Origin of the sequence: Arthrobacter mangrovi (assembly GCF_026011795.1) — a bacterium.
GTDB lineage: Bacteria > Actinomycetota > Actinomycetes > Actinomycetales > Micrococcaceae > Crystallibacter > Crystallibacter mangrovi.
In genome coordinates, this window is the sequence record NZ_BRVS01000002.1 from 114,571 (window position 1) to 168,778 (window position 54,208).

General features: G+C 69.2%; 57 protein-coding genes, 8 tRNA genes and 1 riboswitch (1 of these 66 cut by a window edge). Of the genes, 31 read left to right on the forward strand and 34 right to left on the reverse strand.

Annotation, left to right across the window (positions count from 1 at the left end):
* The 14 genes from hisG to AHIS1636_RS02740 all read right to left on the reverse strand — a co-directional run.
* Positions 1-156, reverse strand: the beginning of a protein-coding gene (hisG, locus tag AHIS1636_RS02675; RefSeq protein ID WP_264794275.1) for an ATP phosphoribosyltransferase. The gene continues 690 nt to the left of window position 1, outside the view; 156 of the gene's 846 nt are visible here — the first part of the coding sequence; its start codon is at positions 154-156; its stop codon lies off the left edge, out of view.
* 100 nt (positions 157-256) lie between these two features.
* A complete protein-coding gene (locus AHIS1636_RS02680; RefSeq protein WP_264794276.1) occupies positions 257-520 on the reverse strand; it encodes a phosphoribosyl-ATP diphosphatase in 264 nt (87 codons plus the stop codon).
* Positions 521-618: 98 nt separating this feature from the next.
* The gene (gene ribH, locus AHIS1636_RS02685) at positions 619-1,104 is read right to left on the reverse strand and encodes a 6,7-dimethyl-8-ribityllumazine synthase (RefSeq protein WP_264794277.1); all 486 of its coding nucleotides are present in this window, start codon (positions 1,102-1,104) and stop codon (positions 619-621) included.
* Between the two features lie 75 nt (positions 1,105-1,179).
* Positions 1,180-1,845 carry a GTP cyclohydrolase II gene (gene ribA / locus AHIS1636_RS02690; RefSeq protein WP_264794278.1) on the reverse strand — a complete coding sequence of 222 codons (666 nt, stop codon included), beginning with the start codon at positions 1,843-1,845 and terminating at the stop codon, positions 1,180-1,182.
* Positions 1,842-2,498 carry a 3,4-dihydroxy-2-butanone-4-phosphate synthase gene (gene ribB / locus AHIS1636_RS02695; RefSeq protein ID WP_264794279.1) on the reverse strand — a complete coding sequence of 219 codons (657 nt, stop codon included), beginning with the start codon at positions 2,496-2,498 and terminating at the stop codon, positions 1,842-1,844. Before ribB ends, ribA begins: the two co-directional genes overlap by 4 nt.
* Entirely contained in the window at positions 2,495-3,151 is a 657-nt protein-coding gene (locus AHIS1636_RS02700; protein ID WP_264794280.1) for a riboflavin synthase, read from the reverse strand. Before AHIS1636_RS02700 ends, ribB begins: the two co-directional genes overlap by 4 nt.
* A complete protein-coding gene (ribD, locus tag AHIS1636_RS02705; RefSeq protein WP_264794281.1) occupies positions 3,151-4,233 on the reverse strand; it encodes a bifunctional diaminohydroxyphosphoribosylaminopyrimidine deaminase/5-amino-6-(5-phosphoribosylamino)uracil reductase RibD in 1,083 nt (360 codons plus the stop codon). Before ribD ends, AHIS1636_RS02700 begins: the two co-directional genes overlap by 1 nt.
* A complete protein-coding gene (gene pnuC / locus AHIS1636_RS02710; RefSeq protein WP_264794282.1) occupies positions 4,233-4,940 on the reverse strand; it encodes a nicotinamide riboside transporter PnuC in 708 nt (235 codons plus the stop codon). Before pnuC ends, ribD begins: the two co-directional genes overlap by 1 nt.
* Positions 4,941-5,054: 114 nt before the next feature.
* Positions 5,055-5,199, reverse strand: a riboswitch (FMN riboswitch).
* 85 nt (positions 5,200-5,284) lie between these two features.
* Complete coding sequence (gene rpe / locus AHIS1636_RS02715) at positions 5,285-5,956, reverse strand: ribulose-phosphate 3-epimerase (protein ID WP_264794283.1); 672 nt, start codon at positions 5,954-5,956, stop codon at positions 5,285-5,287.
* A 9-nt stretch (positions 5,957-5,965) separates the two neighbouring features.
* Positions 5,966-7,510, reverse strand: a complete 1,545-nt coding sequence (locus AHIS1636_RS02720) for an RsmB/NOP family class I SAM-dependent RNA methyltransferase (protein ID WP_264794284.1) — start codon at positions 7,508-7,510, stop codon at positions 5,966-5,968.
* Positions 7,507-8,457, reverse strand: a complete 951-nt coding sequence (gene fmt, locus AHIS1636_RS02725; RefSeq protein ID WP_264794285.1) for a methionyl-tRNA formyltransferase — start codon at positions 8,455-8,457, stop codon at positions 7,507-7,509. Before fmt ends, AHIS1636_RS02720 begins: the two co-directional genes overlap by 4 nt.
* Positions 8,454-9,029, reverse strand: a complete 576-nt coding sequence (def, locus tag AHIS1636_RS02730; RefSeq protein WP_264794286.1) for a peptide deformylase — start codon at positions 9,027-9,029, stop codon at positions 8,454-8,456. Before def ends, fmt begins: the two co-directional genes overlap by 4 nt.
* A 55-nt stretch (positions 9,030-9,084) precedes the next feature.
* Positions 9,085-9,957, reverse strand: coding sequence for a cytochrome (locus tag AHIS1636_RS02735; RefSeq protein WP_264794287.1), 873 nt, complete (start codon positions 9,955-9,957; stop codon positions 9,085-9,087).
* 123 nt (positions 9,958-10,080) lie between these two features.
* Positions 10,081-10,155: transfer RNA gene (locus tag AHIS1636_RS02740), tRNA-Val, on the reverse strand.
* Between the two features lie 228 nt (positions 10,156-10,383).
* On the opposite strand from AHIS1636_RS02740, the gene AHIS1636_RS02745 reads away from it, so the two are divergent.
* From AHIS1636_RS02745 to AHIS1636_RS02785, 9 genes are all read left to right on the forward strand, one after another.
* A tRNA-Gly gene (locus AHIS1636_RS02745) sits at positions 10,384-10,457 on the forward strand.
* 54 nt (positions 10,458-10,511) lie between these two features.
* Positions 10,512-10,582: transfer RNA gene (locus AHIS1636_RS02750), tRNA-Cys, on the forward strand.
* A gap of 33 nt (positions 10,583-10,615) precedes the next feature.
* A tRNA-Val gene (locus AHIS1636_RS02755) sits at positions 10,616-10,687 on the forward strand.
* 32 nt (positions 10,688-10,719) lie between these two features.
* A tRNA-Gly gene (locus AHIS1636_RS02760) sits at positions 10,720-10,796 on the forward strand.
* A 48-nt stretch (positions 10,797-10,844) separates the two neighbouring features.
* Positions 10,845-10,916 (forward strand) — tRNA-Val (locus AHIS1636_RS02765).
* Positions 10,917-10,948: 32 nt separating this feature from the next.
* Positions 10,949-11,025, forward strand: a tRNA-Gly gene (locus AHIS1636_RS02770).
* 47 nt (positions 11,026-11,072) lie between these two features.
* A tRNA-Val gene (locus tag AHIS1636_RS02775) sits at positions 11,073-11,144 on the forward strand.
* A 186-nt stretch (positions 11,145-11,330) separates the two neighbouring features.
* Positions 11,331-11,876: a DinB family protein gene (locus AHIS1636_RS02780; protein ID WP_264794288.1), complete on the forward strand. Its 546-nt coding sequence runs from the start codon at positions 11,331-11,333 to the stop codon at positions 11,874-11,876.
* A 71-nt stretch (positions 11,877-11,947) separates the two neighbouring features.
* Positions 11,948-12,199: an antitoxin gene (locus AHIS1636_RS02785; RefSeq protein ID WP_264794289.1), complete on the forward strand. Its 252-nt coding sequence runs from the start codon at positions 11,948-11,950 to the stop codon at positions 12,197-12,199.
* A 65-nt stretch (positions 12,200-12,264) separates the two neighbouring features.
* Here AHIS1636_RS02785 and zapE read toward each other — a convergent pair whose 3' ends face one another.
* The gene (gene zapE / locus AHIS1636_RS02790; RefSeq protein WP_264794290.1) at positions 12,265-13,302 is read right to left on the reverse strand and encodes a cell division protein ZapE; all 1,038 of its coding nucleotides are present in this window, start codon (positions 13,300-13,302) and stop codon (positions 12,265-12,267) included.
* Positions 13,303-13,496: 194 nt separating this feature from the next.
* Between zapE and AHIS1636_RS02795 the strand changes: the two genes are divergently transcribed.
* The 3 genes from AHIS1636_RS02795 to ybaK are packed head-to-tail and all read left to right on the forward strand — an operon-like array spanning position 13,497 to position 15,378.
* Positions 13,497-14,402, forward strand: coding sequence for a sulfurtransferase (locus AHIS1636_RS02795; RefSeq protein WP_264794291.1), 906 nt, complete (start codon positions 13,497-13,499; stop codon positions 14,400-14,402).
* 14 nt (positions 14,403-14,416) lie between these two features.
* The gene (locus tag AHIS1636_RS02800) at positions 14,417-14,872 is read left to right on the forward strand and encodes a SufE family protein (RefSeq protein ID WP_264794292.1); all 456 of its coding nucleotides are present in this window, start codon (positions 14,417-14,419) and stop codon (positions 14,870-14,872) included.
* 14 nt (positions 14,873-14,886) lie between these two features.
* On the forward strand, positions 14,887-15,378 hold the full coding sequence (gene ybaK, locus AHIS1636_RS02805; RefSeq protein WP_264794293.1) for a Cys-tRNA(Pro) deacylase: 492 nt from the start codon (positions 14,887-14,889) through the stop codon (positions 15,376-15,378).
* On the opposite strand, the gene AHIS1636_RS02810 is transcribed toward ybaK, so the two are convergent.
* Entirely contained in the window at positions 15,375-16,691 is a 1,317-nt protein-coding gene (locus tag AHIS1636_RS02810; RefSeq protein ID WP_264794294.1) for an alpha/beta hydrolase family protein, read from the reverse strand. The two genes, ybaK and AHIS1636_RS02810, sit on opposite strands and share 4 nt — an antisense overlap.
* Before the next feature lie 126 nt (positions 16,692-16,817).
* Between AHIS1636_RS02810 and AHIS1636_RS02815 the strand changes: the two genes are divergently transcribed.
* The 12 genes from AHIS1636_RS02815 (at position 16,818) to AHIS1636_RS02870 (ending at position 28,248) form a co-directional block, all read left to right on the forward strand.
* Complete coding sequence (locus AHIS1636_RS02815) at positions 16,818-17,306, forward strand: hypothetical protein (protein WP_264794295.1); 489 nt, start codon at positions 16,818-16,820, stop codon at positions 17,304-17,306.
* A 13-nt stretch (positions 17,307-17,319) separates the two neighbouring features.
* Positions 17,320-17,757: a peptide-methionine (R)-S-oxide reductase MsrB gene (gene msrB / locus AHIS1636_RS02820; RefSeq protein WP_264794296.1), complete on the forward strand. Its 438-nt coding sequence runs from the start codon at positions 17,320-17,322 to the stop codon at positions 17,755-17,757.
* 196 nt (positions 17,758-17,953) lie between these two features.
* Positions 17,954-19,333: a DUF6421 family protein gene (locus AHIS1636_RS02825; RefSeq protein ID WP_264794297.1), complete on the forward strand. Its 1,380-nt coding sequence runs from the start codon at positions 17,954-17,956 to the stop codon at positions 19,331-19,333.
* On the forward strand, positions 19,330-20,103 hold the full coding sequence (locus AHIS1636_RS02830; RefSeq protein ID WP_264794298.1) for an SDR family NAD(P)-dependent oxidoreductase: 774 nt from the start codon (positions 19,330-19,332) through the stop codon (positions 20,101-20,103). Before AHIS1636_RS02825 ends, AHIS1636_RS02830 begins: the two co-directional genes overlap by 4 nt.
* A gap of 35 nt (positions 20,104-20,138) precedes the next feature.
* Entirely contained in the window at positions 20,139-21,230 is a 1,092-nt protein-coding gene (locus AHIS1636_RS02835) for a threonine aldolase family protein (RefSeq protein ID WP_373875773.1), read from the forward strand.
* A 79-nt stretch (positions 21,231-21,309) separates the two neighbouring features.
* On the forward strand, positions 21,310-21,930 hold the full coding sequence (locus AHIS1636_RS02840; RefSeq protein ID WP_264794386.1) for a DUF3000 domain-containing protein: 621 nt from the start codon (positions 21,310-21,312) through the stop codon (positions 21,928-21,930).
* 23 nt (positions 21,931-21,953) lie between these two features.
* The gene (locus tag AHIS1636_RS02845; RefSeq protein WP_264794299.1) at positions 21,954-23,282 is read left to right on the forward strand and encodes an HRDC domain-containing protein; all 1,329 of its coding nucleotides are present in this window, start codon (positions 21,954-21,956) and stop codon (positions 23,280-23,282) included.
* 62 nt (positions 23,283-23,344) lie between these two features.
* Positions 23,345-24,634, forward strand: a complete 1,290-nt coding sequence (locus AHIS1636_RS02850) for a thiolase family protein (protein WP_373875774.1) — start codon at positions 23,345-23,347, stop codon at positions 24,632-24,634.
* Positions 24,631-26,757: a 3-hydroxyacyl-CoA dehydrogenase NAD-binding domain-containing protein gene (locus AHIS1636_RS02855; RefSeq protein ID WP_264794301.1), complete on the forward strand. Its 2,127-nt coding sequence runs from the start codon at positions 24,631-24,633 to the stop codon at positions 26,755-26,757. The genes AHIS1636_RS02850 and AHIS1636_RS02855 overlap by 4 nt, the downstream gene beginning before the upstream one ends.
* Positions 26,758-26,812: 55 nt before the next feature.
* Entirely contained in the window at positions 26,813-27,244 is a 432-nt protein-coding gene (locus AHIS1636_RS02860) for a QcrA and Rieske domain-containing protein (protein ID WP_264794302.1), read from the forward strand.
* 213 nt (positions 27,245-27,457) lie between these two features.
* The gene (locus tag AHIS1636_RS02865) at positions 27,458-27,925 is read left to right on the forward strand and encodes an SRPBCC family protein (RefSeq protein ID WP_264794303.1); all 468 of its coding nucleotides are present in this window, start codon (positions 27,458-27,460) and stop codon (positions 27,923-27,925) included.
* A 2-nt stretch (positions 27,926-27,927) separates the two neighbouring features.
* Positions 27,928-28,248, forward strand: a complete 321-nt coding sequence (locus tag AHIS1636_RS02870; RefSeq protein WP_264794304.1) for an ArsR/SmtB family transcription factor — start codon at positions 27,928-27,930, stop codon at positions 28,246-28,248.
* Between the two features lie 94 nt (positions 28,249-28,342).
* Here AHIS1636_RS02870 and AHIS1636_RS02875 read toward each other — a convergent pair whose 3' ends face one another.
* The 5 genes from AHIS1636_RS02875 to AHIS1636_RS02895 all read right to left on the reverse strand — a co-directional run bounded on the left by AHIS1636_RS02875 (position 28,343) and on the right by AHIS1636_RS02895 (position 33,575).
* Positions 28,343-29,953, reverse strand: coding sequence for an ABC transporter ATP-binding protein (locus tag AHIS1636_RS02875; protein ID WP_264794305.1), 1,611 nt, complete (start codon positions 29,951-29,953; stop codon positions 28,343-28,345).
* Positions 29,953-30,687 (reverse strand): energy-coupling factor transporter transmembrane component T family protein, encoded by a 735-nt coding sequence (locus tag AHIS1636_RS02880; RefSeq protein ID WP_264794306.1) that lies wholly within the window; start codon positions 30,685-30,687, stop codon positions 29,953-29,955. Before AHIS1636_RS02880 ends, AHIS1636_RS02875 begins: the two co-directional genes overlap by 1 nt.
* Positions 30,688-30,698: 11 nt before the next feature.
* Positions 30,699-31,487 (reverse strand): ECF transporter S component, encoded by a 789-nt coding sequence (locus AHIS1636_RS02885; protein ID WP_264794307.1) that lies wholly within the window; start codon positions 31,485-31,487, stop codon positions 30,699-30,701.
* Between the two features lie 61 nt (positions 31,488-31,548).
* The gene (locus AHIS1636_RS02890; RefSeq protein WP_264794308.1) at positions 31,549-32,592 is read right to left on the reverse strand and encodes a nucleoside hydrolase; all 1,044 of its coding nucleotides are present in this window, start codon (positions 32,590-32,592) and stop codon (positions 31,549-31,551) included.
* Positions 32,593-32,600: 8 nt separating this feature from the next.
* Complete coding sequence (locus AHIS1636_RS02895; protein ID WP_264794309.1) at positions 32,601-33,575, reverse strand: aldo/keto reductase; 975 nt, start codon at positions 33,573-33,575, stop codon at positions 32,601-32,603.
* 157 nt (positions 33,576-33,732) lie between these two features.
* On the opposite strand from AHIS1636_RS02895, the gene argG reads away from it, so the two are divergent.
* Positions 33,733-35,160 carry an argininosuccinate synthase gene (gene argG / locus AHIS1636_RS02900; protein WP_264794310.1) on the forward strand — a complete coding sequence of 476 codons (1,428 nt, stop codon included), beginning with the start codon at positions 33,733-33,735 and terminating at the stop codon, positions 35,158-35,160.
* Positions 35,161-35,297: 137 nt separating this feature from the next.
* Entirely contained in the window at positions 35,298-35,888 is a 591-nt protein-coding gene (locus tag AHIS1636_RS02905) for a mismatch-specific DNA-glycosylase (RefSeq protein ID WP_264794311.1), read from the forward strand.
* 18 nt (positions 35,889-35,906) lie between these two features.
* Here AHIS1636_RS02905 and AHIS1636_RS02910 read toward each other — a convergent pair whose 3' ends face one another.
* The 4 genes from AHIS1636_RS02910 to acnA all read right to left on the reverse strand — a co-directional run bounded on the left by AHIS1636_RS02910 (position 35,907) and on the right by acnA (position 41,917).
* A complete protein-coding gene (locus AHIS1636_RS02910) occupies positions 35,907-36,467 on the reverse strand; it encodes a hypothetical protein (RefSeq protein ID WP_264794312.1) in 561 nt (186 codons plus the stop codon).
* Positions 36,464-37,015: a ribonuclease FAU-1 family protein gene (locus AHIS1636_RS02915; protein ID WP_264794313.1), complete on the reverse strand. Its 552-nt coding sequence runs from the start codon at positions 37,013-37,015 to the stop codon at positions 36,464-36,466. Before AHIS1636_RS02915 ends, AHIS1636_RS02910 begins: the two co-directional genes overlap by 4 nt.
* Complete coding sequence (dxs, locus tag AHIS1636_RS02920) at positions 37,012-38,985, reverse strand: 1-deoxy-D-xylulose-5-phosphate synthase (protein ID WP_264794314.1); 1,974 nt, start codon at positions 38,983-38,985, stop codon at positions 37,012-37,014. Before dxs ends, AHIS1636_RS02915 begins: the two co-directional genes overlap by 4 nt.
* A gap of 142 nt (positions 38,986-39,127) precedes the next feature.
* Positions 39,128-41,917, reverse strand: coding sequence for an aconitate hydratase AcnA (gene acnA / locus AHIS1636_RS02925; protein ID WP_264794315.1), 2,790 nt, complete (start codon positions 41,915-41,917; stop codon positions 39,128-39,130).
* Between the two features lie 214 nt (positions 41,918-42,131).
* Between acnA and AHIS1636_RS02930 the strand changes: the two genes are divergently transcribed.
* Positions 42,132-42,659 carry a MarR family winged helix-turn-helix transcriptional regulator gene (locus AHIS1636_RS02930; RefSeq protein WP_264794316.1) on the forward strand — a complete coding sequence of 176 codons (528 nt, stop codon included), beginning with the start codon at positions 42,132-42,134 and terminating at the stop codon, positions 42,657-42,659.
* Between the two features lie 25 nt (positions 42,660-42,684).
* Here the strand turns inward: AHIS1636_RS02930 and AHIS1636_RS02935 are convergent, their stop codons facing one another.
* Both AHIS1636_RS02935 and AHIS1636_RS02940 read right to left on the reverse strand, forming a co-directional pair.
* The gene (locus AHIS1636_RS02935; RefSeq protein WP_264794317.1) at positions 42,685-44,007 is read right to left on the reverse strand and encodes a class I SAM-dependent RNA methyltransferase; all 1,323 of its coding nucleotides are present in this window, start codon (positions 44,005-44,007) and stop codon (positions 42,685-42,687) included.
* Positions 44,008-45,981, reverse strand: a complete 1,974-nt coding sequence (locus AHIS1636_RS02940) for an APC family permease (protein ID WP_264794318.1) — start codon at positions 45,979-45,981, stop codon at positions 44,008-44,010.
* Between the two features lie 121 nt (positions 45,982-46,102).
* Between AHIS1636_RS02940 and AHIS1636_RS02945 the strand changes: the two genes are divergently transcribed.
* Both AHIS1636_RS02945 and AHIS1636_RS02950 read left to right on the forward strand, forming a co-directional pair.
* The gene (locus AHIS1636_RS02945) at positions 46,103-46,777 is read left to right on the forward strand and encodes a potassium channel family protein (RefSeq protein WP_264794319.1); all 675 of its coding nucleotides are present in this window, start codon (positions 46,103-46,105) and stop codon (positions 46,775-46,777) included.
* Complete coding sequence (locus AHIS1636_RS02950; RefSeq protein WP_264794320.1) at positions 46,774-47,475, forward strand: potassium channel family protein; 702 nt, start codon at positions 46,774-46,776, stop codon at positions 47,473-47,475. The genes AHIS1636_RS02945 and AHIS1636_RS02950 overlap by 4 nt, the downstream gene beginning before the upstream one ends.
* Here the strand turns inward: AHIS1636_RS02950 and AHIS1636_RS02955 are convergent.
* The 4 genes from AHIS1636_RS02955 to dut form a co-directional block, all read right to left on the reverse strand.
* Positions 47,413-48,144 carry a DUF3159 domain-containing protein gene (locus AHIS1636_RS02955; RefSeq protein ID WP_264794321.1) on the reverse strand — a complete coding sequence of 244 codons (732 nt, stop codon included), beginning with the start codon at positions 48,142-48,144 and terminating at the stop codon, positions 47,413-47,415. The genes AHIS1636_RS02950 and AHIS1636_RS02955 overlap by 63 nt on opposite strands.
* The gene (locus AHIS1636_RS02960) at positions 48,141-48,500 is read right to left on the reverse strand and encodes a hypothetical protein (protein WP_264794322.1); all 360 of its coding nucleotides are present in this window, start codon (positions 48,498-48,500) and stop codon (positions 48,141-48,143) included. The genes AHIS1636_RS02955 and AHIS1636_RS02960 overlap by 4 nt, the downstream gene beginning before the upstream one ends.
* On the reverse strand, positions 48,493-49,248 hold the full coding sequence (locus tag AHIS1636_RS02965; RefSeq protein WP_264794323.1) for a DUF3710 domain-containing protein: 756 nt from the start codon (positions 49,246-49,248) through the stop codon (positions 48,493-48,495). The genes AHIS1636_RS02960 and AHIS1636_RS02965 overlap by 8 nt, the downstream gene beginning before the upstream one ends.
* Positions 49,249-49,312: 64 nt before the next feature.
* Positions 49,313-49,834, reverse strand: a complete 522-nt coding sequence (dut, locus tag AHIS1636_RS02970) for a dUTP diphosphatase (protein WP_264794324.1) — start codon at positions 49,832-49,834, stop codon at positions 49,313-49,315.
* A 100-nt stretch (positions 49,835-49,934) separates the two neighbouring features.
* Here dut and AHIS1636_RS02975 point away from each other — a divergent pair, with 100 nt between their 5' ends.
* Positions 49,935-50,435, forward strand: coding sequence for a DUF3093 domain-containing protein (locus tag AHIS1636_RS02975; protein WP_264794325.1), 501 nt, complete (start codon positions 49,935-49,937; stop codon positions 50,433-50,435).
* Here the strand turns inward: AHIS1636_RS02975 and AHIS1636_RS02980 are convergent.
* Complete coding sequence (locus AHIS1636_RS02980) at positions 50,411-50,710, reverse strand: DUF4193 domain-containing protein (RefSeq protein WP_264794387.1); 300 nt, start codon at positions 50,708-50,710, stop codon at positions 50,411-50,413. The genes AHIS1636_RS02975 and AHIS1636_RS02980 overlap by 25 nt on opposite strands.
* A 347-nt stretch (positions 50,711-51,057) precedes the next feature.
* On the opposite strand from AHIS1636_RS02980, the gene sepH reads away from it, so the two are divergent.
* The gene (sepH, locus tag AHIS1636_RS02985; RefSeq protein WP_264794326.1) at positions 51,058-52,305 is read left to right on the forward strand and encodes a septation protein SepH; all 1,248 of its coding nucleotides are present in this window, start codon (positions 51,058-51,060) and stop codon (positions 52,303-52,305) included.
* A 10-nt stretch (positions 52,306-52,315) separates the two neighbouring features.
* Here sepH and AHIS1636_RS02990 read toward each other — a convergent pair whose 3' ends face one another.
* The gene (locus tag AHIS1636_RS02990; protein WP_264794327.1) at positions 52,316-53,521 is read right to left on the reverse strand and encodes an alkaline phosphatase family protein; all 1,206 of its coding nucleotides are present in this window, start codon (positions 53,519-53,521) and stop codon (positions 52,316-52,318) included.
* A gap of 2 nt (positions 53,522-53,523) precedes the next feature.
* Positions 53,524-54,195 (reverse strand): DUF5998 family protein, encoded by a 672-nt coding sequence (locus tag AHIS1636_RS02995; RefSeq protein WP_264794328.1) that lies wholly within the window; start codon positions 54,193-54,195, stop codon positions 53,524-53,526.
* Positions 54,196-54,208 lie beyond the last annotated feature (13 nt).

The following is a 54,208-nucleotide window of genomic DNA, read 5'->3' on the forward strand; positions in this document are numbered from 1 at the left end:
GTCCCGGGGACGGAGGAAGAAGAATTCGATGTCGTTGTCCGGATCGACCATGACGAGTTCGCGGTTGTCACGGCGCTGCCGGTAGCCGGCCTCCGTGAGCATGCCGGAAGCGGCCTCGGACAAGGAACCTTTATTGGGAACAGCTACGCGCAGCATGGACTGACTTTCTCCAGGGATGTGGCCGGCTCCAGGGCCGGCGGGGTCGGAAGAACGATGCCGGTGGTCTTAGCGGAACACCTCCTGAGGCGGTGTCCCGCTACAGATGCTTGTAGACGTCCTCCAGCGACAGGCCCTTGGCGAGCATCAGCACCTGCAGGTGGTAGAGCAGCTGGGAAATTTCCTCGGCGGCTGCCTCGTCCGACTCGTACTCCGCGGCCATCCAGACTTCCGCGGCTTCCTCGACGACCTTCTTGCCGATGCCATGGACGCCGGAGTCCAGTTCGGCGACGGTGCCGGAGCCCTCCGGGCGGTTCAGGGCTTTCTCGCTGAGCTCGGCGAAGAGGGATTCGAAGGATTTCACGCTCTTTAGAGTACGTCAGGGTTCCGCCTGCGCCGCAAAAGGCCCCGGCCTATGTGACAAAGGCCACCGGCCCGGCGACGCACCGGGCCGGCGGCGCGTCACACTCCCAGCTTGCGCAGCGTCGCCGCGGTGGCCAGCGCGGCGGTGACAGCCTCGTGCCCCTTGTCCTCGTTGGAGCCCTCCAGCCCGGCCCGGTCCAGCCCCTGCTCCTCCGTGTCGCAGGTCAGCACGCCGAAGCCGACCGGCGTGCCCGTGCTGACGCTGACATTCGTCAGGCCTTCGGTGGCAGCCTGGCAGACGTACTCGAAGTGCGGCGTCCCGCCGCGGATTACGACGCCGAGGGCCACGACCGCGTCGTAGTGCGGTGCCAGCCGGGCGGCGGCTACCGGCAGCTCGAAGGCCCCCGGGACCCGGATGAGTTCCGGCTCGGCGATGCCGGCTTCGGCGGCGGCGCGTCGTGCCCCGTCAACCAGGCCGTCCATGATCTTCGTGTGCCAGCTGGCCGCCACGATGGCCAGCTTGAAGCCGTTGCCGTCCGTGTTGAGGCCGCCGAGGTCGATGACGGGTGCTCCGTGTCCGCTCATGTGTGGTTCTTCCTTCCGGTGCCGCTGGTGCCGCGGCACGTGGTCCGAGTGGGTGTTTGGCAGCTGCGCGGTGCGTCAGCTCTGGTGGATCGGCTGCTCTTCCAGCAGGGCCAGGCGGTGGTCCATGCGGTCCCGCTTGGTCTGCAGGTAGCGGCGGTTCTGCTCGCGCGAGGGCACTTCCGAGGAGACCATCTCCTCGACGGTGATTCCGAAGGCAGCGAGCTTCGAACCTTTGATCGGGTTGTTGCTCAGCAGCCGGATGCGGTCCAGCCCCATCGTGTGCAGGATCGCGGCGGCGGCCGAGTAGTCCCTGCCGTCGACCGGCAGGCCGAGCTGCTCGTTGGCTTCCACGGTGTCCGCGCCGCCTTCCTGCAGGGCATAGGCGCGGATCTTGTTGGCCAGGCCGATGCCTCGTCCCTCCTGGCCCCGGAGGTAGAGCACCGTACCGCCGTGCTCGGCGATCAGGGTCAGCGCCTGCTCCAGCTGCTCCCCGCAGTCGCAGCGGTAGGAGGCGAAGACGTCGCCCGTGAGGCACTCCGAATGCAGCCGGACGAGCGGTGCGGATTCCGGGCGGACCGGAGACGTGACGCTCAGGTGCTCCACCCCGGTGCCGTCATCGGTCCACGCACGCGCCGTGAAAAAGCCGAAGGCCGTCGGCAGCTGGACGGAGGGGCCACCGGTAACGTTGGCCGGCAGCGCCGGCGCGGTTCCCGGCGCCGCAGTCTCGCCGACGCCGTTCATCGCCCGGCCTCCCCCGCCGGCCGTGCCGCGGACAGGTGGGCCACCAGGTCCTCGATGGAGACCAGCGGGCAGCCGTGTTCGTTGGCGAATTCGCGGAGCGCGGGCAGCCGCATCATTTCGCCGTCGTCGTGCACCAGTTCGGCGATGACCCCGACCGGTTCCCGGCCGCCCAGCCGGCACAGGTCCACCGCCGCTTCGGTGTGGCCCCGGCGGACCAGGACACCGCCGTCGACCGCCCGCAGCGGGAAGATGTGGCCTGGCCGGCTCAGCTGGGCAGCGGTGCTCTGCGGCGACGCCAGGACCAGCGCGGTACGCGCTCGGTCCGAGGAACTGATGCCGGTCGAAACGCCCGACGCGGCATCGCACGAGACGGTGTACGCGGTGCCCTTGGCGTCCTGGTTGTCCTCCACCATCGGCGGAAGGTCCAGGTGGTCCGCCCGCGCGCCGGTCAGGGGCACGCAGATGACGCCGGAGCTATGCCGGACGGTCCAACCCATCAGGGCGGGGGTGGAGGCGTCAGCGGCAAAGATGATGTCGCCTTCGTTCTCGCGGTCTTCGTCATCGACGACGACGACCGGCCGGCCGGCGGCAATGGCGTCGATCGCCAGTTCGATCGCGTCCAGCCGGATCGGTGATTCAACTGCCGCGCTCATGCCGTCCCTCCTGCCGCGTGGCGGGCGGGCTGGCTGCCGGCGGCGGTGTAGGCCAGCAGCCGCTCCGCGTACTTGGCCAGTACGTCCACCTCGAGGTTGACCTTGTCTCCGATGGCCTTGGCGCCCAGCGAGGTCTCTGCCAGCGTCGTGGGAATCAGTCCTACCTCGAACCACGGCTCCTCGGCGCCGGGTTCGCTCACCGCCGTCACGGTGAGGGATACGCCGTCGACCGCGATGGAGCCCTTCTCCGCGATGTACCGGGCCTGCCGGGCCGGAACGGAGAAGCGCAGCCGGTCCCAGTCGCCTGCATTCTCCCGTTCCAACAGGGCGCCCACGGCATCGACGTGGCCCTGGACCACGTGGCCGTCCAGCCGCCCGCCGGCCGGAACGCAACGTTCCAGGTTGACGCTCATGCCGTCTTTCAGCTCACCCGTGGTGGTCCGGCGCAGGGTCTCCCCCATGACGTCGACGGCGACGCGGCCGTCCGCAATGCTCACGGCCGTCAGGCAGACGCCGTTGACCGCGATGGACCCGCCCAGTCCGAGATCCTCGGCGGCCGCACCGGCGGAGAAGGTCAGCACGGCGCTGTCCGTTTCGGGGTGGAGGACCAGCGACTCAACGCCGCCTCGCTCCGTGACAATTCCGGTAAACATCAGAGTCCTTTCCGTACCGCAGGCGTGCTGCCTGCCGGTGCTGGTTCAAGATGCAGGCGCAGGTCAGCGCCGAGATTGGTGGTGTGGCCGCCGCCGGAGCTGTCCCAGCGCCAGTGCGCGGCGTCGGCCAGGGTGCCGATACCGAGCGGCGCCGTCGAACGCGTGCCGGCGCCGAGCAGCAAGGGCGCAAGGTAGAGGACCAGCTCGTCCACCAGGTCCACCTTCAGGAAGGCGGCCGCCACCGTGGCGCCGCCTTCGATCATGGCGTGGGCTACGCCGCGGCCGGCCAGCAAGTCCAGCACCTCGGCGGGATCGTGGGTGTGCAGCTGGAGGAACTTCCCGTCGCTGCCGCGCACCGCGGCGTCGGCGGGAACATCGCGGGTGCCCATGACCACGCGCAGCGGCTGGCTGGCAGCCGGTTCCCCGTTCCCGGTCCTGGCGGTTAGCCGGGGGTTGTCGGCTAAGACAGTCCCGGTACCGGCGATGATGGCGTCCACCCTCGCCCGGATGCCGTGGCTGTCCTGCCGGGCCGCCTCGGAGGTGATCCACTGGCTGCTGCCGTCGGCGGCCGCGATTAGGCCGTCGAGGGTTTGTGCGATGTGCATGGTGGTGAACGGCCGCCGGGCCGACTTGGCTTTGAACCACCGCTGGTTCAAATCCAGCGCCGCGTCGCGGCAGAGGCCGGAACGCACATCCACCCCGCGGCTGCGCAGGTAGTCGGCTCCCCCCGCGGCCGAAGTCTGGTCGTCGGACGCATGGACCAGGCGGCCGATCCCGGCCTCGGCCACGGCGACCGCGCAGGGACCGGTCCGGCCCTGATGATTGCAGGGCTCCAGCGTCACCACCATGGTGCAGTCGGCCAGGGTGGTCCGGTCGAGCCCCTCCGGCAGGTTGGCCAGGGCCTCGATTTCTGCATGCGGGAAGCCGGCCCCGCGGTGGTAGCCGCTCGCCAGGACCGCTCCGTCGGCGTCGAGGACTGCCGCACCGACCAGCGGGTTGGCCCCGCGCATCCCCCGCCGTGCCTCGCCGAGGGCCAGCTGCATCGCACGTTCCTCGGCCGCCGTGAACTCTTGAGTCGCCATCAGCGGGCCGCCCCTTCCAGTGCCGGCTCCGCGACGGCCGCCCCGGCCTCGGCCTTGGTGCGGGTATGCGCCCGCCACCAGACGAAGAAGCCGGCCAGGGTGAATGCGCCGTAAAACAGGTACATGACGGCCGACGCGTAGTAGCCGGCGCTGAAAAGCAGCGGGACGCCCACGATGTCCACGGCAACCCAGACCAGCCAGAACTCGACCCAGCCGCGGGCCATCCCGTAGGTTGCCAGCAGGGACCCGACGAAGGTCCAGGCATCCGCCCACACAGGTTCGTAGGAGCCCAGCGCGGTGAACAGCGGCGTCAGGGCCACGGTGCCCAGCACCATGCCGGCCGCAAGGCCGATCCGTTCGCGGCCGGAGGCGAATCGCGGGACCAGCGCATGTCCGGCTCCGTCGGCCCCGTCACGGCGGCTTTGGCTCCAGCGGCGCCACCCGTAGACGGCTACGGCGATGAACATGATCTGGCGGCCGGCCTGTCCGAGCAGCGTGGCGGTACTGGCGGCGCCGAACAGGGAACCGAGGAAGACGGTCAGGAGCAGGATGTTGCCGGCGATGCCGACCGGCCAGGCCCAGACTTTCCGCTGCATGCCTCCGAGGGCGCTCAGCAAGCCGAAGATATTGCCCAGCACCTCGCGCAGCAGCAGCGCGCTGCCGGCGACGGGTATCTGGGCTTCAAAGAGCCACCGCAGGAGATCCATGCCGTTCCTTTCCGAAAGCCGCGGCGGCTCCGGGGTAACGACAGTGCGGTAGCTGCAGGCAACGGGCGGCCGGATCCATGCGGACCGTGCGCACCGTCGGCTGGCTGCCAACTGTACGTGCTTCTCCCATCCAGACTTTGACTGTCGGTACCGGAATTCCACCGGTTCAGCCGCTGCCTGCGGAACATTGCCGTTCCGTCGGCCGCGGGTCGCGGACTATAACCGCCGGTTCGGACTTACACCGACCCCGGAGCACGTTGTTTGTGATTGCTATTGTGCCATAACTGCCGTCCGCATCACGGCTATTCCCGTCACGGCCTGTAACACACGGCACATTTGATGTATCAGTCCCGGGCAAGAGCCTTCTGGGCGGCGTTCCTCAACGACGTGATGGCGGCATCCGGGTCCTCGGCCCCGTACACCGCCGAGCCGGCGACGAAGACAGTGGCCCCGGCCGCGGCAGCCCGGTGGATGGTCTCCTCGGTGACACCGCCGTCCACCTGGATTGCCACCGGGAGGCCCGAGCCGGCCACGGCGTCCGCGGCGCGGCGGATCTTCGGCAGGGTGACGTCCAGGAAGGACTGGCCCCCGAAGCCGGGTTCCACCGTCATGATCAGCAGCATGTCCATCTCGGGCAGCAGGTCCAGGTAGGGTTCGACGGCGGTGGCGGGCCTCAGCGCCATGCCCGCCTTCGCGCCGCGGTCCCGCAGGTCGCGGGCCAGCTTGACCGGCGCCGCCGACGCTTCGACGTGGAACGTCACCGACGCCGCGCCGGCCTCGGCGTAGCCCGGCGCCCACCGGTCCGGGTCCTGGATCATCAGGTGCACGTCCAGCGGCAGCCTGCTCACGGCCTGGATCCGCTCCACCACCGGCAGGCCGATGGTCAGGTTGGGCACGAAGTGGTTGTCCATCACGTCCACGTGGACGGCGTCGGCCGACGCGATCCGGGCGAGTTCGGACTCAAGGTTGACGAAGTCTGCCGACAGGATGCTCGGGTTGATGCAGCACTGGTGCATGGCTGGTGGTCAGTCCTTTCCCGCCGGCGCGCCGGCGGATGTCTTCTTGCGCAGCAGGGACAGGAACATCGCGTCCGTCCCGTGGATGTGCGGCCACAGCTGGGCCGTGCTGCCCGTGCCCTCGGCCCTGCCGGCCTGCAGGTCCCCGGTGAGGCTTGCGGCATCCAGCGCCGCAGCCGAATCCGCCGCTTCCATCTCCGGGTGGCGGCGGAGCGCATCGGAGACGACCGCCGTCGTCTCCGCAATGTGCGGGGAGCAGGTCACGTAGGCGACCAGGCCTCCCGGCTTGACCGCGGCGATGGCGGAGTCGAGCAACTCGCGCTGCAGCGGCGCCAGCTGCGCGACGTCGGCGGGGCGGCGGCGCCAGCGGGACTCAGGCCGCCGGCGCAGCGCACCCAGGCCCGTACAGGGCGCGTCGACGAGCACCCGGTCGAAGCCTTCCGGCTCGAGGGCGCCGAGGTCCCGCCCGTCTCCCGTCCGCACTTCCCAGACCCGGTGGTCCACCGGGCGCAAGGCCTGCCGGACCAGTTCGGCCCGGTGTGCCGCCGGCTCGTTCGCCAGCAGCGTCGCCCCCTGTTCCGCCGCAAGCGCTGCCAGCAGGGCGGCTTTTCCGCCGGGGCCGGCGCATAGATCGAGCCACCGTTCCGGGCCGTCGGTCCGCAGCGCGGCACCCGCCAGCGCGCGCGCCACCAGCTGGGATCCGGCGTCCTGGACGCGCGTTGTGCCTTTCCGGACCGAGTCGAGCCTGCCCACGTCACCGCCGGAGTAGAGCGCGGAGTCCCGCACCAGGCCACCCGGCTGGGCGCCGGCGTCGATGGCCTCTTCCAGGTCTCCCAGCCCGGGCAATGCGACGAGGTTGACCACGGGAGCCGCGTTGTCCGCATCCAGCAGCTGCCCGATCTCTTCCACGCTCCGGCCATGGCCCGCGAGCGCCTGGCGCAGCGCGCGCACGATCCACTCCGGGTGGCTCTGGGCGATGGCAGCGGCGGCCACCGGATCGCTGCCGTCCGTCAGTTCCGAGGTCCAGTCCGCCAGGTCCCTCGCACTCACCCTGCGGAGGACGGCGTTGATGAGGGAGGCCGGACCCGCGCCGATCACGGCACGAGCCAGCCCGACGGTCTGGTCCAGCGCGGCGTGGGCCGGGACGCGCATGGCCAGCAGCTGATGCGCGCCCAGCCGCAGCGCGTCGAGGATCGCGGGATCCAACTGGTCCAGCGGACGGTCCACGCACTTGGCCAGGATCGCGTCGTAAGTACCTTGTGCCCGCAGCGCTCCATAGGCGAGTTCGGTGGCGAAGCCCGCGTCGCGCTTGTCCAGGCGGTGCTGGCGGATCCGGGCCGGCAGCACCAGGTTTGCGTACGCGTCTTCGCTGCTCACAGCGCGGAGCACTTCGAAGGCCACCAGCCGAGCCGGGTCCGCCCGCCGGGTGCGTTCTGACGGAGCCGCGCGAGTGTGGCCGCGGTTGACCGGGCGGTTGCGCTCCCGTCCTGCGGCGTTGCGCCGCCCGGCCCCCGGCCTGTGCCTGCCGCGCCCGCCGTCCTCGTTTCCGCTCATTCGAACCGCACATCCTCACGTTGTCCCAGGCCGCGCGCCCAGTCGGCCGCCGCCATCATCTTCTTGCCGGCCGGCTGCACCTGATCCAACTGGACGGCACAGGACCCGGTTCCCACTAGGGCGGAGGCCGATCCCCCGGAGCTCGGCAGCACCTGGCCGGGAGCCAGGTCACTTCGGTCCTGCCGGAGCGTAACGGGGCCGAGCTTGAACCGTTGGCCCGCGAGCGTGGTCCATGCTCCGGGCTCCGGGGTCACGCCGTTAATCCTGCGCCGAATGGCCAGCGCCGGCTGGTTCCAGTCGATGTGGCCGTCCTCGAGTCCCAGCTTCGGGGCCGCGGTAGGCTGGCCGGACTGCGGGACGGCAACGCCCTTTCCTGCCAGCACGGCAGAAAGCGTCTGGGCCAGCAGCGCCGCCCCGCTGAACGACAGCCTCTCGAGCAGTTCCCCGCTGGTGTCCTCCGGTCGGATCGCTTCAGTCAAGGTGCCGTACACGGGTCCTGTGTCCAGCCCCTTTTCGAGCAGGAAGGTCGAGGCGCCGGTCAGGTCGTCCCCATTGATCACGGCGTGCTGGACGGGGGCGGCACCGCGCCACTGGGGCAGCAGGGAGAAGTGCAGGTTGATCCAGCCGTGCGCCGGCAGTGCCAGCGCCTCCTCCGGAACCAGTCCGCCGTAAGCCACGATCGCCGCCACGTCCGGGGCGGCCCCGGCGATGGCCGCAACGGCAGGACCATCGAGGCGGTTCGCCTTGATGACGTGCAGCCCGAGCTCGGCCGCCCGTCGGGCCACGGGCGACGCGGTCATGATCTTCTTGCGTCCGACCGGCGCATCCTCGCGGGTCAGGACGGCCACGATATCGAACCCGGCCGCCGACAGCGCATCCAGGGACGGGACAGCTACTTCGGGCGTGCCGGCGAAAAGGACCCGCGGCCGGGTATCGGAGACGGTCATGCCTGCGGCTGCCCGAAGGCGCCGGCACCGAAACCCGACCCGACACTTGCCGAGCGCTTGGCCGTCGTGTCCCGGGCAACGGTGTTGTAGGAGGCGTTCCGGATAGCGCGCAGGGCGCTCTTGCGTTCATCGCCGGACAAGTGGTCAATGTACAGGACGCCATCCAGATGGTCCGTCTCGTGCTGGAAGCACCGTGCCAGCATTCCTTCGCCCTCGAGAACCACGGGGTTGCCGTGCATGTCCACGCCGGTTACGCGGCTCCAGCGCCGCCGCCGGACCGGATAGCCGAGCCCCGGAATCGAGAGGCATCCTTCCACCTGGTCAGCCTGGAAATCGTCGCTGTTTTCCAGCACAGGGTTGACCACATGGCCGCGCCGTCCGTCGATCTGGTAGGTGAACACCCGCAGGCTGACCCCTACCTGGGGAGCGGCCAGCCCGGCTCCCTCGACGTTCTCCATCGTCTCGTCCATGTCGGCAACGAGCTTTTCCAGTTCGGGGCCGAATTCGGTCACCGGCTCGGCCTTGGTGCGAAGCACCGGATCTCCGATGATCCGAATACCTAGGACGGTCATCTGCTCTTCTACCTCACTTTGTGCCGTGGAAACGTCGCTTCAAGTCTATGTGCCGTCAGCTGGCCGCCGGTTCGACAGTGCGGACTGCCGCCACCGGAGGGCCGACGGGCAGCAACGCGCGGCCGGCGTCCGCCACCTGCAGCTGCAGGTCCCACACACGGCGCAGAGCGCAGAACTTGTACCAGTGGTACCTCAGCACCTCCGGATTCGCGCGCATCGGCCGGACTTCCGTTTCCCCGATGGCCACGCCCAGGAGGACCGGGTCATCGCCGTACGCCCACGGCTCCCAACTGCCCGCCGCCGCGTCGACCAGGCTCTCCTGTGCCTTCATCCCGGCCACCAGCTGCATAACGACCTTCTCGTCCATGGCCTTGACCTGCCCATTGCGGTCGGTGCCCTTCGTCTTGAAGTCGATCAGGCAGAGCCGGCCGCCGATCCTTGCCACGAGGTCCATGGTTCCTGCGTAGCCAAGCTCGGTGTTCCACACGGTGATCTCGGGCTCGATTGGTTCGACAGCGTACAGCTCCCACCACTCGTCGAAGCGTGCCGCGAAGGCCTCTTCGCCGTTCGCCTTCAGCGCCTCGCGTGCCTCCGCCATCCGGTGCGGACGTCCAAGCGCCCGCAGCGACACCTGCTCGCAATAGGAATGCACCCGGTCCCCGCGCAGCGCCGCCGCATCCCGGTAGCGTTCCGCGGCGGACGACGCCTCCTTTGCCAGCGCCCGCAGCTTGGCTGGATTCCCGGCGGCCTCGGCCAGCCTGTGATCCTGTGCCATGGCGGTGGCCGCCATGTGGGAAAACCAACCGCCAAGGTCCGTGGGTGCCTGGGATATCACGGTCGTAATGGAGGGGACACTCGGAAGTTCCGAGGTGGAGCGGGAGTACATCCGTCCGAAATCGGTCTTGTGGGCCAGCGCCGGATCTGTCATACCAAGCATCATCTCAGAGACGACTGACCGTTTCGGGCCGTGCCGCTGGAGGGGCGCCTCGGAGGCCCGCTACGAAAGAGGCCCCCCGCCCAGGCTGCTTGCCTGGGCGGGGGGCCTCCCGCATGGTGGGCGATACTGGGTTCGAACCAGTGACCTCTTCGGTGTGAACGAAGCGCGCTACCACTGCGCCAATCGCCCGAGCCGGATCCGGCGTGCGGATCAGCGTCGCTTATGAATGGTAGCCGACAGTTGGCCGTCTGCAAAAACGGGCACGCCGTCCATCCCATCGGGCCCCGGCCGCGGCGGCGTCGACGCGCAGCCGCGAACCCGATTGGACGAAGCACGATTCGTCCTATAGAGTTCTTACTCGTTGGAAATCGCCGAGGTGCTCCGGAGAGACATCGGGACCGGGCGATATCACGACATGCGGACGTAGCTCAGCTGGCTAGAGCACCACCTTGCCAAGGTGGATGTCGCGGGTTCGAATCCCGTCGTCCGCTCGCAAGTCACTGTTTGTGCCAGCTCTGCTGGCCGGTCCTGAATCTGCAGGCCACGGTGGGGTGGCCGAGAGGCGAGGCAGCGGCCTGCAAAGCCGTATACGCGGGTTCGAATCCCGTCCCCACCTCGTATGCAGGTACTACTTGCTTACAACCCTTACGGGCGATTGGCGCAGCGGTAGCGCGCTTCCCTGACACGGAAGAGGTCACTGGTTCGATCCCAGTATCGCCCACGGATGGAGTCCGGTTCCCGGATCCTCTCCATGCGGACGTAGCTCAGCTGGCTAGAGCACCACCTTGCCAAGGTGGATGTCGCGGGTTCGAATCCCGTCGTCCGCTCCACTCCCCCCAAAACCGGCGGCGCTCACCGCTGCCTCGGTCTTGGATCCCGGGCGATTGGCGCAGCGGTAGCGCGCTTCCCTGACACGGAAGAGGTCACTGGTTCGATCCCAGTATCGCCCACGGATGGAGCCCGGTTCCCGGATCCTCTCCATGCGGACGTAGCTCAGCTGGCTAGAGCACCACCTTGCCAAGGTGGATGTCGCGGGTTCGAATCCCGTCGTCCGCTCCACTTCGCACCGCTCCCACGGACCAGCCCGGTCCGCCGGTATCGGACCCGGGCGATTGGCGCAGCGGTAGCGCGCTTCCCTGACACGGAAGAGGTCACTGGTTCGATCCCAGTATCGCCCACTATCTTAGGTGGCTCCCAGGTGGAGCCGCCTTTTGTTTAGTCTCCCTTTTCCTGTCCGGGTGCCCGGAGGACTACTGCTCGCTGTCCTTCCGCCTTCCATGGACGGGCAGGCCCTGCCAAGGTGGAAGAATCCACAGGCGACAGGAGAATCCATGGGCGGCAATGCGGAACCCCATGATAATGAGTTGGACACACTGCTGGCATTCCTGGCCCAGCAACGCTATGTCCTGGAGCTGACGGCCTACGGGCTGGATGAAGACCAGCTTCGGCTCCGGCCGACCGCGGGCGAATTGAGCATCGGCGGCCTGATTAAGCACGTCAACGCTACCGAAGCCTCGTGGATCGACGTCGTGGAGGGCCGGGAGCGCCGGCAGGACCGGCTAAGCTACGCAGCTGGTTTCACGTTGCGTGAGGATGAAAGCACCGCGGACCTCTTGAAAGCCTATAAGGCTACCGGGAACCGGACGGAGCAGGTCTGCCGGGCCCTCGGGGCACTCGACGCGCCGGTGCGGATGCCTGATGACCCCTGGTTCTCCGCTCGGCCCGAGGGCTACAGCCTGCGCTGGATCCTGGCGCATCTGATCGCGGAGACTGCGCGGCACGCCGGCCACGCGGACATCATCAGGGAGTCCATCGACGGTGCCACGGCTTTCCCGCTCATGGCCGCGGCCGAGCACTGGCCGCCATCAGATTGGATGACGCCGTGGACTCCGCCCGAGCGCAGCCGTTGACGCTGCGGCTGCCCCGCCTAGGATGGAACCCAAAGGGAACAGACGGTTCCCGCCGGAGAAAGGAGGTGGCTGTGTCTATATTTGACGAGCTCAAGGGCAAGGCCGGAGGGCTGAAGGACAAGGCAGCCGTGCTGGTCGGCAATAACGCGGACAGCATCAAGGGCGGCATCGGCAAAGTCGGTGACTTCATCGACAACAAGACCGGAGGCAAATACTCCGGACAGGTCGACGGCCTCCAAGCCAAAGCCTCCGAACTCATCGACCGGGCGCCGGGGAACAACGGTTCCGGACGCGCCGGCGGGGTAAATCCTCCGGCCTCTTAGCTCATTGGGAACGGCAAAGGTGGCGCCGGTCCTGCCGCGAGGCAGTACCGGCGCCTCTTGCATTCCTAGGAAGCTTCCCCGGTCATGCCCTCGCGTGCCAAGGCCGTCAGGCGCGAGACCGCGCGGTAATACTTCTTCATGTAGCCCCCGGACATCATCTCCGGGGTGAACAGCTCGTCGAAGGGGGCACCGCTGGCGATGATCGGAACATCCTTGTCGTACAGCCTGTCCGCCAGGACGACGAACCGGAGCGCAACCGACTGTTCCGTAATTGTCGCCACGTTGTGCCAGGCCACCGCGTCGATTCCGTCGATGAACTGCCGGTAGCGGCTCGGGTGGACGCCCTCAAGGTGGCTGACCAGGTCACTGAACTCGTCGGCGGCGACCACCTGCCCGTCGAAGTCGCTGTACACCCGCCGCTTGAGTTCCTGGTCGCTCAAGGGAGCGGGAGCGGCCGGCAGTCCGCGGTGGCGGTAGTCTTCGCCGTCGATCCTGATGACATCGAACTGGTCCGCCAGGACCTGGATCTCGCGCTGGAAGTCGACCGCGGCGAAGCGGCCCTCCCCCAGGGAACCTGGCAGGGTGTTGGAGGTCGCGGCCAGCCTCACACCGGCGTCGGCGAGTTCCCGCATGAGCCGCGACATCAGCACGGTGTCGCCCGGATCGTCGAGTTCGAATTCATCGATGCAGACCAGCTTGTAGCTGCTCAGCGCGTCAACGGTCTTACGGAAGGACAGGGCTCCCACGAGGTTCGTGTACTCGACGAAGGTGCCGAACGCCTTCGGCCCCTCGACGGCGTGCCACAAGGATGCCAGCAAGTGGGTCTTGCCGACGCCAAAACCGCCGTCGAGGTAGATGCCGGCCCGGCTGGGTGCCTTCTTGGCTCCGAAGAGCCGCTTGAGTCCGGTCGGGGCGCGATGGTCTGTGGACGCGGCAAAGTCCTGCAGCGCCTTGACCGCGGCGGCCTGGGACGGCTGCGACGGGTCGGGGCGGTAGCTGGCGAAGGAGACCTCGCCGAAACGCGGCGACGGGTGGAACCCCTTCAGGAGTTCGTCGACGGAAACCTTCGGGGTCCGGCGGGTTAGCTGTTCGATCTGGGGCACGTTGGGACGACCAATGCCTTCCTGGGATTTGCTCGGCGGTGATTTGCCGCCAGAAAAACGATACGCTACGCCGGCTCCATTGTCGGATTCCTGCCGGACGTTCCGCTTCCTCCGGATGCGGCGGCGGAAGCTTTTGCCGCAGGCTGTGGTTAGGCTAGGCGGGAGCCCGAATCCCGTTACCCGAAAGGACAGCCGTGCCCGTTGCCGCTGAATCCAACGAGAAGTTTGCCGCCTACGCCGATCCGGAGCGGCTCGTGTCCACCGAATGGCTTGCCGCCAATCTGGACAACGAATCGCTGGTCGTCGTGGAGTCCGACGAGGACATCCTCCTCTACGAAACCGGCCATATCCCCGGTGCGGTAAAGATCGACTGGCACACCGACCTCAACGACCCGGTGGCCAGGGACTATGTGGACGGGGCCGGGTTCGCCAAGCTCATGAGCAGCAAAGGCATCTCGCGCGACAGCACCGTGGTCATCTACGGCGACAAGAGCAACTGGTGGGCAGCCTACGCCCTCTGGGTCTTCACGCTGTTCGGTCATGAGGACGTCCGCCTGCTGGACGGCGGACGCGACAAGTGGATCGCCGAAGGCCGGGACCTGACCACCGAGGTGCCCCAGCCGGGGTCTACCGACTACCCCGTCATCGAGCGCAACGACGAGCCCATCCGCGCTTACCTGTCCGACGTCCTGGCGCATTTCGGCAAGCCGCTGATCGACGTTCGCTCTCCCGAGGAGTACTCGGGCCAGCGCACCACCATGCCGGCCTACCCGGAGGAAGGCGCCCTGCGCGGCGGCCACATCCCGAGCGCCGCATCCGTTCCCTGGGCCAGGGCTGCTGCCGAGGACGGGACATTCAGGAGCCGCGACGAGCTGGAAGCCATCTACAAGGCAGAAGCCGGGCTCAAGGAAGGGGACGACGTCGTCGCCTACTGCCGCATCGGGGAACGGTCGAGCCACACCTGGTTTGTCCTCAAGCACCTGCTGGGCTTCGAGAATGTGCGCAACTACGACGGCTCCTGGACGGAGTGGGGAAATGCCGTCCGCGTCCCGATCGTCAAGGGGTCCGAGCCGGGCGACGCACCGGCCCCGCGGCGCTGACCGGCGTAGGATGGATGACTGTGACTGAACAACAGATCCCGGCGCCGCTGGCGGAAATCATCGACGACTTCCAGGCCATGGAGGAGCCCGACCGCCTGCAGCTTCTGCTGGAATTCTCCCGCTCGCTGCCGGAACTGCCGGAGCACCTCGCGGACCATCCTGAACTGTTCGAGCAGGTCGTCGAGTGCCAGTCACCGTTGTTCCTGACGCTGGAACTCGGGGACGCTCCGGAGCAGCCCGTGGAGATCTTCTTCTCTGCTCCCCCGGAGGCCCCGACAACCAGGGGGTTTGCCGCCGTCCTGCACGAGGGCCTCAACGGCCTGCCCGCTGACGAGATCCTCGCGGTACCGGACGACATGCCGGACCAGCTCGGGCTGACCCGCGCGATTACGCCGCTCCGGATGCGCGGCATGGCGGCAATGCTCGCGCGGATCAAGCGGCAAATCACCGACGCGCGCTCCGCCGCCTGAGCGCGCCGCACCCGATGGCCAAGCGCGCTACCTCCTCCGGGACTCCGGCAACGCTGTTACTGGACCAGGCCGGCGTCGCGTACACGCTGCACGGCTACGAGCACGACCCTCGGACGGCCAGCTACGGACTGGAGGCGGCGGAGGCGCTGGGCTTCCCTCCCGCACGGGTCTTCAAGACGCTGATGGTGAGCACGGGCCCGTCGCTCGGCGTCGCGATTATCCCGGTGGCCACCACCCTCGACCTCAAGGCCTGCGGTGCGGCCCTGGGCGTGAAGCGCGTCTCCATGGCCGACCCCGCGGTGGCGCAGCGCCGGACGGGATACGTCCTCGGCGGCATCTCGCCGCTCGGCCAGCGGCAGGCCAGCCCGACCGTCCTTGACGGTTCGGCGCTCGGCTTTCCCACGGTCCTCGTGTCGGCCGGCCGCCGCGGCCTCGACATCGAACTGGCCGCCGGGGACCTTATCCGGCTGACCGGCGCCACGGTAGCGGAACTGGGCGCGGGTTAGGTGTCCGCCAGCTGCTCTCCGGCGGTGCCATCGGTGCCGGCATGCCCGCCGGCGGTGGTGCGGCCGGACTGCGCCGGTCCGAGAACCTCGGCCAGCCACTCGGCCACCGTGGACTCCCAGCGTTCCGGGTCGACGTTCCATTCCCTCGTGTGGCCGGCCCCGGAGAACCGTTCGAAGGTCACTAGCCGCGGATTCTGCTCTGCCAGTTCGGCCGAGGGCCCGTACGGCACGAAGTCGTCGTCCTGGCTGTGCAGGATCAGCGTAGGCACGCTGAGCTGGTCCGCCCTGTCCACCCAGTTCATCTTGCGCAGGTCCAGGGGCGACGCCAGGCCTGTCAGCAGCCGGCCGGCCTTGTTGGAAATCAGCCACTGGGTGAAGCGGCCAATGGCGGCCGGGATTCTGTTTAGCCGCGCCTGGTAGGCCAGCACATCGATCCAGTTGATGACCGGCGCGTCCAGCACCAGGGCACGGATCCGGTTCCGGTGGATGGACTGGTCCGCCGCCTGGAGGCAGATCGCGCCGCCCATCGACCAGCCGAAGAGGACGACGTTGTGGGCTCCGCGGTCCAGGGCAAAGCCGATCGCCGCTTCCACGTCGAGCCATTCCGTGAGGCCCAGCCCGTACCTGCCGTCCGGCGCCGCCGGTGCCTCGCCGTCGTTGCGGTAGGAGATCAGCAGCGAGGTCATGCCCAGGTCCTTCGCGGTCCGCACGGCGCGGATGCCCTCGTGCCGGGTGGCACCCCGGCCGTGCACCATGATGGCCCAGGTGCGGCTGGCCGCGTCACCGCGGATCAGCCAGGCCGGAGCGTAGCCGCCGTCGACGTCGATCCTGACCTCTTCGTTGGCCAGGCCCGCGGCGGCCGGATCCGGATAGACCGCGCCGCCCCACCAGCCGCGGCGGGCAGAGCCCAGTTCTCCGCTGTAAACGCGCTCCACGCGGCGCTGCACCGTGCCGTCCTTCGGCGAGTACGACGTGATCCCGCCGATCCTCGCGTGGCCGCGCCCGCCGTCGAAATAGATGCTGTAGATCCCGGGGGACGTGGTGTCGAGGGCGGCCGGCAGGATGATCTCCTGATCCTCCCCGCTGCCGACGACGGCGTAGATTTCCAGGTTCTGCTCGTGCTCGCGCACCGGCGTCAGCAACTGCCGCGCGAAATAGGACGCCAGCCCGGAGCTGGCCGCGGCCAGCACCGATCCCGTCCCGGCACCGATCATGGCGCCCAGGCTGATCCAGCGCACCCACGGCAGGGTCGCCGCCGCGGCTTCCCCCGCCGCTGACGCCGTCGGTGACTTCCGGGAAACAAACAGGGCCATGGTTCCATTCTTACCCCACGCGCGATGGTGCGCGGTCCTCCCCCGCCGAGGCGGCATCGCCTGCGGTACAAGGCGGAAAGTGCCGCCGTATTGTTGGCGGTCGCCGATGCTGGCTACGCTGGGCCCATGACGGAAACGATCGTGGTACTCACCGAGGAGCCGCTCAACAGCGCGGACCTGCGGAATCTTGAACTGCTGGCCTCGGAGGGCACCATGTTCAACGTGCTGATCCCGGAGGACACCAAGCGCAACCTGGTGCTGGACTTCCTGGACAACCTGAGCCTGCTCGACGTCGCTGCCGCGTTCCGGGAGCTGCTCCACGGGCAGCCGTCGGCCGACGAGGCCAAGACGGAGGCCGAGGAGGCCAAGCGGCTGTCCATCGAAGCGCTGGCCGGCAGCAGGCTCGCCGGCACGGTGGAGATCGTCGGGGACGACGCGGTGTCCGCCCTCGTGGACCACGTCCGCCGGCACCCGGTGGACCGGGCCGTCGTCATCACGACCCCGCACGCCGTCGAGGACACCTTCCACACGGACTGGGCGAACCGGGCCCAGGACAAGCTGGGCATCCCGGTGCTCCACCTCTACTCCGGCTCGGGATACATCGGCGATTCGTAGGCGTTGAAAGGATATGACCAACGTGGACAACACTGAAGAAGCCTTCCCCGTCACCAAGTCCGAGGACGAGTGGCGCCGCGAGCTGACGCCGGAGGAATACCACGTGCTGCGCCAGGCCGGCACGGAGCGGCCCTACACCGGCGAGTACTGGGACACCCACACCAACGGCGTCTACAAGTGCCGGGCCTGCGGCGCTGAACTGTTCACCAGCAAGGAGAAGTTCGACTCGCACTGCGGCTGGCCGTCCTTCTGGGCGCCGCTGGCAGAGGGCAAGGTCCGTTACCTGCACGATTCCACGCTGGGCATGGAGCGGATCGAGGTCCGCTGCGCGAACTGCAACTCGCACCTGGGCCACGTCTTCGAGGGCGAGGGGTACCAGACCCCGACCGACCAGCGCTACTGCATCAATTCGGTCTCGCTGACACTGGAGGAAGACGCGGCCGCCAGCTAGCGGCACTCCGCCGCACAACTGTCGCCGCCAGCGCGAGCCCCGCTGGGCCTGCCGGCTTTCGCGGCCGCCTTGAGCATGAGAAGTGCTAATCAGTCGGCGCATTTCTGATTAGCTGAGCTTTTTCGTTGCTACGCTCGAGCCACAGTGCAGATCCGTCCGCACGGCCCGGCCGTGCCGCAGAACAGGGGGCTCCATCATGACTCTGGCCATTTCGCCGTCCGGCGCCGAACAGTGCAGCGATTCGGGCCTGCCGGCGCATCCGGCCTGGCTCCGGCTCAAGGCCGCAGCCTCCGCGCTGCGTCCGCGGCAGCTGCACGACGGCTCCATTCCTGATCCTGCCCACCATGCCGAGGCGGGCCGGCAGGTAGAGAGCATCGTCGCCGCCATCGCCGAGCTCGCTCCGTTCCTGGAGCACGACGGCGACTATCTCCGGCTGCTGCAGCAGGACTTCCGCCGGTGGGCCGCGGACGGCTTCGGGGTCCCGGACTTCCTGGATTCGCTCATGGCCTTCCAGCCGCAGCGACAGCGCCGCGACGGGCTGGTCCACCTGGTGGTTTTCCCGATGTACACGCAGAACGGCAGCCCGGACCGGCTGATCGAGGCCGTGCTGGTCGAGGTCATCTGGCCGGATTTCATCGACGATCTGGAGGCCGGGGACTACTCCAACAAGCTCTTCGTCCCGATCCGCTTCCTCGACTTCACGCCCGGCTACGACACGAACTCCGCCGTGCTCTTCCCGGAAACCGTGGCCGTCCGCGAGACCCCGGCCTTCACGTGGGGCGCCATCTTCGCGGACCGCGAGGCCGCCCGGTTCCGCCGCGTGGTCGCCGCCGCCGCCCGGACCACCTCGCTCGAGCTGCCTGCGGAGGCCGCCGAGCTCCTTGAGGACCAGCAGCTCGCCGAGGAAACCTTCGTCATGTGGGACCTCATCCACGACCGCACGCACATGCGCGGCGACCTGCCGTTCGACCCGTTCATGATCAAGCAGCGGATGCCCTACTTCCTCTACTCGCTGGAGGAACTGCGCTGCGACCTCACCGCGTTCCGCGAATCCGTCCGGCTCGAGCATGACGCCGAGGCATCGCCGGAAATCCGCGCGCACGCCAGGCTGGTCCAGTACGCAGTGATCTTCGACCGGATCTTCCGCTTCGCCATCACCGGAAGCCGGGTCCGCAACTACGACGGCCTCGGCGGCCAGCTGCTGTTCGCCTGGCTGCACCAGCACCACGTTCTGCACTGGACCGATTCCCGGCTGACCATCGACTGGGAGCACGTCGCGGACGCCGTCGTCGACCTTGGCCGGCAGATCGACGACCTGTACTGGCGCTCGATCGACCGCCCGAAGCTGGCGCACTGGCTCGCGGCCTACGAGATGCTGACCGGCACGCTGACCCCGAATCCCGCCTCCGCCTGGGCCAAGGGGCCCACTGCCCTGCCGCTGACGGCGCCACTGCGTGAAATTACCGACCAGGTCATGGATGATGAGTTCCCACTGTCCATGTTCTACGAGGCACTGGGGAAGAAGATGAAATCCGTCATTGAATCGACCTCCGGCATTACCGGAGCCGCAGCATGAGCGGCGGCCCTCCGGCGGAACCGGGAGGCACGGACGGCGCCATCCCCGCAGGCCTGCGAGTGGTGGTCGCCGGGGCCTCAGGCGCCTCGGGCCGGGCCGTCACCGCCGCGCTGCGCCGGGCCGGGGCGGAGGTCATCGCCGTAGGCAGCAATGCGGAGCGGCTGCGGCAGGCGTACGGCGATGACGACGGCGTAGCTACGTTCGCCTGCGACCTCGCCGACCGCAGGGCCGTCGAGGGGCTGGCCGCCGACGTGCTGGTTCGCGGCGGCGCCGACGGCCTGGTCCACCTGGTCGGCGGCTGGCGCGGCGGCAAAGGCATCACCGGCCAGAGCGACGAGGACTGGGACTTCCTCCACCGCAACCTGGTCACGACCCTGCGCAACACGACCAGGGCCTTCTACCCGCAGCTGGCCGCGTCGAAGCACGGCCGCGCCGTCATTGTTTCCTCCACGGCCGTGGGCGCCGCCACCGCCGGCGGGGCCAACTACGCAGCCGCCAAGGCCGCAGCCGAGAGCTGGATGCAGTCCCTCGCGGACGGCTTCGAGCGCGAGCGGAAAGCCGCCGGAAAGGACACCGGAAGCCCCGTAACCGCCCGGGCCGCCGCCGTCGTACTGGTGGTCAAGGCCCTGGTGGACGACGGCATGCGCCGCGCGGAACCGGAGAAGACGTTCGACGGATTCACCGACGTTGCGCAGCTGGCCGAGGCCGTGAAGAATTTGTTCGGCACGCCCGCCGCCGATCTGAACGGACACAGGATCCCGCTCGCGTGAGCGCATCCGCCCCTACACCCCATTCCGAGAAGGACATTGCCATCGTGACCGATTCCTCCCTGCTCGCCGCTCCCCTGCACGACGCCGCCGCACGCGGCTTCGCCTCGGACAACTATTCGGGGGTGCATCCGGAAATCCTGACGGCGCTGGCCCACGCCAACGGCGGCCACCAGGTTTCGTACGGCGAGGACGACTACACGGCCCGGCTGCAGGAAATCATCCAAACGCATTTCGGCGCGCAGGCGGTCGCCTACCCGGTGTTCAACGGCACCGGCGCGAACGTGCTGAGCCTGCAGTCGATGCTGCCGCGCTGGGGGGCCGTCATCTGCGCCGCCACCGCGCATATCAATGTGGACGAGAACGGCGCCCCCGAGCGGGTCGGCGGGATGAAGCTGCTGCCCGTGCCCACCGAGGACGGCAAGCTGACGCCGGAGCTGATCGACCGCGAGGCCTGGGGCTGGGGCGACGAGCACCGTGCCCAGCCGCTGGCCGTGTCCCTCACCCAGAGCACCGAGCTCGGCACGCTGTACAGCATCGAGGAAATCCGGGCGATCGCCGACCACGCGCACGGACACGGCATGAAGCTGCACATGGACGGGGCGCGGCTGGCCAACGCGGCCGCGGCCCTCGACGTTCCGCTGCGCGAGTTCACGACGGACGCGGGGGTGGACATCGTTTCCCTCGGCGGCACCAAGAACGGCCTGCTTTTCGGTGAATGCGTCGTGGTGCTGAACCCGGAGGCGGCGGCCGGCCTGCCGTACCTGCGCAAGATGAACATGCAGCTGGCGTCGAAGATGCGCTTCATCTCGGCGCAGTTCGTGGCGCTGCTGGAGGACGGCCTGTGGCTGCGCTCGGCAGCGCATGCGAACGCGATGGCGGCCCGGCTGCGCGCGGCGGTGGCCGGGATCGACGGCGTCCGGCCCACGCAGGAGACGCAGGCCAACGCCGTGTTCGCCACGCTTCCGGCGGGTGCGGCGGACCGGATCCGCAAGAAGTTCCGGTTCTACGACTGGGACGCTGCCCGGGGCGAGGTCCGCTGGATGTGCTCGTTCGACACGTCGGAGGCCGACGTGGATGCCTTCGCCGAGGCCATCCGCGCAGAGGTCGGGGACAGCACAGGAGCATAACGATTCATGGCTCCGGCGAGTCTGGTTCCCGGCTGTCAGTGCCGCGAATTAACCTGTGGGTGTGAGTGCGATTGGTGATATGTCCGCGGTTCCTGCGGACTTCATGACCGCCCTGGCCGCGTTGCGCCGGGCACAGTGCCGCAGCGAGCTCCGCCTCGAAGAGCTGCCAGCTCCCTCGCGCCTCGCCCCGTTCGCCGTGGCCATTGGCGCCGAGGTCGTCCAGCCCGCCGCTCCGGCCGGCCGGCCGCTGCACGGACCCGCCCTTGCCGCCGTCGGCAGTTCCGGCGGGACGGAACTCGCGACGGGCCGCTTCGTCCTGCTCTACGACGCCGAAGGGTCTGAACTCTGGGACGGCACTTTCCGCATCGTGACCTACATCCGCGCCCAGCTCGATGCCGAGATGGGCAATGACTCGCTGCTGGGTTCGGTCGCCTGGACCTGGCTGGTGGAGGCGCTGGACGTCCACCACGCCGGATACCGCAATGCCGGCGGAACGGCGACCCGGATCCTCTCGGAGAGCTTCGGCACCCTCGCGGACCAGCAGGACGCCATCGACATCGAGCTCCGGGCCTCCTGGACCCCCGATTCTGCCCAGGTCCAGGCCCACCTCGAAGCCTGGTCGGACATGGTCTGCACCTTCGCCGGCCTGCCCCCGCTGCCGGACGGCGTGGCTCCGCTGCCGAATCGCCGTCGCAATTAACCGCGCAGTAGACTGAAAGGACCATGACTTTCTTGACTTCGGACTCTTCCGCCGGACCGTCGCGCCCCTCCATCGGTGCACCACCCGCGGAAGCGGCCCCGGAGCAGGCCCCCGAACTGGTTGAGCTGACCGCGCCGCGGGAGGGGGTGCCCCCTGTCGTCACCACTGCCAACGGGCTGGCGCGCGCCGCGGCCGCGCTGGCCGCTGGACGGGGTCCGGTGGCTGTGGACGCCGAGCGCGCTTCCGGCTTCCGCTACGGCCAGCGGGCCTTCCTCGTGCAGCTCCGCCGCGAGGGAGCGGGCACCTGGCTGGTCGACCCCGAACCCTTCGACGACCTGGTGGTCATCAACGATGCGATCTGTGGCGCCGAGTGGATCCTGCACGCCGCCACCCAGGACTTGCCCTGCCTCTCCGAGCTTGGCATGTGGCCGGACCGGCTCTTCGACACGGAGCTCGCCGCCCGGCTGGCCGGGCTCCCCCGCGTCGGCCTCGCCGCTGTGATCGAGAACCTGCTGGGATTCACGCTGGCCAAGGAGCATTCCGCCGCGGACTGGTCCACCCGCCCGCTGCCCGAGCCCTGGCTCCGCTACGCCGCACTGGACGTCGAGGTGCTGATCGAACTCCGCGAGGCCATGGTTGAGCTGCTCACACGGCAGGACAAGCTGGGTTTTGCCGAGCAGGAGTTCGAGGCCCTGCGCAAGACGCCGCCCGCCCCGCCGCGCCCGGATCCCTGGCGAAAGACCTCGGGCCTCCACCAGATCCGCGACCGGAGGCAGCTGGCTGCGGTGCGGGAGCTGTGGCAGGAACGCGAACAGCTGGCCGAGAAGCGGGACGTCGCACCCGGCCGCCTGATCCCGGACTCCGCCATCGTGGCCGCGGCCCGGGCAATGCCCGCAACCGTACCCCAGCTGCTGGACGTCAACGGCTTCCACGGGCGGGCCGCCCAGCGGGAGGCCCCGCGTTGGCTCCGCTGCATCAGCACCGCCCGGCAGTTGAAGGAACTGCCCGAACTGCAGCAGCCGACCAATGCTCCCCCGCCGCCCCGGGTGTGGGCTGACAAGGACCCCGCGGCGGCAGCACGCCTGCAGACCGCCCGCCCCCGGCTCGCCGCCTTGGCCGAGAAGCTGGAGATGCCGGTGGAGAACCTGCTCACCCCCGATTTCCTGCGCCGCGTCGCCTGGCGCCCGCCGGCCGCGGTCACCGAGGAATCCATCGCCGCGGCCCTGCGCGAACTGGGCGCCCGTCCCTGGCAGCTGGAACTTGCCGTTCCTGTCATCACCAAGGCCTTCCTCGATCCGGACCCGCTGCCGGAGCCGAAGGGCAAGGGGAACCACCGGGGAAGCGCGGCGTAGCTTCCCAGGCCGGCGCGGGCCGCCCGTGAGGAGGCTTGCCGCCTATGTTACCCATGGGTAACATGAGGGGCGTCACGCTGCCGTCCCGAGGAGCCCCGGTGAGTCCTGTCCTGCCTGCCCGCGCCCTGCGCGACGTCGTCTTCGTCGACGGCGTCCGCACCCCTTTCGGCAAGGCGGGTGGGAAAGGCATCCACGCCGGCACCCGGGCCGACGACCTGGTGGTCAAGTGCATCCGCGAACTGCTGCGCCGCAATCCGTCCCTTCCGCCCGAGCGGATCGACGAGGTTGCCGTTGCCGCAACCACGCAGACCGGAGACCAGGGCCTGACCATCGGCCGGAGCGCCGCCCTGCTTGCCGGCCTCCCCCGCTCGGTTCCGGGCTTCGCCATAGACCGCATGTGCGCAGGGGCCATGACGGCAGTAACGACGACGGCGGGCGGCATCGCCTTTGGCGCCTACGACGTGGTCATCGCCGGCGGGGTGGAGCACATGGGCAGCCACCCGATGGGCCAGGGGGCGGAGCCCAACCCGCGCTTCGCCGCCGAGAAGCTTGTTGACCCTGACGCCCTGAACATGGGCAGCACCGCCGAGACCCTGCACGACCGCTGGCCCGGCATGACGAAGGAGCGTGCCGACGCCTACGCCGCGGCGAGCCAGGCGAAACTCGCAGCGGCCTACGAGGCGGGCTCGATCCAGCAGGATCTTGTTCCGGTGGCGGGCCGGAAGCCGGGCGAGGGCTGGGCTCTGCACCGCGCCGACGAGCCTCCGCGCCCCGGCACCACGGTGGCAGACCTGGACGGGCTGCGCACGCCGTTCCGTCCGCACGGGCGGGTCACTGCCGGCAATGCGGCCGGGCTCACCGACGGCGCCACCGCGGCCGTCCTGGCGTCGGCCGGGACGGCGGCGGAGCTGGGCCTGCCCGCCAGGATGCGCCTGGTCTCCTACGCGTTCGCTGGCGTCGATCCTGAAGTCATGGGCATCGGCCCGATCCCCGCGACCGCAAAGGCGCTCAAGCTTGCCGGGCTGGACATAGCGGACATAGGCCTGTTCGAGATCAACGAGGCGTTCGCGGTGCAGGTGCTCTCTTTCCTGGACCACTTCGGACTCGCCGACGACGACCCGCGCGTGAACCGCTATGGCGGGGCGATCGCCGTCGGACATCCGCTGGCCGCCTCCGGGGTACGGCTGATGACCCAGCTGGCCCGGCAGTTCGAGGAGGACCCTAGCGTCCGGTACGGGCTGACCACCATGTGCGTCGGCCTGGGCATGGGCGGCACGGTGGTCTGGGAGAACCCGCACCATCCGGAGTATCCCCGCCCGACCCCGTCCGCCACTGAGAAGGAGCAAGCATGATCCCGGCAGACTATGCAGACCTGGCCGCCAAGTTCGCGGACGAGACGGTGACCCACGCCTACGTCCGCGACGTCGAATTGCCGGGCGCCGGCACACTCGCCCTGGTCACCCTCGACAACGACCTCGACCACCGCAGGCCCACAACCCTCGGCCCGAACTCACTGGTGGAGCTTGGCGCCGTCTTCGAGCAGCTGAAGACGCGCGCTGAAGCGGGCGTGCTGGCGGCTGTCGCCGTCACCGGCAAGCCCTACTACCTCGCCGCCGGCGCAGACCTCTCGGCGGTGGGAAGGCTGGCCACGGAGGAGGACGGCCGGCAGATGGCCCGGCTCGGCCACGATGTCTACGGCACGCTGTCCGGCCTTGGTGTGCCGACGTTCGCCTTCATCAACGGTGCCGCGATGGGCGGCGGGCTGGAAATCGCACTGGCCGCCGGCTACCGCACGGTCTCGGCGGCAGCCAACGGGATCTCGCTGCCCGAGGCCTTCCTCGGCCTGATTCCCGGCTGGGGCGGCGTCTACCGGCTGCCGCGGCTCATCGGTCCCCGGAACGCGCTGAAGGTCATGATCGAGAACGCCCTGGGCAACAACAGGGCGGTTAAGGGCCCGGAGGCGTACGAGCTGGGCATCGCCGATGCTTGCTTCGGGCAGGCGGATTTCCTCGAGCAGTCCCTCGCCTGGGCCGGCCGCATCCTCGCCGAAGACGCCGAGCGCGCCGAGGTCGCGGAGCGCCGCTCACAGAAGGCCGCGGCCACCGAGGACGACTGGGAAAAGGCAATATCCGCGGCCCGCTCCTTCGTGGCAGCCCGGACCGGCGGCGCCGCACCCGCCCCTACCAAGCTGCTGGAGGTGCTGGCGGCAGGCCGCGGAAAGACGCAGCAGGAATCGGCGGAGCTGGAAATCGACGCGCTGGCCGAATTGATGCAGACCCCGCAGTTCCGCGACACCGTCCACGCGTTCCTGGAGCTGGTGCAGAAGCGCGCCAAGCGGCCGGCCGGTGCCCCGGACAAGGCGCTGGCACGCCCGGTAGCGAAGGTCGGCATCGTGGGAGCCGGGCTGATGGCCAGCCAGCTCGCGCTGCTCTTCGCCCGCCGGCTCAAGGTGCCCGTGGTCATGACGGACGTGGACCAGGCCAGGGTGGACAAGGGCGTGGCCTATGTCGGGGCCGAGGTGGACAAGCTGCTCGCGAAGGACCGCCTGGCACCGGATGCGGCGAACCGCATCAAAGCCCTGGTCACCGGCGCGGTCTCCAAGGAGGCCTTCGCCGATGCGGACTTCGTGATCGAGGCTGTGTTCGAGGACCTCGCCGTCAAGAAGCAGGTATTCGCCGAAGTCGAGGCCGTGGTCTCCGATGAATGCGTCCTCGCGACCAACACCTCGTCGCTATCGGTGGGCGCCATGGCCGCAGATCTGCTGCATCCCGAGCGGGTGGTGGGCTTCCACTTCTTCAACCCGGTCGCAGCGATGCCGCTGCTGGAGATAGTCCGTGCTCCGAAAACCAGTGATGAGGTCCTCGCGACGGCTTTCTCGGTCGGGCAGGCGCTGAAGAAGACGACGGTGCTGGTCCAGGACTCGGCCGCGTTCGTGGTCAACCGCATCCTGCTGCGCCTGCTCGGCGAAATCACCGCGGCGTTCGATGCAGGCACGCCCGCCGAGGTCGCCGACAACGCGTTGCAGCCGATGGGCCTGCCCATGACGCCGTTCAACCTGCTGGCCATGGTCGGCATGCCCGTCGCGCAGCACGTCACGGAGTCGCTGCACGCGGCCTTCGGGGACAGGTTCCGGGTCTCCGCCAACCTGCAGCGGCTCATCGACGCCGGCGTCACGTCGCTGTGGTCCACGGACGACGACGGACGGCACGTGGTTCCCGCCTCCACGCTGTCGCTGCTCGAGTTCGGCGGCTCCCCCAGCACGGCCGACGAACTGCTCCGCCGCACCCAGGACGCCCTCGCCGAGGAAGTCGGCCTGATGCTCGAGGAAGGCGTCGTCCAGGCGCCCGAAGACATCGACCTCTGCATGATTATGGGAGCCGGATGGCCGCTGCACCTCGGCGGCATCACGCCCTACCTGGACCGGGTCGGAGCCTCGGAACGGATCACCGGCGGGAAATTTAACCAGCACCGATAACCAACACGCCCGTTCCTCTGGAAAAATCCAAGTTCCCGCGGCAAGAATGGCAGGCATGGAACCCTCACGCCGCACCCTCCTGACCATCACCGCCGCCACGGGAACGGCCGGTGTCCTGGCCGGCTGCTCTCCCTTCCAGGATCTGGTCGGGGATACCAGCGGAAAACCCTCCACAGTCGAAACCGGCGGCGCAGCCGTTCGGGTGGGCAAGCTCAGTGAGGTGCCGGTCGGCGGCTCCGCGAACCGCGATGTGGACGGCAAGCCGATCCTGATCCACCGCCCGGACGAGGAGACGGTCCTGGCCTTCAGCGCCAAGTGCACCCACCAGGGCTGCAAGGTCGCGGCGACCGAAAGCGAGATCGCCTGCCCCTGCCACGGTTCGACGTTCGCCCTGCAGGACGGCGCCGTGACGGGCGGCCCGGCACCCGCGCCGCTCCCCCGCTATGCCGCCGCCATCGACGGCGAGTGGATCACCGTCGTCGTTTAGCGATGTCCTCGGCGGGGCGGGACAGGCCGGCCGGTCCCACCCCGCCTCCATGGCGAGGACAGACTAGCCGGCCGACGACGCCGGAACCTGCTCTCGCAGCGCCCGCCACTTGATTTCTACGGAAGGAGAATTTCCACCTTCTGCAACTTATGGGTTGCACTAGGCGCCGTTGTGGTGCAACCATGGAGTTGCACATCAACGGAAGGGACAGTCATGGACGGAACACTGGACCGGATTGAGCGGCAGATCGACATCGACGCCAGCGCGGAGCGCGTGTGGAGGCTCGTGTCGGAGCCGGGCTGGTACATCAACAACGGAACGATTATCGAGCATCGGATCGAACGGGTCGGGGACGTGGACATTGTGCATGATCCTGTCCACGGCGCGTTTCCGATCCGGACCGAGAAGCTCGATGCACCGCGCTATGCCGCATTCCGCTGGCTCGCAGGCTCCGCGAGCGAGGGCTTCCGCGAGGACGAGTCGACGCTCGTGGAGTTTTGGATTGACGAACGGCCCCAGGGAGGCGTGACCCTTCGTGTGGCCGAGAGCGGCTTTTCCACGCTGCCCGGCGGTGAGGAAAAGCGGCGCAAGGCCCTCCAGGAGAATACCGAGGGCTGGAACATCGAACTGGCCGCCGCCCGGTCCTTCCTCGAGGATGCCGCCGCGGAAAGCGCCGGCTAGCGGTGCCGGCCGCTCAGTTGGCGTCGGTCTTCGCGGCGCTGGGCGACGAGACCCGCTGGGAGATCCTGGCCAGGCTGGGCGCGGCGCCGGCTTCCGCCTCGGCCTTGGCCGCCGGGTTCCCGATCAGCCGGCAGGCCATCGTCAAGCATCTCGACGTGCTGCAGGAGGCAGGGCTCGTGGAGGCGGCGCGCCGGGGACGCGAAGTCCGCTACAGCGTCCTCGGCGGCCGCCTGAGTTCGCTCGGCCGCGACCTGGAACGTCTCGGCTCCGCCTGGGACCGCCGGCTCTCGAGCATCAAGCAACTCGCCGAGTCGGACCAGTGAGCCGCGGCCGGCCCGGCCGGCACCGGGCGGGATCCTTCGGCGCGACGGGGGCCCGGGCTAGCGACGCGCGGCGGCGCAGCCGCGGCGGCCCAGGCTAGCGCCGCGCGGCTGTGGGACGGCCCAAATCCACGGTCCGGTGGCAGTTCTCCCGGGCGAAGGCCAGATCATGCGTCGATAGCAGGACTGCCGCGCCGCGCTCCGTCGCCGCTGTGAGGACCCGGGCCAGGATGTCGCGGCCATGCCCGTCCAGTGAAACCGTGGGCTCGTCGAGGATGAGCACCCGGGGGCGCCTGGCCAGCACCGTGGCGAGCGCGACCAGGCGGCGTCCCGAGGCGGGCAACTCGTAGGGGTGCTCGTCGGCCAGGTCCGCCAGGCCGCAGTCCGACAGAGCCGCCTCGACTGCGTCCTGTCCGGGCCGCGTTCGCTTGGGACCGAACCCGACCTCCCGGCGCACGGTCCGCTCGAACAGCTGGTCGGCCGGATTCTGGAAGAGCAAGCCCGCGGAGGCCGCCGCCTCGGCCACGCCGGAACCAGGGCGCGCCGCATCGCGGCCGGCCAGGATCACGGCACCTGTGTCGGGGCGCACAAGCCCGAGAGCCATCTTGAGCAGCGTAGTCTTGCCGGCGCCGTTGGGTCCGGTCAGCGCCACGCACTCCCCCGCCCGTACGTCGAGGCAAACGCCGTCCAGCAGCCGCCGACCCGGATGCCGGCCGGAAGATACCGGGCGGCGGGCTGCCCCGGGCCCGAAACAGCGGCGGCGACGCGGGGCCGCCGGGCCGCCCGACCCGGCCTCATTCTCGGCGGGGTAGCCAAAGCCGACGTCCCGGTAGGACAGCAGGACCTGCGGCCCGGGAGCGCCAGCCGGGCCGTTGACTGCGCCGGTCTGCCCGGTGCACGGAATCCGTCCCGCGGCATCGAAGCTTCCCGGACCCGCTGCCGCGCCGGCAACGAACCTGCCGGCGTCCGCAACAACGCCTGCGTCGGCGGCTTCACGCCTCACACCGGTGAGGCCCTCTGCCGCCACCGACCCCGCCTTCAGCAGCAGCAGCGCTCCGGCTTCTTCCGCCAGCTCGTCCAGTGTCTGGGTGAGGAGGACGACGGCGGTGCCCTGGTCCCGCAGTTCCCGCACCGCGGCGGACACCCGTGAGGCCGCGTCCCGGTCCAGCCCGGCCAGCGGTTCGTCCAGCACCAGCACCGGCGCCCCGGCCACGGCGGCCGCCGCGATGGCGACGAGCCGTTCCTGGCCGCCCGAGAGCCGGCCGGGGTGGCGCGGCAGCAGGTCGTCGAGGCCGAACCGCGTGGCTGCCTCGTGCACCCGCGCCCGCATTGCCACGAGCGGCAGGCCGGCGTTTTCCAGGCCGAACGCGAGCTCTTCCGCGACGGTGGGGCGCACCTGGGACAGGTAGTTCCGTGCGTCCTGCGGCACGCAGGACACGTGGCGCGACCACCGGCGGAGGTCGACGGCGGGTGGTTCCGCGCCGCCGTCGTACTCCACCTGCTCCCCGGCGAGGCGGACGGTGCCGGCCATCCGCCCCCCGGCCCGCCCGGGCAGGCTGCCGGCAAGGATGCCGGCGAGCGTGCTTTTGCCGCTGCCGGAGCCGCCGGCAACAGCGGTCAGCGTGCCCGGTTCAATGGCCAGCCGGATACCGGACAGGGCGGGGGCAGCATGCCCCTGATGCCAATAATGTTCGAGGTCCAGTTCCATCAGCGTGCCCCGGCCAGCAGGACCGCCACCAGGGCGGCGGCAGTGCACAGCACCACGGCGGCGACCGGCCGCTCCCACCCGCGGGCGCTCACCGTGACGTACTGGGTGCGCTTGGGGCCGGCGGGGAAACCGCGCAGCTGCAGGCTCACGGACCGCTCGGTAGCGTCCTGCAGGCTGGCCAGCACCAGCGGCACCGCGAGCATCCGGGCCGCGGCGAGCCGACCCGCGGGTCCGCGGCCCCCGACGCCGCGGACCGCCTGCGCCTGGCTAATGGCCGCCGCCCGCTCCAAGGTGGCGGGCACCAGCGCCAGCGTGGCGGCGACGATATAGCCGAACTGGGCGGGCACCCCGGACTGGTCCAGCGCCCGGACGAGCGCGTAACGGTCCAGGGTCAGCGAGTAGAGCAGGAACACCGTGGCGAAGGCCGCCACCCGCAGCCCCAGGCCGCCCGCCGTCGTCAACCCCTCCACCGTCAGCCGCACCGGTCCCCCGGCGATGAGCACGTGGCTGCCGGTCCGGTCGAACACCGCGTGCACCAGCAGCTGGGAGAGCCAGAGCGGGGCCAGCACCGCGGCGGCCGTGCCGGCCAAGCGTCGGGTGATGCCGCGGCGGCGGGCCAGCACCAGGCACGCGGCGACGATGGCAAGGCTCAGCCACCAGCGGTCGGCGGCCAGGCTGACCAGGGCCGCGGAGCCGGCGAAGGCCAGGCCGGTGAACGGATGGAGGCGCGCCATCGTGCGCCAGGTCAGTCCCGGTCCGCGGCGGCGCGGCGCGGAAGCGGGAACTGCAGCCGGATCCGCCGCGGCAGGGCCAGTACCAGCAGGGCCGCAACCAGGAAGGCGACCGCTTTGTCCGCGGGGTCGGAGATCAGTGCCTGCTTGGTCACCGAGGCGAGCAGCGAGTCGCCCATGGCGCGGAACATGCCGACGATGGCGCCTGTCGCGGCACCGGATGTGCCCCCGTAGACGAAGGCCGCGACCGGTGCGGAGACGACGGCGGCGATGATGCCGGCGAGGAACCCGGCGACCGGGGCCTGCCAGGCGCGGCGCAGCACCAGCGTGCCGACGGAACCGGCAAGGAAGCCGACGACGGCCGCGCCCGCGGCGAAGGGCAGCACGGTGGGGTTGAACAGGGACCAGACGAGCGAACCGAGCACCCCGGTAGCGGCGCCGGCGGCGCGGCCCGCGAGCAGCCCCACCAGCACGGTGCCGATGGAATCCAGGTACAGCGGCACGAGCGTGCTGCCGACGAACTGGCCGAGCACGATGTTGAGCACCAGGCCCACGGGGATGATGGTCAGTACGGAGGCCGGCAGCTGCGGCAGGACGCCGGCCAGCAGCAGGACGGCGCCAGCCAAATAGCCTGCGAAGGCCACGACGGCCGGCCAGCTGGTGAGCCCCGCGGCGGCCTCCGAGGGCTGGAGCAGCACGAGCATGGCGTAGGTGGCGGCGATGAGGGCGGCGCCGAGCAGCGGCAGCAGCCGGGAGCGCAGGGTGGTGCCCGACCGGGCGGGCAGGAGCAGGTTATTGGACATAGGTCTTCCTGGGTCAAGCTGGCGGGAATGGGCCTATGTCACCTCGACCCGGTGAACTATCCTACCGAACCGATCCGGCCTGCCCGTCCAGCCGGCGGGCCAAGGCGGCGATGGAGCCGAGGACTTCGTCGAACACCGCCGGAGGATCGTTCCAGTTCACGATGCGCGCGTTCGGCTTCCTGCCCCACAGCCCGCGGTAGTCGGCGGCCGTGGTGCCCACCAGCGGACCCGGCGCCGTCTCGACGTGCACGGTGGCCGGCCGGGCGCGGTACTCGACGGTCCCGGCGGCAACGGCCGCCGCGAAGACATCATGTACGTGCGCGACGTAGCCCTGGTCGTACTGTCGGTGGAACTCGAAGTAGAAGCGCAGCGCGTCCGAGAGGAAGCGGACCAGGGGGCTGGAGGCCGTGCTGCGGGTCCCCGGAGCATCCTCCGGGCGGAGCAGTTCCTCCGACGGACAGCCGGACTCCTGCGCGAGCCGGGCCACATGCGCCGGGCGCAGCTCGATCCGCTCGGTGGTCTCCAGCGCGCAGACGATGGGCAGCTGCTCCTCCGGCAGCCCCTCGAACGCGGCGAAGACCTCGGCCGCGGCGTGCGGGTCCACGTGGGTGTTCCACTCGGCGGTGGGCGTGGTGTTGCCCTGGTAGAAGTAGCAGCCGCCCATGATGACGGTGCGCTTGAGCAACCGCGGCAACTCCGGGTCGCGGCGCAGCGCCAGCGCGAAGTTGGTCAGCGGCGCGGTCAGCAGGGCCGTCAGTTCCCCGGGGGCGTTGCGCACCTCCTCGATCCAGAGGTCGACGGCGGAGCGGTGCGATACCCGGGCGGAGCCGGCGGCGAGTTCCGCATAGCCGAGGCCCTGCTCGCCATGCGTCTCCGGGGTGGTGACCAGCGGAATGGAGAGCGGGTCGCTGGCCCCGGCCGCCACTTCCACCTCCGGCCGTCCGCACAGCTGCAGCAGGGCGAGGTTGTTCCGGGCCACCTGTTCGGCCGATACGTTGCCGGCCGAACAGGTGATCGCCGCCAGGTCGACCTCGGGCCTGCTCAGCAGGTAGACGAGCGCCAGGGCGTCGTCGATCCCGGTGTCGTTGTCGAAGATGATGCGCACGCCGGGACCTAGAAGAGCGCGACCTTGGGCACCGTGGGGAAGATTTCGTCCAGCGCGGCCAGGTCCTCGGCCGTCGGTTTCCACCCGGCGGACGAGGCGTTCTGCCGGATCTGCTCCGGCTTGGTGGCTCCGGCGATCACGGAAGCGACCGACGGCCGGGACGCCAGCCAGGAGAAGGCCACCTCGATCTCCGCCAGCCCGCGGTCCGCCGCGAACTTGGAGAACGCCCCGAGCTGTTCCCAGTCGGCGTCCTGGAGCAGGTTGGTGCGCGAATGGGTCAGCCGGCTGCCCTCGGGTGCCTTGCCCTCCTTGTACTTACCGGTCAGCAGTCCGTTGGCCAGCGGAAAGTACGGCAGGACGCCCAGCCCGTAGGCCTCGGCCGCCGGGGTGACTTCGAGCTCCGCCCGCCGGTCCAGCAGGTTGTAGTGGTTCTGGCTGGAGACGAAGCGCGTAAAGCCATGCATCCGGGCGGTGAACTCGGCCTCGGCGACCTGCCAGCCGGCAAAGTTGGAGTGCCCGACGTAACGCACCTTGCCGGCCCGGACCAGGTCGTCCAGGGCCGAGAGGGTCTCGTCGATCGGCGTCAGCGGGTCCGGGGTGTGGAATTGGTAGAGGTCGATCCAGTCCGTGCCCAGCCGCCGAAGCGATGCCTCGGCCGCCTTGACGATGTAGCGCCGCGAACCGCGGGCACCGAAGTCCTCGCCGTTGGCCCCGCGCATGTCCATTCCGAATTTGGTGGCGACGACGACGTCCTCCCGCCGCTGTCCCAGGGCCCGCCCCAGGAACTCCTCGCTCAACCCGGGTTCTTTCCCGTAGCTGTCCGCGACGTCGAACAGCGTGACCCCGGCCTCCAGCGCCGCGTGCACGACGGCGTCCGTGCCGTCCTGGCGTTCCGTGGGCGTGCCGGAGCGGCCCAGGTTGTTGCAGCCGAGCCCCACAGCGGAGACGGTGAGACCTGAGTTGCCGAGTCTGCGGTATTCCATCCTTGGTTCCTTCGCGTTGGCCTATGTAACCCGCCTCGCATCCTACCCCCGCTGGCCGGGCCGAAACCGGGCGCGCGGGTGATTTCGCCCACGTCACGAAGCCGCTAACGGGCGGCCGCTTCGGCCTTTGGCGCCCGGTGCACCTATTATCGAGAGCATGGCCAAAGTTCTCACTTCCCTTCCCGTCGGCGAACGCGTCGGCATCGCTTTCTCCGGCGGACTCGATACTTCCGTAGCAGTAGCGTGGATGCGCGACGGCGGCGCCGTCCCCTACACCTACACCGCGGACCTCGGTCAGTACGACGAGCCGGACATCGACGCCGTTCCCGGACGTGCGGCCGAATACGGCGCGGAGCTCTCCCGCCTGGTCGACTGCAAGCCCGCCCTGGTGGAGGAAGGCCTGGCCGCGCTGGCCTGCGGCGCCTTCCACATCCGCAGCGCCGGACGTGCCTACTTCAACACCACCCCGCTGGGCCGTGCGGTCACCGGGACACTGCTGGTGCGTGCCATGCGCGAAGACGGCGTCGACATCTGGGGCGACGGCTCCACCTACAAGGGAAACGACATCGAGCGGTTCTACCGCTACGGACTGCTGGCGCACCCGCGCCTGCGCATCTACAAGCCCTGGCTCGACCCGAAGTTCGTCGCCGAACTGGGCGGCCGCAAGGAAATGTCGGAGTGGCTCACCGCCCATGACTTCCCCTACCGCGACTCCGCGGAGAAGGCCTACAGCACCGATGCCAACATCTGGGGCGCCACGCACGAGGCCAAGACGCTGGAGCACCTGGACACGAGCCTCGAGGCCGTCGAGCCCATCATGGGCGTCGCCTTCTGGCGCGACGACGTCGAAATCGCCACCGAGGACGTCACGATCCGCTTCGAGGCGGGCCGCCCGGTCGCCATCAACGGCAACGAGTACGCCGACGCGGTCGACCTCGTCAACGAGGCAAACGCCATCGGCGGCCGCCACGGCCTGGGCATGAGCGACCAGATCGAGAACCGCATCATCGAGGCCAAGAGCCGCGGCATCTACGAGGCTCCGGGCATGGCCCTGCTGCACATCGCCTACGAGCGGCTGCTCAACGCCATCCACAACGAAGACACCGTGGCCAACTACTACGCCGAGGGCCGCCGTCTGGGCCGCCTGATGTACGAGGGCCGCTGGCTGGACCCGCAGTCGCTGATGCTGCGCGAGTCGCTGCAGAAGTGGGTCGGCTCCGCCGTGACCGGCGAGGTCGCCCTGCGCCTGCGCCGCGGCGAGGACTACACGATCCTGGACACCGCCGGACCGCACCTGAGCTACCACCCGGACAAGCTCTCCATGGAGCGTGTCGGGGATGCCGCTTTCGGGCCGCTGGACCGGATCGGCCAGCTGACCATGCGCAACCTGGACATCGCGGACTCGCGGTCGCGCCTGGAGCAGTACGCCGTGCAGGGACTCGTCGGCGGACCGACCGCGGAGCTGGTCGGTGCACTGGAGGCCGGCGGAGCCAACGAGATCGCCGACACCCAGCGGGTCGACGAGGCGGACCGGGCGGCGGACGAGGCCCTCGACCGCGCAGCGTTCGACGCCGGAACGGACTGATCGTACTAGAGGTAACTTCCGCCGTCATTCGTGGCGGCGGCCGAGGGCCCGGTGCTCCTGCCTGCAAGGCGGGCGCGCCGGGCCCTTGCCGTACCGGCGAGCCGCCCGGGAATGCTCCTACGTGAAAGAGTGGGGCCGTGCGCTTTACCCCTGACGAACTGCTCAGCTACCGCGGCGCCACGGTCCCCGACCTGCTGGGCCCGGGACTGCGCCTGCTCTTCGTGGGCATCAATCCGGGCCTGTGGTCGGCGGCGACGGTCACCCACTTCGCGCGGCCCGGCAACCGCTTCTATCCCGCCCTGGCGGCCGCCGGCATCACGGACCACCTGATCCGCGCGGGAGACGGCATGGCGGACGCGGACCGCGGCCACCTAGTGGCCCGCGGCGTGGGCATCACCAATATGGTCGCCCGGGCCACGGCGAGGGCCGACGAGCTGGAGGCCGCGGAGCTCAGGGACGGAGCGGACCGCCTGGCGGCAAAGGTCGCGGCACTTGGCCCGCTCGTCGTGGCGGTGGCCGGGATCACCGCGTACCGCGTCGGGTTCGGCAGGCCGAAGGCGCGGCTCGGACGGCAGCCCGAGACGATCGCCGGGGCCGAGTTGTGGGCCGTGCCCAATCCCAGCGGGCTGAACGCGCATGAGAGCGTGGCCAGCCTGGCGGCTGCGTACCGGGCCGCCGCCCGTGCCGCAGGCCTGTGCCTGCCCGGAAACGCGGCCGGCCGGACGTAGCCCGGGGAACGCTGCCGGTCAGCCCAGGCTGAACGGCGCCTTGGCGGGCAGCGGGTGCTTCTGCTTCAGCGCGGCCCGGTCCTGCGGCGGTGCCGCGGCAATGGTCAGCTTGGTGAAGTCCAGCTTGGCCTCGCGCAGGCACACCTTCAGCCCGGCCACCGCCTTCGCGGCATCCGGGGCCAGGCAGAAAATGTTCAGCTTGTGCGGAGCGAACTCGGTGCGCTCCACTGTGCCGAGGCCACGCCACGCGAAGAACTCGGTGATGGCGCGCCGGGCCTTGTCCTCGAGGTAGCGGTCCCGCTCGCTGCCGCCCGCGGTCTTCAGCGCATACTGGGCCACCACCGTGGACTGTTCCTCCGGCGGGATCTCGGCATAGCCGTCCTCGGCGCACTGCTGCGCGAAGGCATCCAGCAGCCCGCCGGCGGCGTCGGCCGAGACATCGCGGGTCTCCTTGGTGCTGCTCTGGTGCCCGACCGTGCCGTGGTTGACGACGAACTGGGCGTAGTCCTCGTCGAACCAGGCCTCCCGGAACACCAGCGTGCCGTCGTCGAGACGCTTGTAGAAACGGAGGAAATTCATGCCCGTGCCTTCCTGAACCAGTATGCCGCCGTGCCGTCGAAGGGAGCCGCCCGGTCCCGCACAGCGGCGTAGATCCGGTCGGCTTCGGCGCGCATCGCCTCGATCACCGGCCCGGGGTAGGACATGGACGCCTGATGGGCGGTGAACTCGTCCTCGTCGTCGATCCAGGTGCCCGGGCCGTTGAAGGTCCTGATGACGTCCAGGTCCATGTCGACGAGGGTCACCTCGAATCCGCGCCCGGCGTGGAGTTCGCCCCAGCTGATGTCCGTGGCGATGTCGACATAGATCTCCACGTCCTTCGGATGCAGCTCGTCGAAGAACGTCACCACGTGGTTACCGCTGTGCGGCACCATCACCAGCGCATCGGAGGCCGCGTAGAAACCATAACCGGGCTTGGACACGAAGGAGCCCTCCGGCTGCCAGATCCAGTGCCCGAAGCCGTCGCGGCCGAGATATTCCCCGGGGACCACCCAGTGCGGCGTGCCGTCCCATTTGCGGTTGCGCAGCACCACCAGCTGGCCGCGGTCGATGGAATCCGGTTCCCTCACTGGATCTTCGGGATCTGTCCGGTGGGCAGTTCCTGCCCCGGCAACGGCCGCGCGAACGGGACCTTCGTGCCCAGGACCTGGGCAACGACGTCGTGCGTCACCTGCTGCGCGGTGAGCCCCACCCGCTCCATCACCTGGGCACGCGAGCCGTGCGCGAGGAACTCGACCGGGAGTCCGACCTCGTTCAGCGCGGTATCCACGCCGGCAGCGCGCATCTCCTGGCGGATCCGCGACCCGACGCCGCCGGCACGCACGCCGTCCTCGATCACGATGACGATCCGGTGCCGCGCGGCCAGGGAAATGATCGACGGCGGAACCGGCAGCACCCAGCGCGGATCCACCACGGTGGAGCTGATGCCCTGGGCGCCGAGCCGGTTGGAGACCTCGAGCGCCATCTCGCCCATGGCGCCGACGCTGACGATGAGGACGTCGTTCTCGGTGGATCCGGAGGGGCGGCGCGCGAGCACGTCCACGCCGTCGGAGAGCCGCTCGATGGCCCGGACCTCCTCGCCCACGGAGCCCTTGGAGAAGCGCACCACCGTGGGCGCGTCATTAATGGCCACCGCCTCGCGCAGTTCCTCGCGCAGCCGGGTGGCATCGCGGGGCGCGGCGAGGTGCAGCCCGGGGACGATCTGGAGCATCGACAGGTCCCACATGCCGTGGTGGCTGGGCCCGTCCGGCCCGGTGACGCCGGCGCGGTCCAGCACGACGGTGACGCCGGCCTTGTGCAGGGCGACATCCATCAGCAGCTGGTCGAAGGCGCGGTTCAGGAAGGATGCGTACACGGCGACCACCGGGTGCAGCCCGCCGTAGGCCATGCCCGCGGCGCTGGTGAGGGCGTGCTGCTCCGCGATGCCGACGTCGAACACCCGGTCCGGGTGCTTGGCGGCCATCTTGTGCAGGCCCACCGGGATCAGCATGGCACCGGTGATGCCGACGATGTCCGGGCGCTCGTCCGCGATGGCCGCAATCTCCTCGGAAAACACGGAGGTCCACGACTGCACGCCGCCGGCGTCCAGCGGCTCGCCGGTTTCCGGGTCGATGACCCCGACGGCGTGGAACTGGTCCGCCTCGTGGGCGCGGGCGGGCGCGTAGCCGCGCCCCTTCTCCGTCATGGCGTGCACGATCACCGGGCCGCCGTACTTGCGGGCCTGGGTCAGCGCATCCTCCACGGACGCCATGTCGTGGCCGTCGATGGGGCCGATGTACTTCATGCCCAGGTCTTCGAACAGGCCCTGCGGGGCCCACCAGTCCTTGATGCCCTTCTTGGCCGCATGCAGGCTCTTATAGGTCAGCTGGCTCAGCAGGCCGCCGTTCTGCAGGCGCCCCTTCCACCAGTCGAGCGTGCCCTCGTAGGCCTTGTGCGTGCGGACCCTGTCGATCGTGGCGCGGAGCGCGGCCAGCTGGTCCGCGAGGCCGCCGATGGTCGGGGCGTAGGACCGGCCGTTGTCGTTGACCACGATGACCACGCGGCGGCTCTTGTCCGCGGCGATGTTGTTGATGGCTTCCCAGGCCATGCCGCCGGTCAGGGCGCCGTCGCCGATCATGACGACCACGTACCGCTCCCCTTCGCCGCTCAGCTGCCGGGCGCGGGAAATGCCGTCCGCCCAGGACAGGGAGGACGAGGCGTGCGAGGATTCGACGATGTCGTGGACTGATTCGGCCCGGTCCGGGTAGCCCGAGAGGCCCCCCTGCTGCCGGAGCGTGGAAAAGTCCTGCCGCCCCGTGAGGAGCTTGTGAACGTAGGACTGGTGCCCGGTGTCGAAGACAATGCTGTCCCGCGGGGAATCGAAGACACGATGGATCCCCAGCGTCAGTTCCACCACGCCGAGGTTCGGACCGAGGTGCCCGCCGGTCTGGGCGACATTCGTGATCAGGAACTGCCGGATCTCCGCCGCCAGGCTCATCAGCTGCGTCGAGCTGAGCTTGCTGAGGTCCTGAGGATTACGGATTGTCTCCAGTAGGCCCATAGTGCCTCCCTTGCCGTGTCTGGACTGCCTCCGCGCGCTGAAGACTTCGCGGTGGCCAACACTTAACCATAACGCGCAGCGGGCCCCCGGCCCGCCCGAAGGACGGAATGCCGGGGGCCCGCTGCGTAGGGGCCGAACGCGCTTAGGCCGCGGTCAGCTGACGCAGAACGTACTGCAGGATGCCGCCGTTGCGGTAGTAGTCGGCCTCGCCCGGCGTGTCGATTCTCACGACCGCGTCGAACGTGGTGACCTTTCCGTCTTCGTCGGTGGCGGTGACCTTCAGGGTCTTCGGGGTGGTGCCGTTGTTCAGCTCGGTCACGCCCTCGATCGCGAAGGTCTCGATGCCGGTCAGGCCCAGCGAGCCAGCGCTCTCGCCGGCCGGGAACTGCAGCGGCAGCACGCCCATGCCGATCAGGTTCGAGCGGTGGATGCGCTCGAAGCTCTCGGCGATGACGGCCTTGACGCCCAGCAGCGCGGTGCCCTTGGCCGCCCAGTCACGGGACGAGCCGGAGCCGTACTCCTTGCCGGCCAGGACGACCAGCGGGGTGCCGGCGGCCTGGTAGTTCATCGCGGCGTCGTAGATGTAGGCCTGCGGTCCGCCGGTCTGCGTGAAGTCGCGGGTGAAGCCGCCCTCCACGCCGTCCAGCAGCAGGTTCTTCAGCCGGATGTTGGCGAAGGTGCCGCGGATCATCACCTCGTGGTTGCCGCGGCGGGAACCGTAGGAGTTGAAGTCCTTGCGCTCCACGCCGTGCTCCAGCAGGTAGCGGCCTGCCGGGCTGTCGGACTTGAAGGAGCCGGCCGGGCTGATGTGGTCCGTGGTCACGGAGTCGCCCAGCTTGGCCAGCACGCGGGCACCGCTGATGTCCGCGACGGGCTCCGGCTGCGCCTTCATGCCCTCGAAGTACGGGGGCTTGCGCACGTAGGTCGAGTCCTCGGCCCAGGCGAAGGTGTCGCCCAGCGGGGTCTCGAGTGCACGCCAGCGGTCGTCGCCGTCGAAGACGCCGTCATAGCCCTTGGCGAACATCTCTTCGTCGATCGAGGAGTCGATGATGGCCTGGACCTCGGTCGGGCTCGGCCAGATGTCCTTCAGGAAGACCTCGTTGCCCTCGGAGTCCGTGCCGAGCGCGTCCTTCTCGAAGTCGAAGTCCATGGAACCGGCCAGGGCGTACGCGATGACCAGCGGCGGCGAGGCCAGGTAGTTCATCTTGACGTCCGGGTTGATCCGGCCCTCGAAGTTGCGATTGCCCGAGAGCACCGCCGTGACGGAGAGGTCGTTGGCCTGGATGGCCTCGGAGATCTCGCTTTCCAGCGGTCCCGAGTTGCCGATGCAGGTCGCGCAGCCGTAGCCCACGGTGAAGAAGCCGAGCTTCTCCAGGTAGGGCACCAGGCCGGACTTCTCGTAGTACTCGGTGACGACCTTGGAGCCGGGGGCGACGGAGGTCTTGACCCACGGCTTGGAGGTCAGGCCCTTGTCGACGGCGTTGCGCGCCAGCACCGCGGCGGCCAGCATGACCGACGGGTTGGACGTGTTGGTGCAGGAGGTGATCGAGGCGATGGTGACCGCGCCGTGGTCCAGCACGAACTCGCGGCCGTCCTCCATCTTGACGTCGACTGCCTTGGTCGGGCGGCCGTCGGAGTTCGCAGCCGCCGAGTGGCGGACAGTGGAAGTCATCGCCGGAGCGTCCGAGGCGGGGAAGCTCTCTTCGAGTGCCTCGTCCAGGGCGTCCTCGTTGGCTGCCTTGACGTAGTTGTGCAGGTCCTTGCGGAACTGGTCCTTGGAGGCGCTGAGCTCGATGCGGTCCTGGGGACGCTTCGGGCCGGCGATCGACGGCACAACGGTGGACAGGTCCAGCTCGAGGTACTCGGAGAAGCGCAGCTCGCGGCTCGGGTCGTGCCAGAGGCCCTGCTCCTTGGTGTAGGCCTCGACGAGGGCGATGTTCTCCTCGGAGCGGCCGGTCAGGCGCAGGTAGTCCAGGGTGACATCGTCGATCGGGAACATGGCGGCGGTCGAGCCGAACTCGGGGCTCATGTTGCCGATCGTCGCGCGGTTGGCCAGCGGCACCGCAGCGACGCCGTCACCGTAGAACTCGACGAACTTGCCGACGACGCCGTGCTTGCGCAGCATCTCGGTGATGGTCAGCACCACGTCGGTGGCGGTGGCGCCGGCGGGAATTTCACCGGTGAGCTTGAAGCCGACAACGCGCGGGATCAGCATGGAGACGGGCTGGCCGAGCATGGCAGCCTCGGCCTCGATGCCCCCGACGCCCCAGCCCAGCACGCCCAGGCCGTTGACCATGGTGGTGTGCGAATCCGTGCCGACGCAGGTGTCCGGGTAGGCACGCAGCTTGCCGTCCACTTCGCGGGTCATCACGGTGCGCGCCAGGTACTCGATGTTGACCTGGTGCACGATGCCGGTGCCCGGGGGAACAACCTTGAAGTCATCGAACGCGGTCTGGCCCCAGCGCAGGAACTGGTAACGCTCGCCGTTGCGCTGGTATTCGATCTCCATGTTGCGCTCGACCGCCTGGGCGTTGCCGAAGACGTCGATCTGGACGGAGTGGTCGATGACCATCTCGGCCGGGGCCAGCGGGTTGACGCGCTTCGGGTCGCCGCCGAGCTCCTTCACGGCCTCGCGCATGGTGGCCAGGTCGACCACGCAGGGAACGCCGGTGAAGTCCTGCATGATCACGCGGGCGGGCGTGAACTGGATTTCGGTGTTCGGCTGGGCGCTGGGATCCCAGCCGGCCAGGGCGCGGACATGGTCCGCGGTGATGTTGGCACCGTCTTCGGTGCGCAGCAGGTTCTCCAGGAGAACCTTGAGGCTGAACGGAAGGCTGTCGGCGCCTTCGATCGAGTTCAGCCGGAAAATTTCGTACTCGGTACCACCGACGTTCAATGCGCCTTTGGAACCGAAGCTGTCCACATTGCTCACAGGGGACTCCTCTCGCCATTCACATCTTTGTTGCCCGTCCGGACGCCCCGCCAGTTAGGCGGGCCTTATCGGCAAGCGTGCGGCTGGATTGCGGCAGAGCTGTTGCCAGCCTATCCCCGCAGCCCTTTGGGCAGACCCCCGAACCGGGGATCTCTTGACATCAAGATTTACCAGAACCCTACTTTCCAAATATCTTGATGTCAAGATAACTTGGATGGACAGGGCTGGCGCGAAGGATGAGTGGGACATGGAGCGGCATATGGATGCGGTGGACGAAATCATCGACGGTTGGCAGGGTGTCATGCCGTCGGAGAATGTCGAGCCCATGGGCGTCTTCAGCCGTATCAGCCGGCTGGCCCAGCGCTTCGATGCCCTGCGGCGCAACGCCTTGGCTGCCCACGGCCTGCAACTGGGTGACTTCGATGTGCTTTCGGCCATCCGGCGCTCCCCCGACGGCGCGATGACCGCCGGGCAGCTGGCCAAGGAGAACCTGGTGACCTCGGGCACCATGACCAACCGCATCGACCGGCTCGTCGCCCGGGGCCTGGTGGGCCGCTCGACGGACCTCGCCGACGCGCGGATCGTGCGGGTGAAACTCCACCCGGAGGGCCGGCGGATCGTGGATGCCGCATTCGTCGAGCTCCTGCGCATCGAGCACGAGCTCCTCGGCTCCATCCGGGAAGCCGACCGCCAGCCGCTGGTGGACCGGCTCCGCGAGCTGCTGGCACGGATCGAGGCCTAGCTGCGCTCCCGCTCGCTGCCGCCCGTCAGGCGCGCACCAGCAGGCCGAAGGACTCCATGTGGTGCGTATTCGGGTAGAGGTCGAAGACCCGCAGGTCCCGCAGCTCCCAGCCAAGCTTGAGGAAGTAGCCGAGGTCGCGCGCGAAGGACGCGGGGTCGCACGCCACGTAGCCGACCACCGAGGGACGTTTGCCGTGCAGCTGCTCCACCACCTTCCGTCCCGCGCCGGCGCGGGGCGGATCGAGCACCACGGCATCCAGCCGGTCGTGGTGGCGCTGCAGCACGTTCTCGACCTTGCCCTGCACGATCTGCACCTGTTCCATGCCGTGCAGGTTCTTGCGGGCGTCGCGGCTGGTGCCCGGGGAACCTTCCACCGAGAGCACCCCGCCGGAAGGCCCGACGGCGGCGGCCAGCGGCGCGGTGAACAGTCCGGCACCGGCGTAGAGGTCCGCGACGCGCTGGCCCGGCTGCGGATCCAGGCCCGCCAGCACGGCGCCGGTCAGCACCTGCGGGGCCGAGCGGTGGATCTGCCAGAACCCCTCCCCCGTCACCCGGTATTCGTGGCCCCGGCAGCTTTCGGACACCCAGGTCCTGCCGCGCAGCCGCGTCAGCCGCTGTTCTTCGGGCTCCCATACGGCGACCGACGCGGGCGCCGGAATCCGCCCGGCGATGGCGGCCAGCCGGCGGGGGCTCGCGCCCTTGGCCGGCACCAGCAGCACCAGCGGCGCCGAACCGTTGGCGGGCGCCGCCACCTCAACCCGCACCAGCTGGCTGAGGTCCTGCTCCCAGAGCCGCAGCTCGTTGATGGCCGGCACGGCCAGCGGCATGTCGGCCACCGGGATCAGCTGGTCCGAGCGGTGGGCATTCATGGCCAGCCGCCCGGACTGGTCCACGGCGAAAGCCGCCCGCGTACGCCAGCCCAGCCCGCCGTCGTCGTTGGCGTCCGCAGGTTCCACGCTGACGCTGCGCTCCATTCCCGCCAGGCGGTGCAGCTGTTCCTCGAAGATGGCAGCCTTCAGTGCGCGCTGCTCGTCCAGGGCGATGTGGCCGAACTCGGCCCCGCCGACCGGCGGCTTGCCGGCCTTGGCGGCCAGCAGCGCGTCGGCCGGGGCCCAGGGATGCTCCACGCGGTGCGGCGAGGCCTCCAGGACCTCGATGGTGTCGGCGCGCCAGAATCCGGCGTCCGGACCGCCGTCCGTGACGCGGACCCGTACCCGCTCCCCCGGCAGGGCGTGCCGCACGAAGACGACGCGGCCCTCGTGCCGGGCGATGAAGTGGCCGCCGTGCGCCGGCGCGGAAACGGTCAGTTCTAGTTCGAGGTCGGAGTCACGGTCGGTGGCCTGCGGCATTTAGGAAAGCTCCTGGAATTTGCGGACCGCATCGGAGGACGCGAGCTGCCATGGCACGCTGGCCACCATGACGCCCGGTTCGAAGTGCAGTCGGGTTTTGATCCGCAGGGCGGTCTGGTTGTGCACGAGTTGCTCCCACCAGCGCCCCACGACGTATTCGGGAATGTACACGACCACCAGGTCCCGCGGGGAATCGCGGCGGATGTTCTGGATGTAGTTGATGATCGGCGTGGTGGTGTCCCGGTAGGGCGAGGCAAGCACGGTGATCGGCACCGGGATCTTCAGCCGGTCCCAGTCGGCCAGCGTCTGCGCGGTCTCCTCCTCGTCGATGTCCACGATCACGGCGTCCAGCTTCGAGGGCCGCGAGGCCCGGGCGAACGCCAGCGCGCGCAGCACCGGCTTGCGCACGTGCGAGACGAGGATCACCGCATGCACCCGCGACGGCAGGGCCGTGGCCTGCCCCGTCTCCTCCACCGCCAGCTCGCGGGCGACCTGCTGGTAGTGCCGGTTGATGCTGTACATGGCCAGCCCCAGCAGGAAGATGCCGGCCACCGCGATCCAGGCGCCGAAGACGAACTTGCTGACCAGCACGACCGCCAGCACGGTGGCGGTGAGGATGAAGCCGATGAGGTTGATCAGCCGGGACCGCATCATTTTCCGCCGCAGGCGCCGGTTCGGCGTGGAGCGGATCAGCCGCGAAAAGTGTTTGATCATGCCGAGCTGGCTGAAGGTGAAGGAGACGAACACGCCGACCACGTACAGCTGGATCAGCTGCGTCACGTCGGCGCGGGTAACCAGGATCAGCAGCAGCGCCGCCCCGGCCAGCGCCAGGACGCCATTGCTGAAGCTGAGCCGGTCGCCGCGGGTCCGCAGCTGGCGCGGGAGGAACCCGTCCGTGGCGAGTATGGACGCCAGCGCGGGGAAAGCCGTGAAGGCCGAGTGGCTGGCCAGCACCAGGATCAGGCCGGTCGCGGCTACCACCAGGTAGAAGAGCACGTTGCCGCGGTCGAACACGGTGGCGGCCAGCTGGCTGATGACCGGCATCTGCACGTAGTCGGCCGGCAGCGGCCCGCCGTTCAGGCGCAGCTGCTCCGCGGGCACCTGCACCACGTGCACGCGGGTGGCCCGGGCGAGGTACAGCACGGCCATGGTCATCACGGTCGCGGCGATACCGAGGACGAGCAGCGCCGTGGCGGCGTTCCGGGCCCGCGGCGGCCGGAAGGCCTTCACATTGCTGGCCGGGGTCTCCACGCCGGTCAGCGCCGCGGCCCCGGTGGAGAAGGCGCGCAGCACCAGGAACGCGCCGGCCAGTCCGGTCAGGCCGGCCTGGAACTCGGCGGCCGGAACGATGTCCAGTGCGGCGCTGGGGGCCAGTTCCAGCTCCCCGCCCAGGTCCTGGATGAAGCCGACCAGGCACATCAGCAGGATGAGGCCGACGAACGCGTAGGTCGGGATGGCGACGGCGCGGCCGCCGCGGCGCAGGCCGCGCAGGTGGAGGAACGCCAGGACAACGACGCCGAGGGCAGCGGCTGCCGGTTGTCCTCCGTGGAGTGCGGGGAAAGCGGAAATCAGGTAGTGCGCCGCCGACGACATCGACACCGCGACGGTGAGCACGTAGTCGAACATCAGCGCCGAGCCGACGGTGATGCCCGCCGTCTTGCCGAGGTTCTCGCTGGCGATCTGGTAGTCGCCGCCGGAAGGGTAGGCGTGCACGCTCTGCCGGTAGGAGGCGATGATGACCAGCAGGACGACCATGACCGCCAGTCCGACCAGCGGCGAGAGCGCCACGGCCGCGACGCCGGCCAGTGCCAGCGTGAGCAGGATCTCATCCGGCGAATAGGCAACGGAGGACAGCGCGTTCGCCGAAAACACCGGCAGGGCCAGCCACTGCGGCAACGGCTGCACCTTGGCCCGTTCCGTCCGGAAGGGCCGGCCCACCAAGATCCGCTTGAGGGCGTCAAGATATGTCAGCACAGCCCACAACCGTAACCGCTTGCCTGCAGGGTTGTCATGGAATCACTCTAAGCCGCCGGCCGGGCGGCAAGGGGTTAAGCTGGCAGCAGGACAGCTTGGAACAGCGGAAGAGGCATCGACAGTGGCGCATTTCGTCATCATGGGCTGCGGACGCGTCGGCGTCACCTTGGCCCACACCCTCGACGACTCCGGCCACAGCGTCGCGGTCATCGACCAGGACGACCGCGCCTTCCGCCGCCTGCGCAGCGATTTTTCCGGCCGCAAGGTCACCGGTGTGGGGTTCGACCGGGACACGCTCCGCCATGCCGATATCGAGAAGGCCTACGCCTTTGCGGCGGTTTCGAGCGGCGACAATTCGAATATCCTCGCAACCCGGGTGGCGCGGGAGACCTTCCACGTGCAGCACGTCGTCGCCCGCATCTACGACCCGGGGCGCGCCGAGATCTACCAGCGCCTGGGCATTCCCACGGTGGCGGCGGTGCGCTGGAGCGCGGACCAGGTGCTGCGCAGGATCCTGCCCGAGCAGAGCATCAAGGGCGACTACCGCGAAGCCTCCGGGCGCCTGATCCTGGGCGAGGTGTCGCTGCACGAGGCGTGGGCCGGGCACTTCCTCACCGAGATCGAAGCCCTGTCGGGGGCGCGCGTGGCCTATCTCACCCGTTTCGGCGAGGGCATGCTGCCGGGCCCGGAGACCCGCTTCCAGCACGGCGACATCCTGCATGCCATGATGCGCGTCGACGCCACGCATGAAATCTCCGCAGTCCTGTCCAAACCTCCGGTGAAGGAGTCCGAATGAAGGTCGTCATTGCCGGCGCCGGCAGCGTCGGCTCCTCGATCGCCCGTGAACTGCTGTCCAATAACCACGACATCCTGCTCATCGACCAGAAGCCCGAAGTGATCGGCCGCAGCGGGCTCAAGGGGGCCCGCTGGCTGATCGGCGACGCCTGCGAGATCACCACGCTGCGCGACGCGAAACTGGAAGAGGCCGACGTCGTCGTGTCCGCCACGGGCGATGACAAGGTGAACCTCGTGGTGTCCCTGCTGGCCAAAAGCGAGTTCGGCGTCGGCCGCACCGTAGGCCGGGTCAACAACCCGAAGAACGACTGGATGTTCGACGATTCCTGGGGAGTCGACGTCGCCGTCAACACTCCGCGGCTCATGACGGCCCTGGTGGAAGAGGCCGTCGAAATCGGCGACCTGGTCCGCCTGCTGACGCTGCAGACCGGCGTGGCCTCGATCGTGGAATTCACCGTCCCCGGGGACTCGCCCCTGATCGGCAGCACGCTCGGCTCGGTGGACTGGCCCCAGGACGCGACGGTGGTCGCCATCCTCCGCGACGATGCACCGATCACCCCGAGTGCCGACGACGTGATCGAGGCGAGCGACGAACTGTTCTTCGTCACCACGATCGCGGCCGAACAGGAACTGCGCTCAGTCCTGCTCGCCCGCCCGGCCGGCGCTGCCGCCGGCGATGGTGCTGTCGGCCGGGCGTGACACCAGCCAGGCCAGCCACAGCCCGAGGGCATAGAGCGGCAGGCCCATGACCAGCCGCGCCGTGCCGAGCGCGACCAGGCCGTCTTCGCCCATGAAATAGAGCGGTACCTGCACCAGCAGGCGCAGCACCAGGACCGAGGTGACGATCCAGGTCGCCAGCGCATACGCCTTCAGCCGGCGCGGGTGCTTCCGCCAGTCGAGGCCCTCCCCGCGGATGAACCCGAACAGCAGCCCGGCGAGCGGCCATTTCACCAGGACGGACACCACCATGCCGACGATGTACGCGGCGTTGGTGATGAAGCCCCAGACGTAGAAGTCCTCGGCACGCCCCGTGCTGTTGGCCACGAAGGCGCAGATGGCCACGCCGACCAGGCCCGAGAAGGCCTGCGTCACGGTTCCGCGCTGGATGAGCCGCAGCACGGTGAAAACGGCTGCAGTGCCGAGGGCGCCGATCAGGGCCGGGCCAAGGTCGCGGCTGACGGTGAAGACGACGAGGAAGATGATGCCGGGCAGGACACTCTCGACGAGGCCGCGGACCCCGCCGATGGATTTGAGCACGTCGATCTGCCCGTCGTCGCGCCGCTCCATGCCGGCCTTGGCGGCATAACTGCCGGCCAGGTCCGACAGGGACTTCTCGGGTTCGTCCCGCGGTGCGGGCTGTTCAGTCATGACTCGTTCTCCAGCAGGCTCAAGATCTCGTATCCCGGGTTGTACATGGTGGGCAGGCCGTCGACTTGGGAGACCATGCCGTCGAACCCCAGCCGGATTCCGGCGTCGATTCCAGGCACCTTCCGCTGGCCGAGCCAGACCAGGCGGATCCGGCCCCGCCGGGACGCCGCCTTGGTCCCCGTCTCGGCGCCTGGCAGCTCGGAGACGACGACGGCGGAGAAGCTCGGGGCCTCGCCCGCGGGCAGGATGGTGACCGACTCCACGAAGCCGGCCGAACGGATCCGCCCGCGCTCCGGCAGCCGGTCCAGCGGCACCGTCGCCGCTGCCGCCCGCAGCCGTGCACCGGAATCAACCAATGTGGGTGATCTCCGGCCCGCGTTCCGGCGCGCCGAGCCCGGGCTTGGCTTCCGGTTCGGGCTGCGGCGCGGCCTCCTTCGGGAGGCGCAGCTGCAGCAGGTCGCGTGGAGGCAGCGGCTGGCTGCCGCGGACCACGACCGTAGAGCGGAACAGGTCTTCCAGGTCGGCGGACTTTTCCCGGTCAAGCGCCGCGGCGCCGCCGATCACTCCGCGCAGGAACCAGCGCGGCCCGTCCACGCCGACGAATCGCGCAACCCGGTAGCCGGTCTTGCCATCCGGCGTCTGCGCCGGGAGCTTGGCGACAACCTCGGTGCCGAGCGGTCCCTCGAGCTCTTCGACCTCGCCGCCCTGCGAACCGACCGAGGCAGCGATCTGTTCGCGGATCTCCGGCCAGAGCGACTCGGATTTCGGGGCGGCGAAGGCCTGCAGCTGCAGGCTCGATCCGGCGAGGTCCAGCGTTACTGCGATGACGCGCTGGGTGCGCTCCTCTACTTCCAGCCGCAGCTGCAGGCCTTCGCGCGGGCGGATCTTCAGGGCGCCAAGGTCCAGGTAGTCTTCCCCGGTGTCCTTCTCGGCGCTGTCGAAGGGCCCGCCGGTACGGAAGGCATCCTTGTCCGGCTGGCCCGCGGACCCGGTTTCACCGCCGGGCTCGTCTGCGGAGGCGGCAACTTCCCCGGTGCCCGCGGCCTCGGTGCCATCGGCAGGCTCGGCAGAGTCGCTGCGCTTCTTGCGGCGCCCAAATACCATCGTGGCTTTCCTCTCGGACTTGATGCGGTTGGCCGGCGGCCGGTGGGCACGCCGGGACGTTTCTTTACTGTGCGGCGGTGAATCCGCCGGTGGATCCGAAACCTCCGGTGCCGCGGACGGAGCCAGGGAGTTCGGCAACCAACTCGAAGGACGCGGTTTCGACGCGCTGGATCACCATCTGGGCGATGCGGTCCCCGCGCTTGAACTCAAGCGCCGCGGAGGCATCCGTATTCAGCAGCGTCACGGCGATTTCACCGCGGTAGCCTGCATCCACGGTGCCGGGGGCGTTCACGATGGTCAGTCCATGCTTAGTGGCAAGTCCGGAGCGCGGGTGGATCAGGGCGACGTAGCCGGCGGGAAGGGCAATCGCCACGCCCGTGGGCACCAGCACGCGCTCCCCCGGCCCGATCCGGAAGTCGATCCTGGTGCGCAGGTCGGCGCCGGCATCCCCGGGGTGCGCATACGAAGGTGCCTCCAGCGCGTCGTCGAGCATTTTCAGCTGAACGTTCAGCGTTGGTTGAATTTCCTGCACTCGTGACCGTTCCTCGTTCGGCGCGGCGAAGCCGCCGCGGGCATTTCCGCACATCACTCTATCCTCTTTGTCCCAGGCCCAGCTACGGCGAGCGTGCCCGGAGGTCCCGCCCAGTGTCCCGATCGCGCCGTCCGCGCAGGATAAGCTGAAACTCATGAGCGCAACACCCTCCCCCGCCGCCGGCCAGCCCACCGGATCCGCTACGGAACCGATCTACCAGGAGCGGCTCTGGCCGAACTTCTGGGTCTGGCTCATCGCAGCGGGCGTTTCCGGAGCGGTGATCTTCGTGCTGGCTCCGATCAGCCTGGCCACCGGCTACATCGCCGCCGTCGTCACGGCCCTGATCCTGGGCTTCCTGCTCTTCATCTCCACGCCGCGGATCACGGTGACCGACCGGAGCCTGCAGGTCGGCCGCGCGCAGATTGAACGCGAATTCATTGGTGCGGTGGAAGGCTTCCGCGGAGACGCCGCCGTCGAACAGCGCGGACCAAAGCTCAACGCCACCGCTTACCAATGCATCCGCGGCTGGATCTCGCCGGTGGTGAAAATCGAAATCACGGACGAGGCAGACCGCACGCCCTACTGGCTGACGTCGACGCGCCGTCCGGAACAACTGGTCGCCGCCCTGGGTCAGCCCTCGCAGTCCTTGCAGTAGAGCAGCCCGTCCTTCTCCTTCGCCACCTGCGAGCGATGGCGGACCAGGAAGCATGAAGCGCAGGTGAATTCGTCGGACTGGGCCGGCATGACGCGGACCATCAGCTCTTCACCCGACAGATCCGCGCCGGGGAGCTCGAATCCTTCGGCGGCCTCCGCTTCGTCTTCGTCCACCACGGCTGACTGTTTGTCGGTCCGGTGCGACTTCAGCTCCTCGATCGAGTCCTCGCTCAGCTCCTCGTCGGGTTTGCGCGGCGCATCGTAGTCAGTGGCCATGATCGTCTTCTTCACGCTCCGGTTCTGTCGCTTGTCTGTGGGTGCGGTCCTCCGCGAACGGAAGCCCGAGGCAGGCTTCCGGCAGGTATGTCAGAGCACAACGCCCGGGGTGCCGGGTTTGTGCCCGCAACGCGAAGATTGTTGCCTACTTGCCATCTAAACGCCAACCCGCGCCGCCGGATCGTAACCGCCGGTCGGCCCGCACGAGCACGCGGCGGGGCCGCCGGCGGAAGGCGCCAGGTGGCCACCGGCCCAGCCAGTCCGCGCCACACCCGCCCAAACAGTAGGAAATAGGCCTCTTCGATGGCAGAGTTTCAGCAGGAATTGTCGTCTGGTGGAGGGTTTTCATGCAGGATCTGCGGCTGGTGGGTGTCCATGAGGATGGCGAACATCTGCTGTTGGGCGGCGAGGGCGGAGAAAGCTACCGCCTGGCCATCGACGAGGCGCTCCGCTCCGCGGCGGCCCGCCCGTCCGTGCGTGTGCCTGCGGCGGAGTCCCCGGAATCCGGCCCCGTGATGTCGCCTCGGGAGATCCAGGCGCGGATTCGCGCTGGTGCTTCCGCCGAGGAAGTGGCCGCCGAATCCGGGGTTTCCATGGAACGCATCCGGCGCTATGAGGGCCCGGTCCTCGCGGAACGCGACTACATGGCCCAGCAGGCGCAGCTGGTAGAGGTCGCCGCCGCCATTCCCGCCCACGAGGGGTACCGGTCCGGCCAGGCCGAGCAGCCGGCCACGCTCGGCGCCATGGTGCTCCATCGCCTCCCGGCCTTTGGCATCGACCCGGACACGCTCGCCTGGGATTCCTGGCGGCGCGCCGACGGCACCTGGGAGGTACTCGCGCAGTTCAGCCTGCCTGCGGAGGCCACCGGGTCGGTCGGCGAGGAACCGCCGGCCCGCTGGATCTACGACCACAGCCGCCGGACCATCCGGAACACCAGCCGGTGGGCGCAGCAACTGAGCGAAATCGAGCCGCTGGACGGCCCGGTTCCCGGCCGGCGCCTGACCGCGGTGGCAGACCGCGTCTTCGACTTCGAAACCGATGCCGAGCCGGAAACGGACGCCCGGGAGGTGTCGCCGGAGGCGCAGGAGGATGCGGATCCGGACAACCTGCTTGAGGTCCTGCGGTCCCGCCGCGGCCAGCGCCTCGGCGTCGACGAGGACGCGGATGATGCCCTGGCGCTGATGCTGAGCCGCGGCGCCGTTCCCGCGGCGCATCCCCGCGACAGCGATTCGGAGGATAGCCCCGCCGCCGCCGAGGAGGGCGGAGAGCACCCGTCCAAGGGCCTTCCGTTCGGGCTGAGCCTCGCTCCCGCGTACGACGGCGGGGGCGACGGTCCGCTCGACCTTCCGGAAGGCGTGAGCACAGAAACGCGCGAGATCACTGTCTCCGGCGCACCCCTTCGCGGCAAGGAGCAGGCAGGGACCGGTCCGGCCGGCGCGGAGGAGGCAGGGAGCGGGCAGGCGGAGACCGGGGACACTGAGGCCAAGTCCGGCTCCGCGGAAGAAGCCGAGGCACAGCCAAAGCGGTCGCTGCGGCCCAAGCGCTCAAGCGTACCGAGCTGGGACGAGATCGTCTTCGGCACCCGGCACGAGTGAGCCGCGGGGCTCAGGGGCGCTTTCGCCGCCCCTGATTCCTTCCGGCCTTGCCCGGCTTGCCCACGGTGGAGCCCAGCACCAGCAGGGGAACGTCCCGTTCGGCCCGGGTCAGGGAACCGTGCTGGCCCACGACCTCGAGGGCGTGCGGAGGAACCCGACGGGTGTCATAGAGGGCGATGGGTTCCCGGGCGGCGATCATGAGGTCGCCGATCCTCGGCAGCACGGACGGCTGGACCTCGCCGTACAGACCGTGCGCAATCGCCTCATCCCGCTCCAGCACCCACGCGTATTTGCCGAACGCCGCCTGCCAGGCTTCCGCCAGCTGCTCCCGGTGCCGGTCGCCGGCGTCGGGCGCCAGGTACAGGTGGACCATGCGCGGTTCCCCGCCGGTGTGCCGGACTCCCGCGACCAGCGCCGGATCCTGGGAGTAGTCGTACCGCTGCCCGGCGGCCACGTCGAGCATTCCGTGGTCAGCAGTCAGCAGCAGGAGCGTGTCCGCGGGAAGCTGCCCCGCCAGGCGGCGCAGGTGCGAGTCCACTTCTTCCAGCGCGTTGCCCCACTCGGCTGACGCACAGCCGTGCCGGTGGCCGGCCTTGTCCAGCTCGTTGAAGTAGAGGTACACGAGCACCCGCTCGTGCTCCGATAGTGCCTGCGCCGCTGCAAGTGTGCGGGCATGTCCCGAGGTGGCCGGGACGAAGGAGCCGCCGCGCAGGGCCGCCCGGGTCAGGCCGGACTCCGCGAACCGGGGCAGGCTGACGGTGACCACCGGCAGCTCCGCGGCGACACGTTCGAAGACCGTCGGGTTGGGCTGCCAGCGCAGCGGGTCCACCCCGGCATCCCAGCCTCCGAGCTGGTTGACGACTTTGTCCTGGTCCGGGTCGAGCACGTCGTAACCCGCCAGCCCGTGGGAACCGGGAGCCAGGCCCGTACCGAAAGTGGCCAGGGCGGACGCCGTCGTCGATGGAAAGGCGCTGCTCAGCGTACGGGAGTTCTCCATTGACCGGCGCAGGAAGGGCGCGTGGCCGCCGCGCTGCTTGAGGAGCGCTTTGCCGAGTCCGTCCACCAGCACCACGCAGATCCGCCGGGCCGCCGGCAGCGCGAGCGTGTTGGCAAAGCCGGGCACGCCAAGCGAGGCGGCGGCACTCGTGAAGATCTCCGCGACACTGTCCCGCCCGTAACCGGGAGCGGGCGGCAGCACATCCAGGTGCCGTACCATTCCTAGCGCTGGTGGTGGCCGCGGGACAGCCGGGTTCCGAGCCGGCGCGGCTGCACCGGGTCCACCATCCTGGGCAGCGCGGGCGGCGCCGTGTTCACCTTCCGCAGGGCACGGGCGAAGGCCTTGGCGTTCTGCACTGCCTGCGCTCCGTCCGCTTCCGAGCTCACCCTCAGGACGATGTCTTCCTGGACGATGTTGCCGGTGTAGCCGTGGTCCGCTTCGCACTGCGGATCGGCGCAGCCGGCAGGTCCCATGTCCAGGCGCTGGCCGCCGGACCAGGCGATCGCCAGGGTCAGCTCGCGGGCCTGGTCGGAGGGCTTGTAGTCCTGCGGCTGGGCGTAGATGTAGCTGAGCACTACCGAGCGGATCTGGCTGACCGGCACGGATTCCGTGGAAATCTGCGCGACTACCTGCTCGCCTTCCTCGTCCAGCTGCTGGTCGTCCACGTGGGTGATGACGAGCATATCGTCGGTCAGGACCAGCACCGTGATGTGCCGGTGGACCTCGTTGCGGTCGAAGTGGGTCTCCAAATGGACCAGGTGGGACAGCGGCTCGCGTCCGTCGAGCGCATCGTGAACCACGTCGGCCACCATGACCGGGTAGAAGCCGGCACGGTTAAGGTCCTCGTCGAGGCTGCGTTCTTCAGTGGTTGGCGAATGGCTCATGAATTCCATTCTGGCCCAGCCG

Bases quoted from the DNA above. Each gene is read 5' to 3' on its own strand.
- ribH (WP_264794277.1), bottom strand. From the start codon at position 1,104: ATGAGCGGACACGGAGCACCCGTCATCGACCTCGGCGGCCTCAACACG.
- ribA (WP_264794278.1), bottom strand. From the start codon at position 1,845: ATGAACGGCGTCGGCGAGACTGCGGCGCCGGGAACCGCGCCGGCGCTG.
- ribB (WP_264794279.1), bottom strand. From the start codon at position 2,498: ATGAGCGCGGCAGTTGAATCACCGATCCGGCTGGACGCGATCGAACTG.
- AHIS1636_RS02700 (WP_264794280.1), bottom strand. From the start codon at position 3,151: ATGTTTACCGGAATTGTCACGGAGCGAGGCGGCGTTGAGTCGCTGGTC.
- ribD (WP_264794281.1), bottom strand. From the start codon at position 4,233: ATGGCGACTCAAGAGTTCACGGCGGCCGAGGAACGTGCGATGCAGCTG.
- pnuC (WP_264794282.1), bottom strand. From the start codon at position 4,940: ATGGATCTCCTGCGGTGGCTCTTTGAAGCCCAGATACCCGTCGCCGGC.
- rpe (WP_264794283.1), bottom strand. From the start codon at position 5,956: ATGCACCAGTGCTGCATCAACCCGAGCATCCTGTCGGCAGACTTCGTC.
- AHIS1636_RS02720 (WP_264794284.1), bottom strand. From the start codon at position 7,510: ATGAGCGGAAACGAGGACGGCGGGCGCGGCAGGCACAGGCCGGGGGCC.
- fmt (WP_264794285.1), bottom strand. From the start codon at position 8,457: ATGACCGTCTCCGATACCCGGCCGCGGGTCCTTTTCGCCGGCACGCCC.
- def (WP_264794286.1), bottom strand. From the start codon at position 9,029: ATGACCGTCCTAGGTATTCGGATCATCGGAGATCCGGTGCTTCGCACC.
- AHIS1636_RS02735 (WP_264794287.1), bottom strand. From the start codon at position 9,957: ATGACAGATCCGGCGCTGGCCCACAAGACCGATTTCGGACGGATGTAC.
- AHIS1636_RS02800 (WP_264794292.1), top strand. From the start codon at position 14,417: ATGACTGTGACTGAACAACAGATCCCGGCGCCGCTGGCGGAAATCATC.
- ybaK (WP_264794293.1), top strand. From the start codon at position 14,887: ATGGCCAAGCGCGCTACCTCCTCCGGGACTCCGGCAACGCTGTTACTG.
- AHIS1636_RS02810 (WP_264794294.1), bottom strand. From the start codon at position 16,691: ATGGCCCTGTTTGTTTCCCGGAAGTCACCGACGGCGTCAGCGGCGGGG.
- AHIS1636_RS02815 (WP_264794295.1), top strand. From the start codon at position 16,818: ATGACGGAAACGATCGTGGTACTCACCGAGGAGCCGCTCAACAGCGCG.
- msrB (WP_264794296.1), top strand. From the start codon at position 17,320: ATGACCAACGTGGACAACACTGAAGAAGCCTTCCCCGTCACCAAGTCC.
- AHIS1636_RS02825 (WP_264794297.1), top strand. From the start codon at position 17,954: ATGACTCTGGCCATTTCGCCGTCCGGCGCCGAACAGTGCAGCGATTCG.
- AHIS1636_RS02830 (WP_264794298.1), top strand. From the start codon at position 19,330: ATGAGCGGCGGCCCTCCGGCGGAACCGGGAGGCACGGACGGCGCCATC.
- AHIS1636_RS02840 (WP_264794386.1), top strand. From the start codon at position 21,310: ATGTCCGCGGTTCCTGCGGACTTCATGACCGCCCTGGCCGCGTTGCGC.
- AHIS1636_RS02845 (WP_264794299.1), top strand. From the start codon at position 21,954: ATGACTTTCTTGACTTCGGACTCTTCCGCCGGACCGTCGCGCCCCTCC.
- AHIS1636_RS02850 (WP_373875774.1), top strand. From the start codon at position 23,345: ATGAGGGGCGTCACGCTGCCGTCCCGAGGAGCCCCGGTGAGTCCTGTC.
- AHIS1636_RS02855 (WP_264794301.1), top strand. From the start codon at position 24,631: ATGATCCCGGCAGACTATGCAGACCTGGCCGCCAAGTTCGCGGACGAG.
- AHIS1636_RS02860 (WP_264794302.1), top strand. From the start codon at position 26,813: ATGGAACCCTCACGCCGCACCCTCCTGACCATCACCGCCGCCACGGGA.
- AHIS1636_RS02865 (WP_264794303.1), top strand. From the start codon at position 27,458: ATGGACGGAACACTGGACCGGATTGAGCGGCAGATCGACATCGACGCC.
- AHIS1636_RS02875 (WP_264794305.1), bottom strand. From the start codon at position 29,953: ATGGAACTGGACCTCGAACATTATTGGCATCAGGGGCATGCTGCCCCC.
- AHIS1636_RS02880 (WP_264794306.1), bottom strand. From the start codon at position 30,687: ATGGCGCGCCTCCATCCGTTCACCGGCCTGGCCTTCGCCGGCTCCGCG.
- AHIS1636_RS02885 (WP_264794307.1), bottom strand. From the start codon at position 31,487: ATGTCCAATAACCTGCTCCTGCCCGCCCGGTCGGGCACCACCCTGCGC.
- AHIS1636_RS02895 (WP_264794309.1), bottom strand. From the start codon at position 33,575: ATGGAATACCGCAGACTCGGCAACTCAGGTCTCACCGTCTCCGCTGTG.
- argG (WP_264794310.1), top strand. From the start codon at position 33,733: ATGGCCAAAGTTCTCACTTCCCTTCCCGTCGGCGAACGCGTCGGCATC.
- AHIS1636_RS02910 (WP_264794312.1), bottom strand. From the start codon at position 36,467: ATGAATTTCCTCCGTTTCTACAAGCGTCTCGACGACGGCACGCTGGTG.
- dxs (WP_264794314.1), bottom strand. From the start codon at position 38,985: ATGGGCCTACTGGAGACAATCCGTAATCCTCAGGACCTCAGCAAGCTC.
- AHIS1636_RS02930 (WP_264794316.1), top strand. From the start codon at position 42,132: ATGGACAGGGCTGGCGCGAAGGATGAGTGGGACATGGAGCGGCATATG.
- AHIS1636_RS02935 (WP_264794317.1), bottom strand. From the start codon at position 44,007: ATGCCGCAGGCCACCGACCGTGACTCCGACCTCGAACTAGAACTGACC.
- AHIS1636_RS02950 (WP_264794320.1), top strand. From the start codon at position 46,774: ATGAAGGTCGTCATTGCCGGCGCCGGCAGCGTCGGCTCCTCGATCGCC.
- AHIS1636_RS02955 (WP_264794321.1), bottom strand. From the start codon at position 48,144: ATGACTGAACAGCCCGCACCGCGGGACGAACCCGAGAAGTCCCTGTCG.
- AHIS1636_RS02965 (WP_264794323.1), bottom strand. From the start codon at position 49,248: ATGGTATTTGGGCGCCGCAAGAAGCGCAGCGACTCTGCCGAGCCTGCC.
- dut (WP_264794324.1), bottom strand. From the start codon at position 49,834: ATGTGCGGAAATGCCCGCGGCGGCTTCGCCGCGCCGAACGAGGAACGG.
- AHIS1636_RS02975 (WP_264794325.1), top strand. From the start codon at position 49,935: ATGAGCGCAACACCCTCCCCCGCCGCCGGCCAGCCCACCGGATCCGCT.
- AHIS1636_RS02980 (WP_264794387.1), bottom strand. From the start codon at position 50,710: ATGGCCACTGACTACGATGCGCCGCGCAAACCCGACGAGGAGCTGAGC.
- sepH (WP_264794326.1), top strand. From the start codon at position 51,058: ATGCAGGATCTGCGGCTGGTGGGTGTCCATGAGGATGGCGAACATCTG.
- AHIS1636_RS02990 (WP_264794327.1), bottom strand. From the start codon at position 53,521: ATGGTACGGCACCTGGATGTGCTGCCGCCCGCTCCCGGTTACGGGCGG.
- AHIS1636_RS02995 (WP_264794328.1), bottom strand. From the start codon at position 54,195: ATGGAATTCATGAGCCATTCGCCAACCACTGAAGAACGCAGCCTCGAC.